This window comes from Bacillus sp. AY18-3 (assembly GCF_008042305.1).
GTDB classification, from domain to species: domain Bacteria; phylum Bacillota; class Bacilli; order Bacillales; family Bacillaceae_G; genus Bacillus_A; species Bacillus_A wiedmannii.
Genome location: NZ_QKQR01000038.1, coordinates 57,672 through 115,342 on the forward strand (window position 1 = coordinate 57,672; position 57,671 = coordinate 115,342).

Sequence of the window (57,671 nt, forward strand, 5' to 3'; positions counted from 1 at the left end):
GGAATTCATAAAGGGAAAGTATTAGAAAAAGCGATTAAAAATGGTGTTGTAACAGAATCTGAGGCAAATAAATTAACGGACCGTGAAGTATTTGATTTGATTTTCCAACCAGGATTTAGTACAGCTGAAGTTGTATCAGACCTTTCTGGGCGTGGCGTTGGATTAGATGTAGTGAAACATACGATCCATAGTTTAGGTGGACACTTAATTATTGATTCTGAAGAAGGGAAAGGTAGTACATTTAGAATTGAACTGCCATTAACGTTGTCCATTATTCAATCTATGCTTGTTCAAACGAATGATAAACGTTATGCTTTCCCTCTTGGCAATATTGTTGAAGCAATTCGGATTAAAAAAGAAGACATCCAATCCTTACAAGGAAAAGATGTGTTAAATTACCGTAATCAAATTATTGAAGTGAAGCATTTAAGTACTGTATTTGGTGAGAAAACAGTAGATGAGGCGTTTGCGTCATATGATGGTCAAATGGTTCCTGTGTTAATTGTTCGTAATACACATCGCAGCTATGGACTTATTGTAAACACAATTATCGGTCAAAGAGAAATAGTCTTAAAGTCATTAGGTGACTTCTTTGCAGAGAGTTCTAATTATTTCTCTGGTGCGACAATTCTCGGTGATGGACGAGTGGTCCTCATTTTAAACCCAGAAGGTTTATAATAGGAATGAAGGAAAGCTCCCCACTTGTATACAATTGGGGAGCTTTTTGGTTAATCGTTACTAATCTAAAAATGGGAATAAATACATATTAACGTTTTATATAATAAGTTTGTTAAAATAAAATGAGAGTTTATAGCATTTGATAGAAAAACAGAAATGAGGAGGCAGAGAAAATGCCTGAGCAACACACAAAAGGGGATACGAGCACAATTGTGCTAGAAAAAGAAAATGAGCATTTAACGCCTCAAGAATGCGATATTCTTGGCGAAATTGCAAATATATCATTTGGTTCAGCTTCGACTGTATTATCAACAATCTTAAATAGGCAAGTAAGTATTACTGCTCCTCGCATAGAATTGGTAGATTTATATGATTCAAGCGACGTCGAAGTTCCACACGTTGTATTAAACATTCATTTTACAAAAGGATTAGATATGGAAAACCTTCTTGTCCTTAAGCAAGATGTTGCATTATCCATTGCTGATTTAATGATGATGGGAACAGGTGAAGTGGAAGACGGAAAAGAACTTGGTGAATTAGAGCTAAGTGCTGTACAAGAAGCGATGAATCAAATGATGGGGTTCGCAGCTACATCTATGTCAGAATTCTTTCAAGATACAGTAGATATGTCTCCGCCGACAATTAAAGTTGTAAAGTTATCAGAAGAAATGGAGAAAATTTCTGAGATTGATGGGAATCAAACGATTGTTAAAGTATCGTTTGATTTAAAGATAGATAATCTTGTAAACTCTAAACTTGTGCAAATTGTTTCAGTTGAACATGCGAAACGAATGGTAAATAAATTAATGCAATTATCTGGTGGAGTAGAAGAAAAAGATGAGCCAGCAGAAATAGTGGAAACTGAGATTGTAGAAGAACAAGTTGAAAAAGAGCATTTAACACAAGAAGAGAAAGACGTCCTTGGTGAAATTGCTAATATTTCAATTGGTTCGGCTTCAACAGTATTGTCAACACTATTAAATCAGCCAGTTACAATTAGTACGCCCAATGTAGAATCAATCAATGTTCGTCATTATGACGGAGTACCAGTCCCGTTTGTTATTTTAAATGTTGATTTTGTTGAAGGGCTAAAGAATGAGAATGTATTCGTATTTACGAAAGATGTCGCTTTAACAATGGTAGATTTAATGATGATGGGAACAGGGGAAGTTGATCCAGAGAAGGAGCTTAGTGAATTAGAACTGAGTGGGATTAAAGAAATCATGAACCAAATGATGGGGCATGCTGCGACGGCGATGTCAGAAATGTTTCAAGAAAAAATGGACATGACACCACCAAATGTTAAATTCGTAACGTTAAAAGAAGAAATGGAATATTTGGGAGAGTCAATGAAAGTGGACGAACTCGTCCAAATTACGTTCAACCTTGAAATTGGCGACCTGCTTCAATCGAAAATGTATCAAATTTTACCGATTTCAGAAGCGAAAGAAATGGTAAGAAGACTTCTATATCCAATGGTGGAAGAGGAAGAAGAGATTGTTACGGAAGAAATTGAAGAAGAAAAAATTGTAGAACCTGTTGTGCAAACTATTGAATTTAAAGAAGTAAAACAAATGGAACCAGTATACATGGACACATCCATCTTACAAAATGTAGAAATGAATGTGAAATTTGTATTTGGAAGCACAGTGAAAACAATTCAAGATATTTTAAGTTTACAAGAGAATGAAGCGGTTGTACTAGATGAGGATATTGACGAGCCAATTCGTATTTATGTAAATGATGTATTGGTGGCGTATGGTGAACTTGTAAATGTAGATGGATTTTTCGGAGTAAAAGTGACGAAATCGCTATAAGTCGTTGAAATAGGAGTTTGAGCTAGTAGATGAAAAACGTAAAGTTTTTTCTAATGAGCTGGTTATTCATAAATGTGTGTCTGTTCTTCCCTCTGCAAAGTCAGGCGGAAGAACAAATTGAGCCAGATCAAAAACTAAATGAAATGAATGTACAAGAAGAAAACAAAGAAGTTCAAGAGCAGCCAGAGCAAGTGGAAGTGAATCAAGGTAAAGAGGAACAACAAGAAGTAGCAAATGAACAAGAAATCGAAAAAAAGATAGAAACGGATCAAGGGGTTATTACAGTAAATAAGCCAGAATTAAAAGTTGGCGAAGAAGTGCGGGTTATTGTAGAGCCGAAAGAGCAAAATGTTCAAAGTATAAAAGGTATTTTGCGCTTGCCAAAAAACGGCGATCAGTATGAACAAGAAAGAGTGCTATCGTTTAAGTATGAAGAGGAAACGAAGCGATGGATTGCTAACTACAAGGTCGAGACTTTTGATTTGCAAGGTGATTGGAATCTTCAGCTCATTCAAAGTTCTAAAGAAACTGAGAAAGAAGAGCTTATAGAAAATGAAGTGAAAGTCCCATTTATTCGTATAAATAATGACACGCCAACAATAGATAAAGAGCTACCGAAGTTGCGTAAAGTTACTGTTGACGAGGCAAAAGAGAAGCTAATTGAACGGAAACAAGGCGATTCTATACGTGTGCGAGTGAAGGCGACAGACGTAGAATCAGTTGTGAAAGAAGTTCGTGTTACATTAAAAGGGAAAGAAAATAAAGAGATTACATTTTTATTAGATTACAATAAGCGCGACATGGATTGGCAAAAAGTATTTGAAATAACGGATGCGTTGCCAATCGGGACGTACGAAATATTTGTAGAGATAGTGGATGCGGCCGGCAATAAACTGGTTGAAGAAAGTGAGTACATCGTTTCTATTTTAGAGCAAAAACCAGAAGATAATAAAAAGGTAGAAGAACGAGAGAATGAAGATAAATTAGAAGATAAGGAAGAACCTGAGAAAGAACCAGAGAAAGAACCAGAGAAAGAACCAGAGAAAGAACCAGAGAAGCAGGAAGACTCAAAAATAGAGATTCCGCTCCTGGAAGAAAAACCGCCAGTTGTTCAAATTCCGAAGCAAGAAGAGAAAATAAACGATTTTATAAAAGAGCCGCTGAAAGAGAAAGAAGGAATTACTTACTTTATAAAAGAGCCGCTGGGAAATCATAAGGAAGTAAGTGATGGAAAGGCTCAAAAAGAGAACAAAAGTAGAAATGACAATGGAGTCGTTTCGAAAAAGAAAGAACCAATAGAAGAACCGCAAAAGAAAAAAGAAGACAGTAGCGAACAAGGAATACAAGCTTCTAATGTATTTGCTATTATGTCAGGTTTCTTCGTATTGTTTTTAGTTTTAAAAAGTAATAAAGAATGGGGCTAATTATTTCATAGTAGTGGAGGCGCTTAGATGGAGATTAAACGTACGACAATTGAAAATAAGACGCTACAACCATTAAAACAGCCTGCAGCTATTTCGGAACATGAAATCCAGAAAGAACGAAAGCATAGTAATCTAGTGTTTACTGGACAGTCTAAGATTATTTCGAAAAATAATGAAATAGGAATTTTACTTGCGAGTTTAGGTGATGGAAAGGTTATGAAGGAAATGCTTTCTAAAGAGATGGATACAGTACTGCAACTCTTTAAAAAGTTGCATACGTTATCTGGAGAAGGGAAGCAAACAGAAAAAGTATTTGAACAAGTAATGAGAAGTTTACAAGGGCTTGTTAAGCAGGCGCATATAAAAGAACTTCCTTTGTTAGATGGAACGTATGATTTCGCAGAAGTGCAACTATCATTTGGTAGAAAGGTACATATTCCGTTATTAGATGTAAGTGCACTCATTTCTAGAGTGGAAAGTGATTCTTCAGAAGGAAATATAAATTTAATGGTAACGGTTATTACTGCTTACATAACGAAATTGTCTAACGAAACTATTTTAATTAGCGTTACAGATCGCACAGCTAAAGAGCGGGATGTAAGTGTATGGAGAGCGCTCGCAGAAATGAATATGACACAATTATCACAGGCCCTGAAACAAACGATGCAAGAACATAAATGGCCTATGACATTTCTTTTTCTCTTTGTATGGATTGTTGCTATTATTTTAATTCGAGTTATATAAAAAGGTCGTCACTTTACATTGTGACGACCTCTTTTATATTTTTTCGTAGAAGAATGTATCAAATCTCTGAAGATTATAACGTTCAGGTGTTAAAATTTGTTCGGTACTACCAACAAATAGTACGCCGCCTTTTCGTAAAGAACGACTAAACTTTTCATAAAGTTTTACCCTTGCTTCTTCAGTAAAGTATATCATTACGTTGCGACAAATGATTAAATCGTAATTTGTATCGAACGACTGCATTAACAGGTCGTGTTGTTTGAACGTGACGTTTTGCTTAATATTTTGATGTAATGAATATATATCATTTTCTTTTGTGAAATGACGTTCTTTCAAATCGATAGGTAATTCTTTTAAAGAACGTTCTGTATATTGACCGCGTTTTGCAGTTTCTAAAATGTGAAAATCAAGATCTGTTGCTTGTATTTCAAAACGAAATGGAGCTAGATGCTTCGATAAAATTAAAGAGAGTGTATATGGTTCTTCACCGGCAGCGCAAGCGGCACTCCATACTTTTAATTTTCCGTTATTTTGTTCAAGTAATTTTGGTAGTGCTTTCGTCTCTAACGTTTGCCAACGTTCTTTATTTCTGAAAAATTCTGAAACGTTAATTGTAATATAATCAATAAAACTTAAAAATAAATTTTGATCGGTACGTAAATTGCTTAGAAAACTAGTGTAGTTCTCAAAGCCTTTTCTCGAAATAAAAGCATCGATTCTACGACGCATTCTATCTTGTTTATATGAAGCGATATCCATATTGAATTGTTGTTTAAAACTCGCGATAAAATGATCATAATCTTGTTCAATTATCATATTTATAATAGGCACAATAACGATATTGTGCCTCCCCCTTTACATCATACGGATTTTTTGTTCAAAGTTTTTTTTCATCTGTTTTTCATGTAAACCTGGTAAATCATAAATAACAGCATCAATTCCTGCTTCTTTTGCAACGTCAACGGGAATGACAGATGTATGCTTGTCCCCATTATAAAAACAGAGAACTAAATCGGTATCTTCGATTATTTGTTTTACAAAAAACATATAATCGGATCGGTAAATGGAGTCGGAAGGATGATCAAAAGCGACGTACTCGGCTCCGTGTTTTTTTAAGTAATCAACGACCTCTTGAAATTCATCTGTTAATGCTTGTAACGGCTGTAGCGTGTAAAGGCATAAATTTTGAGCGAGTCTTTCGTTTTCGATGAAAAAACGAAGAATCTCATTTTCGATAGATTTATAACATAATATGTAAATTTTATGTTTGTGAGCATAGTCAGTTAAAAATTTTTTTATTTCTTCTTGATCTAATGCTGTTAATTGATTTGAACCACAAAGAAAAATATTCATAGATTTGTGCCACCTCATGCTAAATTGTAACATATCTTTTATAAAAAATAACTGCAAAATATTAGTGTTCAGAGTATAATTATAAATAACTGGATTTTACGATTAAGTTTAGGAAGAAATAAAAAAATAAATAGGTGATATATATGCTGCGTTCGATCTCGCATAATCCAATTTTATCGCATATACCGCCTGCTACTCAAATGCCGAAAGAAGCAAATGTCAGGACAGGACTTGCATTTTCGGATAATTTGCATGCAGATCCGAAAAAAGATAAATTGCTAGAACAAATGGAAGCATTTGTCGATAACATTGGAGAAATTAAAGAGAAAATTGAAATGGAATTAACGCTTGATAATGTAATGGAATACAAAAATACAGTAAAATCATTTTTGAATTTTTACGTAGATAATGTATTGCAATATAAAGATGTCATGTCGCGTCATCCGCGTTACGGATATTCACAGAAAATGACGATTGTGAAACAGGCGGAAATGGGATTAAATGAGTTAGAAGATGTTATGAATTTAATTAATACGAAAACGGGACATTTAGAAATGTTAAATCAAATTGGAGAGATTCACGGTTTAATTGTAAATTTAGTCTTGTAAAAGGAAGGAAGCTATATGTACATACAATTATATGAAAAGCTTGTTATTATTCAAAAAGCGTATGAAAATATTCAAATGCTCGGAGAACAAATATATGAGAATTTGAAACATAAAAATGTAAATGCAGTTCAAAAATTGCAAGTAGAGCAATTGCAGTACATTGATGGTTTAAAAAAGTTATCAAGTTCATTTGAAGAAATGGTTGTTCAGTTTTGTAAAGAAAAGGGCGTGGAACCATTTCGTGTAAGTGCATTATTTTCGCATTTTTCTAACGAAGAAATTGAAAAAATGGAAGAATTACAAAAAAATGTAGCTGAATTAGAAGAGAATGTAAAAATGATTCTTTTGAAAAATCAATATTACTTAAACGTACTATTAAAAACTACAGAAAGTATTGTGGATTCCGTTTCTGAATATAATTTAGAGCGAAACAATAATTCACAAATCTTTATGAACGAACTATTGTAAAGGGGAAGTGAAACATTATGAGATTATCTGATTATAATACGCCGCTATCGGGTTTATTAGCGGCACAAATGGGATTACAAACGACGAAACAAAATTTATCTAACATTCATACGCCTGGTTATGTGCGTCAAATGGTGAATTACGGATCGGCTGGGGCAAGTCAGGGCTATTCACCGGAACAAAAAATAGGTTACGGTGTACAAACGTTAGGCGTTGACCGTATTACAGATGAAGTGAAGACGAAACAGTTTAACGATCAATTATCTCAACTCTCTTACTATAACTACATGAATTCGACTTTATCACGTGTAGAATCTATGGTTGGAACGACAGGGAAGAATTCATTATCTAGTCTAATGGATGGCTTCTTCAATGCCTTTCGTGAAGTTGCAAAAAATCCAGAACAACCAAATTACTATGATACATTAATTTCTGAAACTGGGAAGTTTACAAGTCAAGTAAATCGTCTAGCGAAAGGCTTAGATACAGCAGAAGCACAAACGACAGAAGATATTGAAGCGCATGTCAATGAATTTAATCGTCTTGCTGGCAGCTTAGCGGAAGCGAATAAAAAAATTGGACAAGCAGGTACACAAGTGCCAAATCAACTTTTGGATGAACGTGATCGTATCATTACAGAAATGTCTAAGTATGCAAATATAGAAGTGTCTTATGAATCTATGAATCCTAATATCGCGAGTGTTAGAATGAATGGTGTTTTAACAGTAAATGGACAAGATACATATCCACTTCAATTAAATAAAGAAAAAGAACCAATGACTGCTGAAATTTACGGTTCGGAAATTCCTTTAACTAGTGGAGCAATCCAATCAGCGATCGATACGAAAGCGAAGATTGCTAGTTATAAGAAAAACCTTGAAGAATTAATGATTTCTGTAAAGAATGAAGTGAACACAGAAATGGGAAAAGAGTTCTTTGTGGAAGATCAAGCGAAAGATATGAAATTAAACCCTGAATTTGCAAAAGATGTTTCGAAAATGAAAATATCAGCTGAAACAGCAAATAAACTAGCAGCAATTACAGATGGAAAGTATAAAGAAGGCCTTTCTTATAAACAAGCATTAGACCAATTCGTAGTTGGTGTTGCATCTGATAAAAGTGCAGTGAATGCTTATCAAAAAATTCATGGGGATTTATTAGAGGGGATTCAGCAAGAAAAAATGGGTGTTGAAGGCGTTAATATGGAAGAGGAAATGGTTAATTTAATGGCCTTCCAAAAATATTTCGTTGCAAACTCTAAAGCTATTACTACGATGAATGAAGTGTTTGATAGTCTATTTTCGATTATTCGATAAGTGATAGTAATTGATTGGAAATATATAAGGAGGAGATAGAAATGAGAGTATCTACATTTCAAAATGCAAGCTGGGCAAAGAATCAGTTAATGGATTTGAATGTGCAACAACAATACCATCGAAACCAAGTAACTTCAGGGAAGAAAAACCTTCTTATGAGTGAAGATCCACTTGCAGCAAGTAAATCATTTGCAATTCAACATTCATTGGCGAATATGGAGCAAATGCAAAAAGATATAACGGATTCCAAAAACGTATTAACACAAACTGAAAATACTTTACAAAGTGTTTTGAAGTCATTAACAAGAGCAGACCAATTAACAGTACAAGCATTAAATGGGACAAATAGTGAAAAAGAATTGCAGGCTATGGGTGTAGAGATTGATCAAATTTTAAAACAAGTCGTATATTTAGCGAATACGAAAGAACAAGGTCGTTATATTTTCGGTGGTGATAGTGCAGAGAAACTGCCATTTACAGAAGATGGTACGTATCAAGGTGGACAAAATGATGTGAACTGGCAACTAAATGACGGTTATGAATTCAAAGCGTTCCGGAACGGAGATGCATTATTATCCCCGGTTATAAAAACGTTAAAACAGATGAGCGAAGCGATGAAAAAGGGTGACCAAAAAGCATTACAGCCGTTATTAGGAGAAAATAAGAAAAATTTAGATGGCATCATTAATCGCACAACTGAAGTTGGCTCAACAATGAACACAATGGAGACATTTAAAACCATTTTAAGCGAGCAAAATTTAGCGCTTCAAGAAAACCGTAAAGAAATTGAAGATGTTGATTTAGCGGTAGCCATTTCTGATTTAGCTTATATAAACGCAACGTACGAAGCAACGCTTAAAGCAGTTAGTACGATGAGTAAAACGAGTATTTTAGACTACATGTAAATGATAAGGAGTGAAAAATATGGCAGGAACAATATCTGATTATGGTGGCAGACAACAAATATGGAATTTAGGAAATAACATGATAGATACAAAGAAGTTAGTAGATTTAGAGTTACAAGCATTGGAAATGAAAAAAACACCCTATACTACACAAAAACAAACATTAACAAACGAAAAAAATGTGTATGCAAGCATGAAAAAAGAATTTGCAAATCTTGTACAAGTGTTCAAAGATTTATACGCATTTAAAGGTGATGAAAAGAAAATAACTCTATCCAAAGATGGTTTTATGAAAGCACAAGCTGACGCTGCTGCAATTCCTGGAACATACACAATTACAGTAGAACGAGTAGCTGAAAGACATCAAGTAACTACAGCTCCACTTACTCCTTCAAAAACTCCTGAAGGTATGGAGCAACAATTTAGTTTAGATTTAAAACTCGGAGTAGATGATGTATTTCAGATAAATGGAAAAGAAGTTAAAATCTCAAAAGATATGACGTATAAAGATCTTGTCAATAAGATAAATAATGGAAATTATGGTGCATCAGTATATACTTTAGGGGATCAACTATTTTTCACATCGACTACTGCAGGAGAAGCTGGAGAGCTGAAATTAACTGATGGCGCCAATGATTTTTTACAAAATATAGGGCTAGTTACTTCTGCGAAAAATACGGATGGAACGAATGTTGTTGCACATCAAGTGACAGGAGCAATAAATGCTGAGTATACAATAAATGGAATAAAAGGAACTAGTAAAACAAATAAGATTGATACAATTCCAGGATTAACTATTAATTTAGAAAAGGAAACTACAGAGCCAATAAAATTAACTATTGAAGATTCTGATATAAAAAATTCGATAGACTTAATAAAAAAAATGAAAGACGAGTATAATAAGGCTGTTAAAAGTTTGGATTTATTTGCTGGGGAAAATGGAGTAATGCAAGGGAATAATGTGTCATTTGCTATCAATAATGCAATGACAAGTATTTTTAAATTTTCTCAAGATGATAAGTATTTATTTTCTTTTGGAATTCAAATTGATAAAAAAGGTAATATGACTCTTGATGAGGAAAAATTGAAAACAGCTTTTAAAGAGAGTCCAGAATCTACGAAACAATTTTTCTTTGGCTTGAATGGCTTAGGTCATGATACAGAGAAAAAATTAGACGGGATATTTGGCGATGAAGGGATTATTGGGAAACGTTCTAAAAGTATTGAAAAGCAAGTAACTGATTTAGAGAGAAAAATTCAAGATATTGATACGGTTAATAAGGAAAAACAAAAAACAATTATTGATAAATATGCAAAATTAGAAAGTCAGTTAGCATTGCTTGATAGTCAGTTGAAGACAATTCAAGCAATGACAAAAACAAAAAGTGATGACTAATGAAAGCTGAGGAAGTGATTGTATGCAAGCATGGCAACGTTATATGCAAAATGATATTATGACGAGTAATCCGATTAAAAATACAATATTTATTTATGAAAGATGTATTATCGAGTTTCGTAAATTGGAAGAACTTTTAAATACATTCAAAATTCAAGATGGTGATGAACTTCTTGAAAAGTTAGAACGTATTTTTGAAGAATTAAAACTTCAATTAAACCCTGAGATTACGAAAGATTTATACGATAGTTTATATGGCTTATACGATTGGATTAGCATTCAAATTCAAACGATGAAAGTAACACGTGAAGCAAAAGATGTGGATGCGATTGTGAAAGTGTTACAAGATTTAATAGACGGTTACCGCGGAGCACTTGAAAATGAACAATGATATTTATCGGACGTTTGTCGGCTGTTTTAATGAAATTGGTGAATTACAAGTTTCAGATGAAGAGTTTGCTGAGAAGAGTGAGATGTTAAATCGTTGGATGATGACACTAGATGAAGAAACGCGTGCGCAAGTTGCAGCAGAAGTAAGCCCATTTATTATTAAAGCGGCACAGCATATTCGAGATAAGCAAAAGATTTTGGAAGAAATGATTATGACAAATGATGGGCGCATGAAAGCTAATTCATTTTACGGTAAATTTTAGTGATAGAGTTTAGAAACGGATTCCCCTTTTAAGAGGGGATCCATTCCTTTGTTTAAATAAAGACTTCCGCTGGTTGAGGTTTCATTTTATGACTGTAATGAAAAAATAGTAGTAATCTAAAAAATGTGAAAATGAACTTTAGTTTGTAGATCATATATTGAAATGTTTCATAGATTATTGCGTGTATACAGTTTTTTTGTATTCTTTTTTATATTTTTGTATTTTTCTAAAGACAACAATGGAAAAATGGAATAAAATATGTAAGGGTACATGATTGTAAATATTTTAATAAACACATATAAGAAAATAAATAATGAAGTGAAACTTCCATCAGTGGATCATTAAGTTAGAAAAGAAAGGGTGTGGAATATGCCAGATTTAGTGAGTGATGTAGGCCATTATATGAATTATTTAGTGACGAAACGAAATACTGTTTCTAGTAATATTGCAAATGCGAATACACCCGGCTATAAAGCACAAGATGTAACATTTGCTGAGCAAATGAATAAAAGTAGTGCATTATATAAGAACAATGCTGCGGACTTAAAGAGTAATCCGAATTTATATCAAACGAATGAAATGCACTTACCGACAGTGAATACGAAAAATACATATGCAAAGATGCAAACAAAATCAATGCAAACGAATAAAGATGGAAATAGTGTGGATGTAACGACAGAAATGCTAGATTTAATGAAAGCAAATCAGTTATACGGTATTTCAATTAACGCGATTAATACACAATATGCAATTAACCAAGCGGCACGCGGACGTTAAAAGTAGAAGGAGAGACAAACGATGTTTCAGGCAATTAATGCAAGTGGCTCAGGGCTAACGACAGCGAGAAAGTGGATGGAAGTTACTTCTAACAATATTGTAAATGCAAATACAACGGCTGCTCCGGGGGCGGATTTATATGAGCGTCGTAGTGTAGTGCTAGAATCAAACAATAGTTTTGCAAATATGTTAGATGGGTCTCCTACAAATGGAGTAAAAATAAAAAGTATTGAAGCAGATAAAACTGAAAACTTAGTGTATGATCCAACACATCCGCATGCAAATGAAGAAGGATATGTACGCTATCCAAATATTGATGTGACTGCTGAAATGACGAATGTAATGGTTGCCCAAAAAATGTACGAAGCGAATACAAGTGTATTAAATGCGAATAAAAAAATGCTTGATAAAGATTTAGAAATTGGCAGAGGATAAGGGGGAATATAGTAATATGAAAATCCAACCAATGTTAAATACGCAACCATTTGGAGCAATTCAGTCAATTGGTGCACCGAAAACGTCTCAAACATCTGTAGTTGAGGGGAAAAAGTTTATTGATTTATTGGAAGATATGAATCAAACGCAAAACAATGCGCAAACAGCAGTATACGATTTACTAACTAAAGGGGTAGGGGAAACGCATGACGTTTTAATTCAGCAGAAGAAGGCAGAGTCCCAAATGAAAACGGCTGCTCTCGTACGTGATAATCTTATCGAAAATTATAAGTCACTAATTAATATGCAAATTTAGGAAAGTGGACGGGTGTGTTTAAATGGAAAAGATAAAAAATGTTATCCAATCATTAAAAACGTGGCATAAGTTAGTAATCGGTGCTGCGCTTTTAGCGATTGTAACAGGAGCACTTTTATACTTCACCTTGCCAGATAAATATGTTGTTGTATATCAAAATTTAAATGATACAGATAAACAAGAGATTACAGCAGAATTATCGAAGTTAGGTGTCGATTATCAATTAGCGGCCGATGGTTCGATTCGTGTGCAAAAAAATGATGCTCCATGGGTTCGAAAAGAAATGAATGGAATGGGCTTACCGTTTAATTCTAAAAGTGGTGAGGAAATTTTATTAGAAAGCTCGCTCGGTTCAAGTGAGCAAGATAAAAAAATGAAGCAAATTGTTGGTACGAAAAAGCAATTGGAGCAAGATATCGTAAGAAACTTTGCGACAGTTGAAACGGCGAATGTTCAAATTACATTACCTGAAAAAGAGACAATTTTTGATGAAGAAAAAGCAAAAGGAACAGCGGCAATTACTGTAGGTGTGAAACGTGGCCAATTATTAACTGCAGATCAGGTTGCAGGTATACAGCAAATGATTAGTGCAGCAGTTCCAGGTGTAAAAGCAGAAGAAGTAAGTGTGATTGATAGCAAAAAAGGTATTATCTCAAAAGGAGCAGATGAAGCACATTCTACTAGTTCCTCTTCTTATGAAAAAGAAGTAGAGATGCAGCAACAAATTGAAGGTAAATTAAAGCAAGATATTGATGCAACATTAATGACGATGTTTAAACCGAATGAATATAAAGTGAATACGAAAGTGTCTGTAAACTATGATGAAGTTACACGCCAGTCAGAAAAATATGGTGATAAAGGTGTACTTCGTAGTAAACAAGAGCAAGAAGAAAGCTCTACTGCACAAGAAGGAGCAGAGACGAAACAAGGCGCTGGTATTACAGCGAACGGTGAAGTGCCAAATTACGGTACGAACAATAATCAAAATGGTAAAATCGTCTATGATAATAAAAATGGTAACAAAATTGAAAACTATGAAATAGATAAAACAGTTGAAACAATTAAGAAACACCCAGAATTAACGAAAACAAATGTTGTAGTATGGGTAGACAACGATACGTTAGTAAAACGAAAAATAGATATGACTACTTTCAAAGAAGCAATCGGCACAGCTGCTGGGCTTCAAGCTGATCCGAATGGAAACTTTACAAACGGTCAAGTTAACGTTGTAACTGTTCAGTTCGATCAGCCGAAAGAAGAGAAGAAGAAAGAGCCAGAAGAAAGTGGTATAAACTGGTGGTTATTCGGTGGAATTCCAGCTGGTTTATTAGCGATTGGTGGTCTAGTATGGTTCCTATTAGCAAGACGTAAGAGAAAGAAAGAAGAAGAGGAATATGAAGAATACTTAGCAGAAGAGGAAATTGCTGCAAGTAGTGAAAGTATTATGGAAATTCCTGAAGAAAAAATAGTACCAGAACCAAAACCTGAACCAGAAGGACCGAAAGAACCGACGTTAGATGAACAAGTGCAGGATGCTACGAAAGAACATGTAGAAGGTACTGCAAAAGTAATTAAAAAATGGTTAAATGGACAGTAAGGGAGGAACAACGATGTTAGATGAAATCTCCTCCAAAGAAAAAGCTGCCATCCTTATTCGTACATTAGAAGAAGGGGTGGCAGCAAAAGTCATTGAATATATGACGGCTGAGGAAAAAGAAGTATTACTTCGTGAAATCGCGAAGTTTCGTGTATATAAACCGGAAACGTTAGAAAATGTACTAGGAGAATTCTTGTATGAATTAAATGTAAAAGAGTTGAACCTAGTGACTCCAGATAAAGAATATATTCGTCGCATATTTAAAAATATGCCAGAAGACGAACTAGAAAAATTATTGGAAGATCTTTGGTATAACAAAGATAATCCGTTTGAATTCTTAAATTCACTTGCGGATTTAGAACCGCTTCTTACTGTACTTAATGATGAATCGCCACAAACGATTGCGATTATCGCTTCTTATATTAAACCGCAGCTTGCTTCTCAATTAATTGAGAGATTACCAGATCATAAGCGAGTAGAAACGGTAATGGGGATTGCGAAGCTAGAGCAAGTTGATGGTGAATTAATAAATCAAATTGGTGATTTATTAAAATCAAAATTAAATAATATGGCATTTAATGCAATTAATAAAACAGATGGCTTGAAAACAATAGTAAACATTTTAAATAATGTTTCACGAGGTGTTGAAAAAACAGTCTTTCAAAAGCTCGATGAAATGGATTATGAGCTATCTGAGAAAATTAAAGAAAACATGTTTGTATTTGAAGACTTACTCGGACTTGAAGATCTTGCACTTCGTCGTGTATTAGAAGAAATTACAGATAACGGTGTCATTGCTAAAGCACTTAAAATTGCAAAAGAAGAAATTAAAGAGAAATTATTTACATGTATGTCTTCAAACCGTAAAGAGATGATTCTAGAAGAATTAGATGGCTTAGGACCGCTTAAGATGACGGATGCTGAAAAGGCACAGCAAACGATTACAGGTACAGTGAAAAAGCTAGAGAAGGAAGGAAGAATTATCGTTCAAAGAGGTGAAGATGATGTCCTTATTTAAAAACAGAATTCCGAAGAATTCTGTTTCTTTTTCTGAAGAAACGTATGAATTACAATTCCCAAAGCCAGCCGCAGTTCATATAGAAGAGGAAGAATTACAAGTTGATCATGCAGAACTTCGCGCGCAACAAGAATCGTTACATATGGAAATGAATCAACTAAGGCAAGAACAGCAAATGCTAGAACGAGAGCATCAACAGCTATTGCAAGATAAAGAACAATTTCAAATGCATATTCATGAACAAATGGAACAGATGGAAGCAGCACGTATGCAGTTTCAAAAAGAACAACAAGAAACAGCATATGAATGGACAGAGTTATTATGGAATCAATCTTTTCAACTAGCAGAAAAAATCGTGAATCAAGCGGTAGATTCACGATTGCTTGATGTGTTACCCATTTTAACTGGTATCGTTCAAACGTTGCCTACTTCGTTTGAAAAATTAATCATTACCGTACACCCAGAAACATTTGAACGTATTCAAGAAGAGAAGGAAAATACGAAAGAGTATTGGTTACTACAATTAGTAGAATGGAAATATGATTTCTCCTTACAGTTCGGTGAATTTGTTCTAGAAGAAGAGAAAGAGTTCTTTGAATTTAAATTTGCACCTATATTTGCGAAACTTCGCCAGAAATGGGAAGAAGAGAAGTTATTTGAGGAGCAAAATGTATGAATCGACTGTTAATGAATGAAAACCAAAAATGGAATACATTTATTGAAACGCCGTTTTATACGAAAGTCGGTAAAGTTCATAGTGTACAAGAACAGTTTTTTGTAGCGAAAGGGCCAAAGGCAAAAATCGGAGATGTTTGTTTCGTTGGAGAACATAGCGTCTTATGTGAAGTAATTGCAATTGAAAAAGAAAACAATATGTTACTCCCGTTTGAACAGACAGAAAAAGTATGTTACGGAGATGCCGTTACATTAATTGCAGAAGATGTTGTTATACCTCGTGGTAATCATTTACTCGGAAAAGTGTTAAGTGCAAATGGCGGAGTGTTAAATGAGGATGCAGAGAATATTCCATTACAAAAAATAAAACTAGATGCCCCGCCTATTCATGCATTTGAACGTGAAGAAATTACAGATGTATTTGAAACGGGAATCAAATCAATTGATTCCATGCTAACAATTGGCATCGGTCAAAAGATTGGTATTTTTGCTGGTTCTGGTGTTGGTAAATCTACTTTACTCGGAATGATTGCGAAAAACGCAAAAGCTGACATAAATGTTATTAGTTTAGTAGGAGAACGTGGCCGAGAAGTAAAAGACTTTATTCGAAAAGAATTAGGTGAAGAAGGAATGCGAAAAAGCGTCGTTGTTGTAGCGACGTCAGATGAAAGTCACCTAATGCAACTTCGTGCAGCGAAACTTGCAACGTCTATTGCTGAATATTTCCGTGATCAAGGTAATAACGTACTACTTATGATGGACTCTGTTACTCGTTTTGCTGATGCGCGTAGAAGTGTTGATATTGCCGTTAAAGAGTTGCCAATTGGTGGTAAAACACTCTTAATGGAAAGTTATATGAAGAAGCTGTTAGAGCGCTCTGGGAAAACACAAAAGGGATCCATAACAGGTATTTATACCGTACTCGTTGATGGAGACGATTTAAACGGCCCTGTACCAGATTTAGCGCGTGGTATTTTAGATGGACATATTGTATTAAAACGTGAGCTTGCAACACTTAGTCATTACCCTGCTATTTCAGTGCTAGACTCAGTGAGTAGGATTATGGAAGAAATCGTTTCGCCAACTCATTGGCAACTTGCAAATGAAATGAGAAAAATCTTATCTGTTTATAAAGAAAATGAATTGTATTTTAAATTAGGGACGATTCAAGAAAATGCAGAAAATGCTTATATTTTTGAATGTAAAAACAAAGTAGAAGGTATAAATACGTTTTTAAAACAAGGTCGATCTGATAGTTTCCAATTTGATGATATTGTTGAAGCGATGCACCATACAGTATAAGACCTCTGCCCAAGAGGTCTTATTTTTTTGTTTTTTAATATTTCACAGATTTTTTTGGAAAAAAACTATATAATAGAAAAAGAGAACGTTATAATAGGAAGGGGCTATGAAAACAGGTGGATAAGCAGCAGTACGACACGATAAAATTGCAAATAAATCAAGAAAAAGAACAGATTTTGAAAGAAGTGTATGAATTAACAGGTGAAAAAAGAAAAATAGAACAAAAAAAAGAATATGATTTATATGTAGTAAAATCGCGTAGTAAAGTCGTACAAACTGGGCAGCGTATAATGGCCGGTATGCTTTCGTCACATACGTTTTCACCTGAAAGAATAGAAGAATGGAATCGGAAAATTAAAAAAACGGAAGATTTTATTCAAAAAAATGAAAGCCTTTTAGAACAGGTAAAAGAAAAAGAACGTGTCATTGATGAGATGTATCAAGAAGATTGTAGAAAGCTTGCAAAAGTACGAGAAAAGCAGGAAGAAAAAATGCTTCTTGATTTGAAAATGTGTATGAATGGATGAGGTGAATATAGTGATACAGTCTGTATTACCGGTGCAACAAAGTTTACCTCCGCAAAAAGAAAAAGGGCTAGAAGTACAATCAAAAAGTGAAGATTCTTCATTCGATCGTACGATGAGAATGGAAAATAAAAAGCAGCCGAAAACGGAGAAAATGAAACAAGAAGAAGCACCAAAAGAAGAAAAAAAAGAATATATTCTTTCTAAACAATCAGTAACGAAAGAAGAGCCAATTGTAAAGAAAGAAGAAAAAAAAGAGACAGAACAGTTACTATTAGCTGTATCTGAGCAAATGGTTGCAATTGAGCAATTACGTGTGCAACCGGAATTGTTATATCAATACATACAAAAAATACAAGAGCTATATAAAGAATATGGGAATATAAAACTTAACGAATTACCCCCCAATGAATTACAACAGTTGCAAGAGCTTCTTTCAAATATGAATATCAAAAATGCTATATGTTTAGAAGATACAATGCAAATGGCGTTAGATAAAGTGAAGATGCCAGAGCAAACGATGCAAGTATTGAAAGTTGTAGAAACAGAAACTTGTAATATCGCAAAAAAACAAGAAGATTCCAAAGACTTAGATGTAGATCTTCCAAAAGCTGAGGGCGATGATGTAAAGATAGAGTTGCCGGAAGGTGATGTGTTAAACGATTCGAGTTCAACGGGTGCGGAGTTGCTAAATAAAGCAACGGGTACGGATCAAATAGGAAAATCAAATAGTGGCGCTGAGAAAGTTACGTTGCCTGATTTAGGAAAGAAAATGGAAGCGCAAGTAGAAGCGTTGCAAAAATTTGTAGTGAAACAAGAGCGTGTTTTATTTCAGTTAAATCCAGAAAAACTTGGTACATTAACAGTGTTTATGAAAAAAAATGGAGATCAAATTGATGTTCACGTAGAAATGGAAAAACATGATGCGAAAAAACGTGTTGAAATCATTTTTGATGAATTGAGATTGAAGTTAAAAGAAAAAGAAATCAATATTCAAATTAGCTATTCAGATAAAGATGAAAATCGAAAAGAACAGCGAGAACAAGAGCAAAGACAAAAGCAAAAATTAGCAAGTACGAAACATGAAAAACAACATGCAAAAGAATTTGCGGGATTATTGGAGGAATAAAGTGTGCCAACAGTTGGATTAAATACAACGAGTACAAATCATATTCCGTTACAAGCAGGAGCACAAACAAAAAACGCATCTGTTACTGGTGCACAGTCGACAGCTCAACAAGCAAACGGAGTATCAGCAAGTACTCAAAAAACACCCGGTATTATGGATAAAGATGATTTCCTGAAACTTTTTTTAGCAAGCTTTCAACATCAAGACCCGTTTAATGCGATGGATATGAACCAAATGATGAACCAAACAGCACAGCTATCGCTTATGGAGCAAGTACAGAATATGACGAAAGCAGTAGATAAACTGCAATCAACGATGTATTCGACGGCTCTTGATGGGGGGATGAAGTTTTTAGGAAAGTACGTTAGAGGTGTAAGCAATAATGGAAAGCAAGTGACTGGTCAAGTGGAAACAGTTCGACTTGCTGAAAATAACGATGTGCAACTTATTGTTGATAATCAAGTTGTCTCACTTCGTTTCATAGAGAGGGTTTCTGATAAACCGATAACAGAAACTAATCCGGAAGATGAGAAGAAAGATGATATAGAAAAAAATGAAGAGGTTAAACCAGATTAATAAAAGGAGTGTACAAAGGTTATGATTAAAGCGTTATATACAAGTATTACAGGGATGAATGCAGCACAAAATGCATTAAGTGTTACTTCAAATAATATTGCAAATGCACAAACAGTTGGATATAAAAAGCAAAAGGCTATTTTTGATGATTTGCTATATAATAATACGGTTGGTTCACGTGGTGATGGTGCTTATGCTGGTACGAATCCAAAGAGTATTGGTAACGGTGTAAAGTTCAGTGGGACATCTACAGATTTTAGTGATGGTTCTATTACTTTAACTAGTGATAAGATGGAGACAGCGATAGAAGGAAACGGTTTGTTTTTAGTTGGTGATCGTAATGCTGGAAATGTAGAGTATACGAGAAAAGGGTCTTTCGGTGTATCGAAAGATAGCTATGTTACAAATACAGGTGGACAGTATGTACTAGGTTATGGTGTAAAAACAGGAACACAAGAAGTAGATTTTTCTTCACGACCAAGCCCAATTCATATTCCAATGGGATCAGCTGTTGGTGGGATTCAAACAGATAAAGCGACAATAGGCGGAAACCTTCCTAGAAACCAAAATGCATTATCTCACGAATTCACAGTTTTTGATGCGGAAGGGAATTCGTTAACGTTACGTGTAAATATTAAACAAAAGACTACAAAAGAGACTGTAGATGGTAAAGAAGTTGAAAAGCCAGTGCCAGGCGAATATACATATTCAGTTTCTGTAAGAAATGATTCTAAAAACGAAAAAGAATTTAAGCCTATTGAAGGTATGCCGGACAACAAACCGCTTATATTTGATACATTAGGAAATTTAAAGCAAACAGATGAACCTGTACAAAAAGATCCAGTAACTGGCGAAATTACTAAAGGTGGATCTGTTCAAATTCCTTTTGGTGGTGGTCTAACACTTGATTTAAGCGGATTAACAAATTATCCGACAGGGAAAACTATTTCTACAACAGAAGTAACGGGGCGTCCAGCTGCAATTGCAAATGACTATTCTATTTCTGACGGTGGTTTCGTTATGATGAAATATTCAGATGGTAGTATGAAAGTTGTAGGACAACTAGCTGTAGCTACATTCCCGAATTCAGGTGGATTAATGAAAACAGGAAATGGAAATTATGTTGCGACACCATCAGCGGGTATTCCAGGAATAGGTGTTGCTGGTGAGAATGGTGCAGGTAATGTACGAGGGTCAGCAAAAGAAAGTTCAAACGTAGATTTATCTGTAGAATTTGTTGATTTAATGCTTTATCAACGCGGATTCCAAGGAAATGCGAAAGTAATTAAAGTTTCTGATGAAGTATTAAATGAAGTTGTAAACTTAATTCGATAATATATAATAAAGAAAAATTGTAATGTAGTAGAAAGGGTTTTTTATTCGTATGACGACAAGACAAGAGCGAATTTTACAATTGCCTTTTTTCGAAAATAAACGTGAACTTGCTGAGCAAGTGTTAAAAATGGAACGAGAAGAGCATATATATTTACCTGATCAATTTGAAATTAAGCAAGTACCTGCATATTCATTTGGTGAAAAGCAATCAATCATTGGCCGTATTCATGAGTTTTATTTCGTAAGTGTTGGTAGCGAGGGAGAATGGAAGTATCAACTGTTTAAGGACGAGATGAAGTGCCGTGAGTTTTTTATTACACTATCAGGGATAACGGATCAGCAGATTGCATTTTGGTTCAATAACATCGAGTTATTGAAAAGCTCTTAAAAAGCTTTTAAAAGCCCTTTGTTAGGTTTTGAGAGAGAGGATCTGGCGGTTAGTGCCTATGCTTATGTGGGTGCTTGACCGTTGTTTAAGACCAGAGATATGGAGAGTTACTAGGTTAGTTTAAGATTTAAGCGAAGTGTAGTATGAATAATACCTGTGGTCTTAGCGTGTTAGATGGACTAATAAGTTTATTTGTGACGATAGATTTCTATAAAAGGAGAGGTGAGGAGGATGGCGCAGAATAAGTATCGCGTTACATTCATTTCGCCGAGTGAGGTTGAGCAGCGGACTGTAATGGCGGCGAGTAGTTTGCCAGATTTAATTCGTAAAGTAGAGAGTATTATTGCAGATCCGAACGGTTACTTTGTAAATGATAAAAAAAATAATTGCTATTTTAAAGTGATTAAAGAAAATGTTACGTTTATTCAATATGAGTTACTATTTTCGGATAAGGAAATTCATATTGAAAAATTAAAACATATAGCACCAGCTATATTGAAACAATTATTTAAAAAAATAAATGATCCAGAATTATATGCGCTTGCGCTACTTGATGTTGATATAGCGACGAAAGAATATGTGCTAGAAGAAATGGATTCGGAGCTAAGAATAAGAGTAGAAACGGAGCTTTCAAAAAAGTGGGAAGCAATGCCGACAGAAATTGTAGGAGCGCAAGAAGTGTTATTAGAGGCACTTGCTTCGTTTATACAAGATTAAGCGTCTTTTAAAATAAATCGTTCAACTATCTATATTTTTTATATAGATAGTTGACTTTTTCGGGTTAATAAAGCTTAATAATTAGATATACGGAATTAATGGAAGGGGAGCGACACCTTTATGTCACAAGCACAAAGTATTTTATTAGAAAGTGGAACAAATGAATTAGAGATTGTTACATATACTGTTGGTGAAAACCTATTTAGTATCAACGTAATGAAAGTACGTGAAATCATTAATCCATTCCCTGTTACAACGGTGCCAGAATCTCATCATGCAGTTGAAGGTGTTGTTCAAGTACGTGGTGAAATTTTACCTGTTATTAACTTAGCGACGGCTCTTAATTTAAAATCAACAAAGCCACTTGATCAAACGAAATTTATTATCTCTGAATTAAACCAAATGAAGGTTATTTTCCGCGTTGATGAAGTGCATCGTATTCAACGTATTTCGTGGGAACAAATTGATGAACCAGCTTCATTATCTATGGGACTAGAGGAAACGACATCTGGTATTGTAAAGCTAGATGGAAAAATCATCTTACTATTAGATTACGAGAAAATTGTATGTGAAATTAGCGGTACTGGCTATGACAATAAATCACTTGCAGGTTTAGAACAAAAAACGGATCGAGCTGAAAAAGTTATTTATATTGCAGAAGATTCAGCAATGCTTCGTCAAATATTAGAAGAAACATTATCATCAGCTGGATATACGAAAATGAATTTCTTCAGCAATGGTGCAGAAGCATTAGCACAAATTGAAAAGCTAGCGAAAGAGCAAGGGGAAAAAATGTTTGAACATATTCACTTGCTAATTACTGATATTGAAATGCCGAAAATGGATGGACATCATTTAACGAAAGTAGTTAAAGATAGTGAAGTAATGAATCGTTTACCAGTCATTATTTTCTCTTCATTAATTACAAATGAATTATTCCATAAAGGCGAAGCTGTAGGAGCAAATGCGCAAGTAAGTAAGCCAGATATTCAAGAGTTAATTGGTTTAGTTGATAAGTTAGTACTTTAAAAGTTTTTATTGGCTGGAAGAGAGAATCTAGCGAGGTCAGTGCCTAATAGAGCCCCATGCGATTAAGACCAGAGATATGGAGTAGTTTTAGGTCAGTAGAAGAATAGAGCCTTTAATTGAGGGTTTGAAGAACCGATATACAACTCTATTCTTTTAGTAGGGAGGAGGGAACTAGCCATGTGTAAGTAATACTGGCTAGTTCCTTTTTAGTATTCTATACTCTGTACAGGTAGAAAGATTAAACGTTTCTGGAGTGTTTGTGGCTGTATGAATAGTCTCTATTTCGAGATTTTCAATTTGTTTAATGAATAAATAGCGGGCTTGTTTATTTGAAAATATAAGAGATCGTATTTTTGGATTATGCTAGTAAGGTTGCGTAGTAACGCAAACTTTTTCGGTGAAAATATATCCGAAATACCATATAATATAATTAATATGTAATTATACATATTAATTAAAAATAATTTTTCTATTTCTATACTTTCTATACATTTTTGTATGTTTAATATTTGACAGATAATTTCGAAATGTTATAATATGGATATGTAAAAATTTCTATTTTCTGAGAAGACATGGGAGTCAGATGAGAATTGTGAAAGGATGAGGGGGAGTGACACAGATTATGTATCACCACACAGCAATCAATGTATTAAATCTTTTACAAAACATGTCAAATAATAAAATGAACGATGTACAACTAGAAGAGGAATTTAAAAAAATAGAAAAACAATTCCGAGTAGAGTATGAAGAATTAGTTGATTTATATAATAGAATGGTATTATTTCAAATAGATATCGAAAAAAATGGTGGGATGCGAGCGTATGAAAAATCTACAATTACATGGCTGAAGTCTGAGCTAGAGTTACTGTATGAAGTGTATCAATTTTCCCAACGTCACGGTTTAAACATTATTAATATTTCAAAATACATTAGTAAAAAAGAACTAAATCTTTTTCCAAAAACAGCAAGTCAATTACAAAATACGTATTACAAATTAAAAAAATGTGAAATACCGTTTGAAAATATTGAAAAACAAAAACCAGGACGAAAGCGAAAATATACACCTGTAAAAAAATCAATTGTTGAAATGAAAAAAGAAAACAAACAAGAATTAAGAAATGAAGTTCCAAATACAGAGAACGAAAAAAGCCTTGTAACAGTTATATCTGGTATTGTTGATAATTTTGAAACGATTAGCCAGTGTAGTGAAAGAGAAGAGCATGAACTACATCAGTTCATGGAAGGAATCTATAAGCTTTCTAGCATGGCTGCAGAGCGTTCAAAAGATGAAAAGAATGCTCGTGGTCTCGAAGGCGAATTACATGTATTGCGAGCTGAAAATGAAAGGCTAAAACGAGAAAAGGAAGAGCTTGTTCATGATATAAAAGAAATGACGCATCATTTAATTCATTTCATTACGAGCTCTGATATCAATCAAATTCGCACATTACCTTTCTTCGTAAAAGAATGTAAACAAGATTTGCATAAATTAGGGTTATATAACGCACAAGACGGTAAAATGAAAATTATGGTTGATCGTAGTGGACAGGTTATGACTGTAACGCAGTAATAAAATTTGGGTACAAAATAAAAGGGAGATACATAGTTTATATGTATTTCCCTTTTGTTTTGTGTGGAATCGTTCCGGGAAAAGGGGGAATATGTGAAAATGAAGCCTTTAATTAAAAAGAGATAAGGCTTCTTTCCGAGGTGAAGATATTCGAAAAGGAATGATTTTTAGGAAACGAAGAGTTTACATCAATCTAGGTATTTCATTCTTCTTTGCTACATTTGATTACAGCGAAGTACCAGTTGTGAAAAAGTGTTAAGTAAAAGAAGATATATTAATTACAATTGGTGGTGTATCAGTGGAGAATTATAAATGTTTACTAGCTAAATATTATTAGTAAAATCTAGTATCCGTACCTAGATGCTTAGTGAAAAATCACACGTGAAACGAGAAAGAACATTACTGGGAGAAGATTTTCTAAAACCTATCCATTTAAAAGATTTATACGAACAAAGCTATATTGTAATTAAGAGCTATTATTCGCCTATCCATCAGGATTAGATAATCTAGTTCGTTTTCTTTGTTAGTAGGTTGAAACACTTTTATTATACTACTAGACGGTACGGGAGGATATAAAAAGGGAATTAGATGTTCTCTATCCATTGCAGGGTGGAATATATTTACTGTTATTGTACACTTTACCCATTAAATAAAAATCTATTATTGAGTACTATAGCTTAATCCATATAGATAATTTGTTCTGTTAATATTTGAAACTTGTTATCTATGCAAATCACGGTTTCTTTTTGAAGCGGTAACATTGGAAGGTTGAGCAACTAATTAAAAAATATTTATACCTGTATGGGCACAACTCGTAATTAAGATATTTTATAGACGAGTAGAAACAACATTTAGTGCTTTGTTAAAATTTTTAAGTTAGTATTCATTCGATATTGGGTTTCATATAAGGGGATTATGAGTATATATGACAGTTGCTTGTATTTTTATTGGCCACTAGTTTGAAAATTAAATTTTAAGTGAAACAATTCTCAGAAATACTTTAAATGATAGTTAATTAAATTTTTTTATAAAAAAATTTAATTAACTATCTAGCTTATTTTTAAAAAAAGTAGGATAATATAAATCGTTAATATATAGTATTGTAAAATAAAAATATAAAATTATTTTTATAAATAAAAAATAAGATTTGGGAGGCTATAACAATGAAAAATAAAAATACAAAATTTTTAACAGGTCTTGGTATGAGTTCAATATTATTGATGTCTGCTATTCACCCAACTTCTACAGCTTTTGCAGCAGTAGAGAAATCTGGTGATCTAAAAGCGACATATGTAAAAATAGAAAATAAAAAAACTGGTGATACAGATTCGATTCAAGTAAGTGAATTGGAAGCAGGGGATAAAGTAAGAGTTTATAGTACAATCAAATCTACAGAGATATTAGCAGAGGGCACAGTAGAAGATCAGGGTAAATCTTTGACAATTTCTAAGAAGGATTTATTAGAAGCAAAAGGTGGCACAGTGTATGTCACTGTGACGAAAAAAGAAAAGGAAGAAAGTTCCCGAACAGCGATAAAATATACTGCGGAGCCAGTAACAAAAGCACCGGCTGTAAAAATGATAACAGTAGTGAATAATAAAGCAAGTGTAGAAGATGAAGTAAAAGTGGAAGGTGTAAAAAAAGGGGCTACAGTAAGAGTTTATGATGCTTCTAGTGGAGGGAAAGAGCTAGGAAAAGCAATTGTAAAGGGCGATTCTGAGCTAGAAATAGGTATAGTGAAAATCAAACAAATTGCAAAAAATGCAAAAACTACTGGAACAGTATATGTAAGTGTTGAAAATGTAGATGGTTTAGAAAGCTCACGAACAGCAGTGAAATATGATACGGAAGTATCAGCAGCGCCAGCAGCAAAAACAATCACGGTAGAGAACAATAAAGCAGGTGCGAAAGATACAATTAAAGTAACAGACTTAACAGAAGGTGACATTGTAAAAGTATACAATGTAGCGAAAGATGGAGAAGTAAAAGCAACATCAGAAGCAGTAGCTGAAGGTGGAAAAGAAGCAACAATTGAAGTGAAAGACTTATTAGAGTCAACAGGTGGAACAGTGTACGTAACTGTGACAAAACCAAACAAAGATGAAAGTAGCCGAACAGCAGTAAAATACGTAACAGAGCCAGTAACAACGGCGCCAGCGGCGGATACAATCGCAGTAGCAAATAATAAAAAAGCAGCAGAAGATACAATCAAAGTAACAGGTTTAGTTGCAGGTGATATTGTAACGGTATATGACGCAGCAACAAAAGGAAATGAATTAGCAACAGAAACGGTAGCAAAAGAGAAACAAGAAGTAGAGATTAAAAAAGCAGATCTTCTAAAAGCAACAGGTGGAACAGTGTATGTGAGCGTAAAAGGTGTAGATGGTTTAGAAAGCTCACGAACAGCAGTGAAATATGATACGGAAGTATCAGCAGCGCCAGCAGCAAAAACAATCACGGTAGAGAACAATAAAGCAGGTGCGAAAGATACAATTAAAGTAACAGGTTTAGCAGAAGGTGATATTGTGAAAGTATACAATGTAGCAAAAGATGGAGAAGCAATAGCGACATCACCAATAGGTGATGGGGGAACAGGAGTAGCATTCAATGAGAAAGACTTATTAGAGTCAACAGGTGGCACAGTGTATGTAACTGTGACAAAACCAAACAAAGATGAAAGTAGCCGAACAGCAGTAAAATACGCAACAGAGCCAGTAACAAAGGCGCCAGCGGCGGATACAATCACAGTAGCAAATAATAAAAAAGCAGCAGAAGATACAATCAAAGTAACAGGTTTAGCTGAAGGCGATATCGTAACGGTATATGACGTAGCAACAAAAGGAAATGCATTAGCAACAGGAACGGTAGCAAAAGAGAAACAAGAAGTAGAGATTAAAAAAGCAGATCTTCTAAAAGCAACAGGTGGAACAGTGTATGTGAGCGTAAAAGGTGTAGATGGTTTAGAAAGCCCACGAACAGCAGTGAAATATGATACGGAAGTATCAGCAGCTCTAAAAGCAAACAATATTGTTGTGCTAAACAATGATGGTGAAGATGATATTGTAAGAGTAACAGGGTTAGCTACAGGTGATGTTGTAAATGTTTATGACGCATTAACAGAAGGGGAAAAACTAGGCACAAATACTGTAGGAGATAAAAAGACAGCAGTAAATGTAAAAATCAAACAACTAGGGGAACAGGCAGGAAAAGTTTATGTTACTGTCACAAAGAATAATAAGCTAGAAAGTGCACGCACAGCAAAAGATTATATTGCGGAGTAAATGAATAAATAATTTTTATAATTATTGATAAAAAAGCATCGGGATATTTCTGAAAAGAAAATACCTGGTGCTTTTTAATTTTCTTTGAGAGATTTTATAAAGAATAAGAAACTGAATGATTAAGAATAATGGAGAAGAACATAGGCGTATCTGGAAGCAAATATTTTAGGTTTCCTAATGTTATTTCTTATATATATAGATGTTTTAAATTTAGGCATAGATTATTATTTCTATTAAATCATACTTGTAATTTAATTTTTTTATTGGTTACTTTAGATCATGTAATTTATATTTTTAGGTAGATAGAGATTATAAATATATACACTTTGATAAAGGAGTGCTTAAAAGAGAAGTGAGATAGGAGAAGGTTAATGGAATATAATATGACTAGATGAATGAAAAAATAGTAAGGGAATTTGGTTTAAGAAGGCATATTGGTTGTTATATAATTCAAAAAAATTAGGTAATGTTATAACTGTTTGTGGGACGAAATTTGCTTATTGTTGTTTATGATAATAATTTATATTTCACAAAATCACTAAAGTTTTTGGCTTTATAAGACCTATCTATAGTTGAAAAAGAATACAAAGATATGTATTGAGTATTTGAGTGTAGTGTCTAATATGTAATTGAAGCCGTAGTATCATTACATTCATTTTAGTATGGTGATGTTGCATTTCTTGGAATGCAATATTTATTTTTGTAATTGCTTTACTAGCCTCAGCCTTTGTTGTGATTTTAAGAGTACTTTTTAACTAAAGAGGCTTCCTTTTTACAGCCCTTTCCGAACGAGAAAGCCCATCGCATTTAGAAATGGGATGAAAGTGAGGTTGGATACGGAGTGTCACTAAAAATCGTAAGGTTTGTGGTGCTTTAAGTATCCAAAGTATTGGTAGTTTCTTCGAGTATTTTTTGTGATTTTTCGAAAATAACTGGTGCATTGTAACTATAATCATTTTATAATTTGTTCACGATACAGAAGAAAGATTTTTTAAAATGCAAAAGTAGAAGAATGTTTCAAAGTGTTGGTTGAAGAGATATGTAAAGAACTTGATATCATTATTATCGCAATAGAATGTGATAAAGACCACGTTCACTTGTTTTTAAATATACTGCCAACACTTAGTCCTGCTGATACAATGGCAAAAATAAAAGAAGTGCCATCGAAACGTTTGAGAGAGGGATTTCCTCATCTTATGTACTTGCAAGGTTAATGGACGTGTGCCTACTTTATTTCTACTGCTGGAAATGTATCAAATGAGACAATTAAATAATATGTTGAAAATCAAAAAAAGGGGTGAAATGTATGTCAAAGACCATAACAGTTAAAGTGAAATTGCTTCCCACAAAAGAAAAAATTAGCTTATTGGAACAAAGTAGCCGTGAGTATATCAAACTCATGAATATGCTTGTATCTGAAATGGTTGAAGCAAGGGAGAGCACGAAAAAAAGTACAAGTGTCAACGTAGGTTTGAGACACATCGTGATATCGTTGAGGCGATGAATATTTGCTACGCAACTGTGATTGATGGTAACAGTCAAAATCAGCCTAAGCACTTATATGGTCTGGTTTAGGGGGGCAATGAGATGCTCTCATCTTGAAGGTTGTTCAAAACAGAAATGGACTACGAACGTTTAGTTATTCAAGAATCCCACCCGTAAATCAGTAAATCCGTAAGGGTTTGGCTTGAGACTTTAGTCGTGGGAGCCTTAATTAATGAAGAGAATAATAGGGCTTGTTGTAGGATCGAGTTTATTATTAGTAAGTGAGTTGTTCTGATAATTTATTTGGTTCTTTATTTAGAGTTGTTTGATTAAAAGGTGTTTTATTAAGAGAATTTATGGGGAAATCAGACACTTTTGTTAGCGCCACTAGTAGATTGTAAAGTATGGTTTCTTTTTTTGTGTATTATCTTTTTTGTAGAAGAACCATCTGGGAGTTTGTTCGATATAATTGATTGTTGAGTATATAGGAATTTTATCTTTATATGATGGTAGAGCCTTTGTAATAATTGAATGTATACCATAGAACGTAGGAGTATATCTTTTTAAACATTGTAAAAAATACATCTCTCAGTAAGGAGAGAGATGTATTTTAGTAGAAATCAAATGGATTATTGTAATAATTTACTTACCATTTGTGGAGTTTGGTTTGCTTGAGAAAGCATGCTGATGCCAGCTTCGTTCAAGATTTTGAACTTAGTCATTTCAGACATTTCTTTCGCCATGTCAGCGTCTTCGATTTGAGAAGCTGAAGCAGCCATGTTTGTTGCTTGGTTAGTAACGTTTGTTAAGTTATGATCTAAACGGTTTAATTGAGAACCGAAAGTTGCTCTATGATCAGCAACTGTTTGGATGGCAGCATCTACGGCCTCCATTGCAGCTTTAGCATTATCTGGAGTTGTTAAATCTCCAACGGCAGTAAGAAGTGTAGCTGCTGATGCATCAATTGCAGTAACTGTAAGTTTATCACCAGATACATCAGAAAGTTGAAGATCAACATCTGTACCGTCAGTGCTTAAAATTTTATTTCCGTTAAAGTTTGTTGTACCGGAAATATGGTCAATTTCTTCAGCTAATGCTTGGTATTCTAAATCTAAAGAAGCTTGGTCTTTATCTTTGTTAGTACCGTTTGCAGATTGGGTTGCAAGATCACGCATACGAAGTAAGATGTTTGAAATTGAGTTTAATGCTGCATCAGCAGTACGAAGCATAGACATACCGTCTTGCGTGTTACGAGCACCGACGTTTAAGCCGCCCTCTTTTGCACGCATACGAGTAGCGATTGCTAGACCTGCCGCATCGTCAGCCGCACTGTTGATTGATTTACCGCTTGATAAGCGATTCATAGCTGTATTCATTTTGTCTTGGTTTTGGCGCATGTACTCTTGAGTACGCATGCTGTTAATGTTTGTATTAATTCTCATGTTAAGAAACCCCCATTTTTTTATATTGACTTTTCTGCAAATTGAAAAACGGTAATATGCGAAAAAATCAATTTCGAGATTTATTGTAATCCCTGTCATAGCGGGTGTCAACTAAAAATTCGAATTAATAAATATAAAAAAATAACAGTTTAACAATATATTCATTTTTTTATTACAATATTATTAAAAGGATTATTGCAAACTTTAAAAAAAAACTCTAATATTAGATTATCTTTGTTTACCGAAAAGGTGATATTATGTTAGTTGGAAATATAGTAAAAGAAGTGCTTGCATATAAGAAAGGACAAATTCAGCAAAAGCTAAGTAGTCCACAAGCATTCGTTAGTAGTCGTTTTCAAGAGAAGTTGCAGAGTGAACCTGCGAAGGAGGCGAAGGGTACTACGCAGCCGGCAAAGGTAGAGGATATGAGTCAGCCGGTACAATCTACGAAAATAGAAACGGTTGTGAATAAACCGGAACAATCTATTAATAAAGTAGAGGAAGCGAGTAAGCCTGAAGAAAAGACTGAAACGAAGAACGTAGATGAAGTGCAAGTCGCACAAAAAGAGTTTGAACGACGTTTCCCAGAAACGAAAAATGAGGCTGCTGATACGTGGGAATTAACGAAGAAGTATAATATTCAAAAAATACGTTCTTCCAATGAGGGGAAGTATGAGGATATTATTGATAGAGTGAGTCGTACATACGGAATTCCGAAAACGTTAATTCAAAAAATGATTGAAGTAGAGTCTAATTTTAATCCGAAAACGGTGTCACATGCAGGTGCGATGGGTCTTATGCAGCTTATGCCAGCGAATGTGAAAGAGATGGGTATAAAAAATCCATTTTCACCAGCTGAAAGTATTGAGGGCGGTGTGAAAGAGTTAAGCGGTTATTTAAAGAAAAATAACGGCGACTTAGTATTGGCACTTGCTTCTTATAATGCTGGCCCTGGTAATGTGAGAAAGTACGGAGGCGTACCACCATTTAAAGAAACGCAAGGATATATTAAAAAAATATTAAATATCGACGTTTCAAAATAAGAAATTTCATATATAGAGAGAACATGAAATTTTCGTGAACATGATATGGGAGTTGGCTAGATTTGAAATTACAAGATGATATTCCGTTAACAATTTATTTTGAAATCGGAAATACGAAAAAGAAAATTGAAGATTTGCTTCATATTACGAAAGGTACATTGTATCGTCTTGAAAATTCAACGAAAAATACGGTGCGTCTTATGCTTGAGAATGAAGAGATTGGAACCGGAAAGATTTTGACGAAAAACGGGAAGATGTACGTTGAAATCGTTGAATTGAAAAGGTAGGGAAGGGGATTGTCATGAGTGGCGAAAAATTAAGCCAAGAGCAAATTGATGCCCTGCTGAAGGCGGTAAATGAAGGCGAGGAAATGCCAGCTTTCGCACAAGAAGCAGGGAAGCAAGAGAAATTTCAAGAGTATGATTTTAATAGACCGGAGAAGTTCGGTGTTGAGCATTTACGTAGCTTGCAAGCAATTGCTTCTACATTTGGTAAACAGACGTCACAGACGTTGTCAGCGCGTATGCGTATTCCAATTGAGCTAGAGCCTTCAACGGTTGAGCAAGTTCCGTTTACGAGTGAGTATGTGGAGAAAATGCCGAAAGATTACTATTTATATTGTGTTATTGATCTTGGCCTCCCGGAGCTTGGAGAAATTGTTATTGAGATTGATTTAGCATTCGTTATTTATATTCATGAATGTTGGCTTGGTGGAGATAGTAAGCGTAACTTTACGATGCGCAGACCACTTACCGCATTTGAGTTTTTAACACTGGATAATATTTTTATGCTCCTTTGTAAAAATTTAGAGCAATCATTTGAAAGCGTTGTGGCGATTGAACCAAAATTTGTAACGACGGAGACAGACCCGAATGCATTAAAGATTACGACAGCGAGTGATATCATTTCATTACTGAACGTAAATATGAAAACTGATTTTTGGAATACGACAGTTCGTATCGGTATTCCGTTCTTATCTGTTGAAGAAATTATGGATAAGTTAACATCTGAAAATATTGTTGAACATTCTTCAGATAAACGTAAAAAGTACACGTCTGAAGTGGAAGTGAAAGTAAATCAAGTGTACAAACCTGTTCACGTTGCAATTGGCGAGCAAAAGATGACAATGGGTGAGATTGAACAAATTGAAGAAGGCGATATTATTCCGCTTCATACGAAAGTTTCGGATGAATTACTTGGTTATGTAGATGGAAAGCATAAATTTAATTGTTTTATTGGGAAAGATGGAACGCGTAAGGCGCTCTTATTTAAAAGTTTTGTAGAGTAGGAGGATCCATATGAAGCATGAAGTATCTCCTGTGTCATTAATGGGATTAGAAGATTTTGCAGGAAAGCGAAATGAAGCGGGTAAAGCACATATTGATACCGTTTCAGATATTTCGATTGAACTTGGTGTAAAGCTTGGAAAGTCATCTATTACGCTCGGTGATGTGAAACAGTTAAAAGTTGGCGATGTTCTGGAAGTAGAGAAAAACCTAGGACATAAAGTAGATGTGTATTTAAGTAATATGAAAGTCGGCATTGGGGAAGCGATCGTAATGGACGAGAAGTTCGGTATTATCATTTCTGAAATTGAAGCCGATAAGAAGCAAGCTGCGCTTATGAGAGCGCAAAGTCAAATGCAAGATAAAGAGTAGAGGAGGAGTCATATGTCGTATATGACGACCTTATTTCAAGTCGTTTTACTGTTTGGAGCGCTCGGTTATGGTGCATATTATATGACGAAAAAGACGCGCAAGCAGCAGTTTTTTAAGCAAGGTGAAAATGGCCATATTCAAGTGAAAGACGGTGTGTATTTAAATCATCAAACGAGCGCCTTTTTATTTGAAGTAGACGGCAAGCAAGTGTTCACTGTTATTAGTAATAACGGTGTACAATCTGTGCAATTAACAGGAACAGGAAATCAGTTTCAACAAGCACTAGAAGACGCGGTGAAGAGTGAAACGAAAAAAGTAGAGGATCCATCATGAGAATAAAGAAACAGTTATCATTATTAGCCGTTATTTTCGTATTTTCTATCGTTTTTTCAATTATTTTTGTAAATCCAGCGTATGCGGCCCCGAACGGTTTTATTAATTTCGAAAATGGAAAAGAGTTTACGAGTAATTCAAGTGTACAACTATTTGCGCTCGTTACCCTTTTATCATTATCTTCTTCTATCGTTCTATTATTTACACATTTTACTTATTTTATGATCGTTCTTGGGATTACACGTCAAGGACTTGGGGTAATGAACTTACCACCGAACCAAGTGCTTGTAGGACTTGCACTATTTTTATCCCTCTTCACGATGCAGCCGGTACTTGGGCAGCTAAAGAGCGATGTTTGGGATCCGATGACGAAAGAGAAAATAACAGTAAGTCAAGCTGCGGAGACGACAGCTCCGATTATGAAAGAGTATATGTCAAAGCATACGTATAAGCATGATTTAAAAATGATGCTGAAAGTGCGCGGAGAAGAGTTGCCGAAAGATTTGAAAGATCTTTCATTATTTACGCTCGTACCATCCTTTACGTTAACGCAAATTCAAAAGGGATTATTAACGGGGATGTTCATTTATTTAGCGTTTGTATTTATAGATTTGATTATTAGTACACTTTTAATGTACCTCGGGATGATGATGGTACCGCCGATGATTTTAAGTTTACCATTTAAAATACTCGTTTTCGTATATTTAGGTGGATATACAAAAATCGTCGACATTATGTTTAAAACGGTCGCCTGAAACGTTTGATGCTATGTGATAGGAGTCATATAAATGAATACGTCACCAATTATAGATATTTTTCAAACCTTTTTTTATAAAGGGGTTATGATTTTAATGCCGGTTGCCGGTGTTAGTATGATTGTCGTTATTATTATCGCTGTCATTATGGCGATGATGCAAATTCAAGAACAAACGCTGACGTTTTTACCGAAAATGGCGAGTATTGTACTCGTTATTATCATTTTAGGTCCGTGGATGTTTCAAGAGTTAACGACGCTTATTTTAGATTTATTTGATAAAATCCCATCGCTATTGCGTTCGTACTAAGATAGGTGAACTGAAATGAATATGGAATTATGGGCGGCGACGTTTTTTGCGTTTTGCCGCATTACTTCATTTTTATATTTTTTACCGTTTTTCTCAGGTCGATCCATTCCAGCGATGGCAAAGGTTGTAGTTGGACTTGCTCTTTCAATCACAGTTGCGGATCAAGTTGATGTCTCTCACATAAAGACAACTTGGGACGTGGCAGCTTATGCAGGAACGCAAATAGTAATTGGATTATCGCTTTCAAAAATTGTAGAAATGCTGTGGAACATTCCAAAAATGGCAGGGCATATTTTAGACTTTGATATCGGTTTATCACAGGCAAGTTTGTTTGATGTAAATGCAGGTTCACAGTCTACTTTACTTTCAACCATTTTTGATATATTTTTTCTCATTATTTTTATTTCACTTGGCGGCATTAATTATTTCGTTGCCACGATTTTAAAGTCGTTTCAATATACAGAGGCGATTTCAAAATTGCTGACGACTAGTTTTCTAGATAGTCTACTCGCAACGTTATTATTTGCGATTACATCCGCGGTTGAAATTGCTCTTCCGCTTATGGGAAGTTTGTTCATCATTAACTTTGTTTTAATTTTAATCGCAAAAAACGCTCCGCAATTAAACGTTTTTATGAATGCGTACGTCATTAAAATCACATGTGGTATTTTGTTTATTGCGATGAGTGTACCGATGCTCGGTTATGTGTTTAAAAATATGACGGATGTATTGCTTGAGGAATATACGAAACTATTTAACTTTTTCTTAACGAAGTAGGGGGACGCGCATGGCAAAGGATAATAAAACAGAAAAGGCCACCCCGCAGAAGCGTAAGAAATCGCGTGAAGAAGGGAATATTGCCCGGAGTAAAGATTTAAATAATTTATTTTCCATACTTGTATTAGCAGTTGTCGTTTACTTTTTCGGAGATTGGCTCGGATATGAGATTGCAAATTCTGTAGCGGTGCTGTTTGATCAAATTGGAAAAAATACAGATTCAACTGAGTATTTTTATTTAATGGGGATTTTATTATTAAAAGTATCCGCGCCGATATTAATACTCGTATACGCTTTTCATTTATTTAATTATATGATTCAAGTCGGTTTCTTATTTTCTTCTAAAGTTATTAAGCCGAAAGCGTCGCGTATTAACCCCAAAAACTATTTTACGAGATTGTTTAGTCGTAAAAGTTTAGTAGATATTTTGAAATCACTATTTTATATGGGATTAATCGGCTACGTTGCTTACGTTCTCTTTAAAAAGAATTTAGAGAAAATCGTTAGTATGATTGGATTTAACTGGACTGCGTCACTTACTGAAATTATTAGGCAAATTAAATTTATCTTTTTAGCTATTTTAATTATATTAATTGTTCTTTCTATTATTGATTTTATTTATCAAAAATGGGAGTACGAACAAGATATTAAGATGAAAAAAGAAGAAGTAAAAAGAGAGCATAAAGATAATGAAGGGGACCCGCAAGTAAAGGGAAAGCGAAAAAACTTTATGCATGCGATCTTGCAAGGGACAATTGCGAAGAAGATGGATGGTGCAACGTTTATTGTAAACAATCCGACTCATATTTCGGTCGTACTTCGGTACAATAAACAGGTTGATGCGGCGCCAATTGTCGTTGCAAAAGGGGAAGATGAGCTCGCATTATACATACGAACGCTTGCCCGCGAACAAGAAATACCAATGGTGGAAAACCGTCCGCTTGCTCGTTCTTTATATTATCAAGTCGAGGAAGATGAGACGATTCCAGAAGATTTATACGTAGCTGTAATTGAAGTTATGCGCTATTTAATTCAAACGAATGAACTTGAAGTATAATAGCGCGGTTGGAGGAGATCTCTTGTGTTTAAGATAGATTCTGCAAGAACCTATTTTTCTATCTTTTTAGCAGCGTCATTCGTAGTGGCGCTCTTAATTCCACTTCCACCATTTATACTTGATATCGTTATCGTTTTTTTACTAAGTATGTCAGTGCTTATTTATATGCGAGCAACAAGTATTAACGAGTGGGATGAATTAAAGTCATTTCCGACGATGCTGTTATTAATCGGGATTTTCCGCGTATCGATTAACGTATCGACGACGCGAGCGATTTTGACAGACGGAAATGCGGGGCATGTTATTGAAGAGTTCGGTCAGTTTGTTATTGGCGGGAACTTATTAATTGGTATCGTTATTTTCATAGTATTAATCATATTCCAGTTTATCGTTGCAAACGGTGCATCTCGTACAGCTGAAGTTGCAGCTCGTTTTACACTTGATTCTTTACCCGGGAAACAAATGTCGATCGATGCTGATTTAAACCAGCGTATTATTACTGAAAAAGATGCACAGGCAAAACGAAAGAAATTAAATATGGAAACAGAGTTTTACGGAGCGATGGATGGTGCCGGAAAGTTCATTAAAGGGGACGTTATTTTCGGGATTGTCATTTTATTCGTAAACATTATTTTCGGTTTAATTGTCGGGATGATGCAGCAGGGCATGAGTTTTGCTGAAGCAGCTATTCACTATACACAGCTAACTGTCGGTGACGGAATCGTAAACCAAATCGGTTCGTTAATGCTTGCGATTTCAACAGGTATTATCGTAACACGTGTATTTGATGGTTCAGCGGATACGGTAACTGAAGGTATCTTTAAAGAGTTATTAGCACATGAAGTTGTTGTATATGCGCTTGGTGGTTTATTTATTGCGATGGGTATTTTCACTCCGCTACCATTTCTACCGTTTGCTCTTGTTGGTGGGACAATTATTTTCTTAGGAATTCGTAATAAAAACCGAATAAAGAAAGAAAAAGAAGACGAGCTTCAAAAAGAATTAGAAATGATTCAAGGCGAAGATGAGCAACTGCAACAAGTGGAAGATTCATTCGGAGTATTTACAGATAAATATCCAATTATAGTAGAACTCGGTTTAGATTTAGCAGCCCTTGTAAAGCAGAAGATTAACGGGGAAACAGCTCGTGATAAAGTTGTTCTTATGAGGAAGTCGATTATTACCGACCTTGGTATTAACGTTCCTGGCATTAACTTTAAAGATAATACGAGTTTTAGACCACGCGGACGTTACATTATTCGTATTAAAGGTGCGAAGGCAGCTGAAGGTGTTTTAAAATCAGGTTATTTATTAGCATTGAAAACACCGAATGTAATGGCCGATTTAGATGCAGAACCAGCGAAAGATCCAATTTTCGGTGAAGATGGATATTGGATTTTAGAGCATATGGTACAAGATGCACAAATGAAAGGCTATCAAGTATTAGAGCCACTTAGCATATTAATTACACATTTAGATGTTGTCGTTAGACGTAATCTTCATGAGTTAATTCAGCGTCAACATGTAAAAGACTTAATTAACTCGCTTGAAAATGATAACGGTGTTTTATTAGAAGAGATTAAGAAGAAAGAAATCGACTTATCACTCGTTCAAAATGTTATTAAACAATTGCTAAAAGAGGGTATTTCTATTCGTGATTTACCAACTATTATCGAAGGTATTATTGACGGAAAAGAAATTTATCAAAATCATGTAGACGGTGTAACGTCATTCGTCCGTGAATGTATTTCAAAAGTGATTTGTGAAAATGCGAAAAATCCTGACGGTAAAATATATGCGGCGCTCTTCTCAGATTCAATAGAGTTAGATGCGGATGTTGTAAATAATTCATACCAAGGTTACTTATTAAACTGGGATTTAGATTTAGAAACACGTGTTGTTGAACAAGTACAGCGTGTCTTTAAACAAGCTCGTTTAATGGGAAGAGAACCAGTATTATTAACGCGTAGAAAAGATTTCAGATTTGCGATTGTAAGACTTCTTGAGCGTTATCAAGTAGAAGCGCAAGTACTTTGTATTAGCGAATTAGCACCAGAAATTGTTGTAGATCAAATTGCCTATATTGAATAGTAGGGGGTGAAGTAATGGAAAGTACAGAAAAGAAAGAAGCGTTAATGCGAATAAAAGCAGCTTCGAAAAATGAATTGTATCGAAAGTTATTTGACCAATATGGTACAGATTATTATTACGTTGTCGATGAAAGTGTAAAACGAAATATCCCGTTTTTTTGGAAAAAGAATTATGAAATGTTAGTTGCTTTTCCAGAGGATAAACAGGAAGAAGTGAATGAAGGCACAGCTCAATTTCATGAACAACTAATGGATGTTGTAAATGATTCTTCAGAACAAATTGTGAAGGCGAACGGAATTCAATCGGTACTGCACAATTTAGAAAACTTGACGACTTCTATGTCATATGCGGCGATGCAAACAGGAAATAGTGAAGAATGGACAAGAAAGAAAGAGAAACTATTAAAGTTGTTTGAAAAAGGTATCGTCGTTGTGAAACAGACGGAAGAAACGAAATTAGCGAAAGTAACAAAAAAGCAAAAAACTGTGAAAAAAGTTGTTCCGGTCAAGAAAGAAGAAGTGGTTGTAAAAAAAGAAAACCAAGAATCTGTACCGTTTATTATTCAAAAAGTAATTCGCATGCTAGAGCAAAACGATGTAGAACAATATTTCATTCATGCATATGCTGAAAAGTTAAAAGTGAAGTTTGAGAATGCGACGATGATTACAGAAGAAGAAGTGATCGGATACATATTGGAAGATATGAGATCTCATTTCAATACGGAAAATGTTTTTGAAAAAGAAGTGCAAACAATTGCATTAATCGGTCCAACTGGAGTTGGAAAAACGACGACACTTGCGAAAATGGCATGGCAGTTTCACGGTAAGAAAAAAACGGTCGGTTTTATTACGACAGATCATTCACGCATTGGAACAGTACAGCAACTGCAAGATTACGTCAAGACAATTGGATTTGAAGTAATCGCTGTACGTGATGAAGCTGCAATGACAAGAGCGCTTACGTATTTTAAAGAAGAAGCACGTGTCGATTATATTTTAATTGATACAGCCGGAAAAAATTATCGTGCGTCAGAAACAGTGGAAGAAATGATTGAAACGATGGGACAAGTAGAGCCAGATTACATTTGTTTAACGTTATCAGCTTCGATGAAAAGTAAAGATATGATTGAAATCATTACGAACTTTAAAGATATTCATATTGATGGTATCGTATTTACGAAATTTGATGAAACAGCAAGTAGTGGTGAATTATTGAAAATTCCAGCAGTATCATCGGCTCCAATTGTATTAATGACAGACGGACAAGACGTGAAGCAACATATACATATCGCTACAGCTGAACATTTAGCGAAACAAATGTTGCAAACATCATAGAAAAGAGGTGAAGGATAAGGCAACTGCCTTATTCAAACGAGTATGAACGGTCTTTATATAGGTTCTATGGGTATGATGAATTACATGCAGCGCATTAATGTTCATTCGAATAACGTTGCAAATGCTCAAACGACAGGATTTAAAGCAGAAAATATGACTTCTAAAGTATTTGATGTACAAGACACATATCGCCGCGGAGATGGGGCTGTGACAAATATCGGTTCGACTGATTACGCTGTAGTACCAGCCGCAACGCATGTGAACTTAGTACAAGGAAATATACAAATGACAAATAGTGATACAGATTTCTTTTTAGATGACGGTACGGCCGGCACAGCTTCGTTTTTTGTTACATCTAAAAATAATGAAACGTTTTTAACGAGAGACGGTAGTTTTACATTAAATAGTGATCGTTATTTACAAACAACTTCAGGCGCTTTCGTAATGGGAGAGAATAATGAACGTATTCGTATTCCAGAAGGAGCAAAAGTAGCTGTACAAGCAGACGGTACGTTATATGATGCAGTAACACAAAATAATATTGCCCGCCTGCAAACAAAAACAGTAGGTGCAGAAGCGAATAATCGTCTCGTACAAAGAGAGAACAAAAGCTTTACACTAGCAGAAGGAAACATTGCTGATTTACCGAACGGAGTAGGGACAGTAAAAAATCATATGCTAGAAAATTCAAATGTAGATATGACGAAAGAGATGGCTGATCTTATGACGGAACAAAAAATGATTTCAGCGTCACAACGCGTTATGACTTCATTTGATAAAATTTATGAAAAAGAAGCGAACGAAATATTGAGATAGGAGACTTTCCTTAGCGGAAGTCTTTTTTTATTGCTTTTATTACAGTTACATCATAAAATGATAATGATTATCAACATCGTTATTGTGAGGATAGAATTTCATAATGATAGCAATGTTTATTTAACTAAGTGAATTAAATATATCAGCAACCCCTGCTAGTCAAGTGATTGGCTAGTAGTGAGGGTTAACTGCGGGCAATCACTAAAGCTGATTGAACTACAACGTGGCTAGAAATAGCGAGTGTGAATGTCGCGAAAGCAGAAAAAATCAATCAGATGGTGCAAGGTTAAATCCTAAACATTAGAATAATGGGTCTTCCGCCTCGAATCATCTAAGTCAAAATGGATAAGATGAACGTTCAACGACTATTTCGTATAACTGACGAGAGTACACCACAAGCCTATGGTGGTGGAAAATACTCTATCTCTAAAGAGATAAACATATAGTCTGCGCTCATGTGAAAACATGAGAAGTTCATAAGAGAACTGGCTAAGGAATTGCGCCCTTAGTTGAACGAGATAAATTTTATTGAATCTATCAAACTTCATTGAATATATAGAACGTATGTGCTATGGTGGATTCAATGAGGTGAGAATAATAATGAAATTTTCACGAGTTAGTCAAGTATCGGAATTAACAGGTTTGTATCCTAGTAGTCTTAGGAGAATGCTGGTGGAGTACGCTACTATTCAGAAGAATAAATCTTTCATTATCTGAAAGGTGAGTGCCCGAATAATCGCACAGTAAAGGAGTAGGCTTCTGATGATATTTGCGAAGAAAGTCAGACTGATTCCAACGCCTGAACAAGAAAAAGTGCTTAGAAACCATGCTGGTGCTGCAAGATTCGCTTATAACTATTGTAAAAGAATGAGTGATAGATACTATAAGCTATTTGGAAAATCTGTTTCACAGTTAGCTTTACAGAAACGATTTACAAAGATCAAGAAGCGAAAGAGATATGAGTGGTTAAATGACATCAACGCACAAGTTCCCAAACAGGCTTCAAAAGATTTTGATAAGGCGAGGAAACATTCGTTCAAAAAGTACAAAAATGGTTCTCACACTTCTTATAAATCCAAAAAAGATTTAATCCAAGGATTTTATGCTAATTATGAAAGACTGATTATAGGAAAGAAAGTAGTTCATATTCAGTCCGTTGGAGAAGTGAAAACAAGCCAACAACTACCAAGAAACAAAAAGCCATCAAATCCAAGAGTTACCTTTGATGGTCGTCACTGGTGGATTAGTGTAGGGTTCCAAGAAGACTTTGCATCACAAGAACTAACCAATGAGTCGATTGGTGTGGATGTTGGTTTAAAAGAGCTGTTTGTAGCTTCTAATGGTACGAAAGAACGAAATATAAACAAAGATGCTAAGGTTAAAAAACTTTTGAAAAGGAAAAAGTCAGCGCAAAGAGATATGTCTAGGAGATTTAAAAAAGGTGTAAAAATTCAATCTGCCGGATATGAAAAAGCCAAAACTGAGCACCTGCGGTTATCTAGGAAAATTATGAATATCCGAAATAACCATATCCATCAAGCAACAGCTAAATTGGTGAAAACCAAACCAATGAGGATTGTTGTGGAAGACTTATCTATCTCAAACCTGTTAAAAAACAAAAAACTATCGAAAGCATTTTCATTTCAAAAATTAAACTTCTTCTTTCAATGTTTATCATACAAGTGCGAGAAGTATGGCATTGCGTATGTAAAAGCTGATAAATGGTTCGCCTCAAGCAAGATTTGCTCATGTTGCGGAGTAAAATACGACCATTCAGTTCAACCAGAAGGACAGTGGAGTTTAAAAATACGTGAGTGGTGTTGTGTTGGGTGCAATAGCCATCACGATAGGGATGTAAATGCTTCGATAAATTTATCAAGATGGGTAAAATAAATGCTTGATAATAGGAGGTAACGATACTGCCTCGTGTGGAGTGTTATACCCCTCGTCCCCTCGGGGTTGCGAGAACACGATGAAGCACTAATTTGTATAAATTTGATTGAATTGTATAGATTTAGTTAAGTTTATCGTATCGGAAGAGTATACAGGTTCTACTTTACGGGAGCATTTGGAGGAGAATCTATCAAATATGTTGCAGCTAAAATAAGTGGAATAGTATGTAAAAAAAGCCTTTTAATTAGAAGGCTTTTTATTTTCGGGTGAAATTTCAGAATTATCAATTGACTTTACAGTTCTGTTTTTTTATATTAGTAGGTATACTAATAACTACTAACGTACATACATCGTTTTGAAATGAGAGTTATATAGATTGTGAGGGGTACTGATGGATGAAATTATAAAGGAATTACAAAAGTTAGGTTTTTCCCAGTATGAATGTAAAGCTTATATTGGACTACTAAAACATTCCCCAGTAACTGGGTATGAAGTGAGTAAACAGACAGGAGTACCTCGTTCGATGATTTATGAAGTGCTCGGTAAATTGATGGATAAAGGAGCAGTGCATATCGTTCCTACTGAACCAGTGAAATATGTACCAGTACCAGCTACGGAGTTAATGGATCGAATGCGAAAAGATTTTGAAAAGTCCTTTGAATTTTTAGACCGGAAATTAAATTGTTTAGAACAAGAGCGACAAATAGATGTAATTTCGCATATTCGCTCCAATGATCGTGTTGTAAAAGAAATATGCAATATAATTAATAGGGCGAAGGAAGAGCTATGGATTTCTGTTTGGGAAGATCAAGTGCATGAAATTGAGCCATATATTCGTCAAAAGGAAGAGGAAGGTGTACATATATTTTCAATCTTATTTGGCGCTCCAAATACAAAAATAGGCGCGACGTTTCACCATAATTATATGACGCCCCACGTTGTTGAAAAGAGAATGGGTGGTCATTTAACTGTTATTGCTCGTGATGGAGAGGAAGTATTAATTGCGAACTTCTCAAATGATAGCACTTCATGGGCCGTTACAACGTATGACCCAGCTTTAGTTCTCGTTGCTACAGAGTATGTGCGGCACGATATTATGGTCGAAGAAATTACGAAGGAATTTGGGGCTGATAAGTTAGATACGTTGTGGCGTGAAAATATAGATTTAGTTCATGTCGTAACAGGAAAAAGAACGATGGAAAGAATGGAGGATGATACGAATGAGTAAAGCTCAGGCCCATGTATCTTTACAGAGCGATGATACATTTCAGCAAGGAGTAAAAGATTGTTTACCAACTGTATTTGGTTATTTAAGCATCGGTATAGCAGCTGGTGTAATTGCAAAAACAGCAGGTTTCTCAATCATTGAAATTGCGTTTATGTCCACTTTAATTTATGCAGGTTCTGCCCAATTTATATTAGCTGGTATGTATGCAGCTGGCGCTCCTGCTTCAGCAATCATTTTTACCGTCTTTTTTGTTAATTTACGCCACCTTCTAATGAGTGCTGCCCTTGCACCGTACTTTACGAAACTTCCGCTATTAAAAAACGTATTTATCGGTTCTCAAATTACAGATGAAACGTTCGGCGTGGCAGTGCAGCATGCAGCGCAAAAAGGATATGTAGGCGACAGGTGGATGATGGGCTTAAATGTAACGGCATATTTAAATTGGATTCTTGCTACTATTATTGGCGGGCTTTTTGGTGAGTGGATACCAGATCCACATACGTACGGCATGGATTATGCATTACCAGCAATGTTTATCGGATTATTTGTTCTTCAGCTCATAAGTAGTAAACCGAAACTAGCAATTCATCTTACTGTTGCAATTGTAGCGATTATAATCGCATACGTTTCACACTTATTTATGTCAGATAGTATAGCGGTTATTATCGCAACATTACTAGCTGCGACGATTGGAGTTGTGATTGAAAAATGGAAATGAGATTGGACGTACTATTACTTTTACTAGCAGCAGGAGCTGTCACACTCGTGCCACGTATTTTACCTCTACTCGTATTTAGCAAACTTCAAATTCCGGACTGGGGTTTAAAATGGTTAAATTACATACCAATTGCGATATTAGCAGCACTTTTAGCCCAAGTATTATTTATGCATGAGACGATGCAGTGGGATTACCTTATCGCAGCAATCCCGACATTTCTTGTTGCAATATATACTCGTAGTTTATTAGGTACAGTATTAACGGGAGTGAGTGTGATTATTTTGTTACGTTTCTTTTTCTAAAAAGGATTACGCTCATATAATAGCGAAAAGTGTAATAACATGAAAAATATAGGGGTGGTGTTATGATACTTTTAACGATAGGAGCAATTTTGTTAACGTTGTTTATTTTCTTTATTATCGGCTTTATTACGTTTATGATGTTTGTTGATAAGGCGACACCTCAAATATATTATACACCTTGTGAATCAGTGACAGTGAAAGCTAAAGGTAAAGATAAAAGGAAGAAAAGTTGAATGTTGGCTTTTCTTCCTTTTCTTTTATCTGATTTTTCTGTATAGTTTAAGTTAGTTATACAACTAACTTAAAAGGAGGTCGTAGAAGTGGCAAAACCGAATGTTGTTAATAAGAAGAAGTTATTAGAAGCGGCAAAAGCAATTATTGCAGAGCACGGGATGGAAAAGTTGACATTAAAAGCAGTTGCAGAAAGTGCTGAAGTTACACAAGGTACCGTATATTATCATTTTAAAACGAAGGATCAATTATTACTTGAAGTAACTGAATCGTTTTGTAAAGCGTCATGGGAACAAATAGGAAAGGATGTACAGTTAGAGAAGGCTTTACAGTCTGCGGAAAGTAGATGTGTGAAAGATTCAATGTATCATCATTTGTTTTTTCAATTAGTAGCTAGTGGATTACAAAATGATGCGATGAAAGATAAAATTGGTGGATTGTTACATTATGAAAATCAAGAATTAAAAGGTGTGTTAAATAAAAAAATAGGAGATACAATGACAACTCAAATTTCAACTGAAACATTGAGCATTTTATGTAATGCATTAATTGACGGATTGGCATTGCAAGCATTATTCAATCCATCTTTTTCTACAGATAAAGTATATGGTGATTTATATACGCTCTTGGAAAAGTTTTCAGTGCTGCAAAAGGGAGGTAATGTCAGTGAATAATAGATTTTGGCTCACTATTTTATTTTCGATTGGTATATGGTTTTTTGCCTCAGCATTCTTCATTATTTTCGGTTCTTCCGTTTTATTAGAATACACTTCAAGTAAATTTTTTCTACAATTGACGTTTCTTGAATTAGGCACAGCTATAGCCTTATACTTTGTAATGTGGTTATACAAAAAACTAGATACTACGAAATATGCAGTTATTAAGTTAGGTATATGCGGTACAGCAATCGGTTTAATTTTAGATACTTACATCTTATATAATTCTTCTAATTTATTCTCACAATTCTCCTCACAGCAAATCATATCATTTACCATTTGGATGGTTATTGCTTATGCTTTATATTTACTAATTCCTTTCGTCATGGAACGAAAAAAATTGTTGTAAAGAGGTATGTTATCCTCTTTACAACAATTACATCCCGGAAAGAACTAACAAAAACAACCCAAATAAAAAACTAATAAAGGAAAGAAAACCGATACATATTGAGAACACACGATTGTTTCTCCATTCGCGCCAGAAAACGATAAATCCTAAAATACAAAGAAAAAACCAAATGGGCAGGAATATGAACTCGCTAATTTTCTCGGGAAGTAAACCATAAAAAGTTGTTACATATAAGATCCAATTTGTAAAAAATAAAATGCAAACGATAATAGATTGTAAGTGGGGGCGTTTGAAAAACTCCCCTTTTTTAACGGTTGTAAAAATGATAGTTAGCGCTAATATAAATGCAATGAATATGAAAAAAAGTAAGAGTAATGTGAGCGTCATTTGAATCTCCTTTATAAGATTGTTTTTGCAAGAAATGAATCTATTACATTGTATGCCTGCTTTGTAGAGTTCTCACTATATTTTTCAGTGTACGGATTTAGAAATCCATGTTCACCGTGTAGTTGTATTATTTCTAATAAAGGATTCTTTTGTTGCTGCAATGTTTGGATTAAAGAGGATATTGAAAAACTAACTTCTTTTTCAGGGAAAATAAGTAAGGTAGCACATGTTGGTTTCATATGAATATAGTCACGTATACGGGAACCGTAACAGCCGATAATAAAATCTATTTTCGGATTGTTACTACATAGCCAAGAGATGGTAGCGCCAACACTAAATCCGATAAGTCCAATATGTGTATAATTACTTGAAAGAGTATTGATGAATTCTTTAATTTGTTCTTTTCCATCATCAAATCCAATATTATTTACAAAATGTTGATATGCTTTTTCTTCATCACTATAATGAAATGCATGTTGCGATTGTAGAAGATTCGGGCAGAATACATCTGTATGGGATGAAGTAAAGTGGTGGGTAACGTGATGCATATGGTCGTTCACACCATATATTTCATGAACAGCAACGAGAGCTAATTTTTTCTTCATCGTTACAATGTACCTCTATGAAACTTAAATTCTTTCTCAACAAGGCATATACGTAGATGGAAGTTTTCATACCATTGCTCACGACCTCTTTTTTTCGCTTCTTTATGTAAGGCGTTCTGTTTCCAATTGTCAATTGCCGCAAGTGATTCCCAATAAGAAATTGTGATTCCGAGTCCCGAATGATTTCGTGCACTTTCTACACCTAAAAATCCAGGTTGCTGCTTTGCAAGTTCCTCCATTTTGTCGGCAACGGTACTATAATCTGTCGTATCATTTGATAAATGAGAAGTGAATATAACTGCATAATAATGATTGTTTTTTTCTAAAGCAGATTTCATTATCTTTCCCCCTTAATATATAGTGCGAATAATTCATTTATAGTTTGTATTTTAGCAGGTTAAAAAAAGAAAAGAAGTAGAAGATTCTTATTTTTTCAGTTGTTGTAAAACAAGGCGGTATAGAGAATTTATATGAAAGTAAGAAAAATGCCACTTCAAAATCGAAGCGGCATTTTTTATATTTCCTCTAAGCTATTAACGGGGACCGTTAATTCGCGGTCTGGATTTTTAACTTCATATATGCGGGCGGTTTCGTTGCTTTCATCGACGTGTTGAATTGTAACAGGCATGCCTTGAAAACTGACATTTGCTTGTTCAGATGAAACAGAAAGCTCTTTTGCACGTTGAATATTCATTTATATTCCTCCCATCATTATTATCTTTGCTAAAAAAGAGGAATAATATACCATTTCGAGACATTCTTAAAGTTTTTGTATTATTTGTAATGTTTCTTTAATAAATGAAGAGAAAATAGAATCCGGATACGATTGTATCATTTTATTTGCTTTTGTTGCTTCTTCAAGAGCTCTTTTTTTATCATTCAGTTTAACGTAACAAAGTGCACGATATGCACCTGCTGTTGTAAGCCACGATTGATCCAATGGATGGTTCATATAATCCGGTATAATGCCACGTTGTAATGCTTCTAAAGCTTCTTCGTAACGTTTTAATCCGTATAAAGATTTTCCTTTTTCAAGATAATACAATCCGTCGTCTTGAAAAATGGGCTGATCTTTTAGTTTTTCTCGATATTGTTCTAGATGTTTTAATGCGATTGTATATTCATTAGTAATCGTGTTGTAGTAATAGGCTTTTAAAATATTAGTCATCGCAATGGATAGAGTATCTTCTGTAAAAATGGCAAATTGCTCAGATTTCTTTATGTAATATAAATAACGCTCTTTATCAACTGTAATGACTTTTTGATAAGATAAAATCCGGTAAAATACATCTGTTTTATAATACACTTGATGTTTTTTTGAAAATGTGAGTGTCTCTAATATCGTTTCTTCACATTTTTCATAATCGCCACATGCCAGTAATATGATGGCTTTATATAAACATAAATCAATATGTATAATAAGATCCATTTCTAAATGTTTCTCTTCATAATCATTTCTGATATTAGATATAAGTTGTAAACATTCTGCATACTTTTTACGTGTGAATATCGCAAAAGATAATTTTAATTTTGTTTCCGTACTGTCTCGGTATAACTTATATTTTTCGAAAATAGAAACAGCTTTTTCTACGTAAGATTCAATGTTGTAATCTTTCATAATCACCGCAGCAGTTACGAATTGTTTGTATATACGAGCCGTATTTAAAGTAGAAGGGAGCTCTTTTTGAACGATAGGTAGTAAAGTCTCGTACACTTCATCACATTTGTTTTTCTTTATGAGTTGCTCCATTTTTGTAATGAGTTCCACAATTTCTCCATCATCATCTTCTAATAAAAAACTCGCTTCACATTCAAGCTTTTCAGCGATGTATTGTAATGTTTTCATGGAAGGGGTAGCTTTTCCATTTTCAATTTGACTAAGCATACTTTTTGTAAGTTCCGAACCTGCCAGTTCTGTTTGTGTAAGTTTTTTTTCTTTACGTAACGCTTTAATTTTTTCACCGAGAGTTGCCATATTATTGCTCCTTTATAATTAAAAAGTTAAATTGTATTTAACTTTTTGTTGTAAAAATTGGAAAGTTGATTATATAATAAGTTTAACACAATTTAACTTTTAAGGGGAGAAAGTCATTATGGGAGATATAAGTATAGGAGAAAATGATTCAAGAATGAAAGTTGCAACGAGAAATATTATTTTGATGATGATTGGAAAGATGACGTCTTTATTAGGGGCAGGTATTTATACATTCGCAATGGGGTTATACGTATTAAAGACAACTGGTTCAGGGATGGGGTTTGCTATTACGCTCGTTTGCGGATCACTACCAAGGATGATCTGTGGTCCGATTGCAGGTGCTGTAGCTGATCGTGTGAATCGAAAATGGCTTGTCATTGGCACTGATTTATTAAGTAGTTTAACGATGCTTATTATGTTTATTCTTGCTACTATATTTGGACCGTCACTTCTTTTTATCTATATTTCAGCGGCATTATTATCAATTTGTGCAAGTTTTTATTCTGTTGCATTAACTTCGTCTATTCCTAATTTAGTAGATGCGGGGCGTATTCAAAAAGCGAGTGCTTTAAATCAAACGGCAGCTTCTTTATCAAATATTTTAGGGCCGATTATTGGTGGAGTTGTATTTGGTTTCTTTTCCATTAAGTCGTTCTTTTTGTTAAATAGTATTACGTTCTTTTTAGCAGTTATTTTGCAATTATTTATTGTATTTGATTTATACAAAAAAGAAGTGGCTGAGAGTAAAGAGCGTTTCTTGACGAGTATAAAAGAAGGATTTTCATATGTAAAACGACAGCATGAAATATATGGTTTAATGAAAATAGCATTGTGGGTAAACTTTTTTGCGTGTGGGCTAACCGTAGCACTTCCATATATTATCGTCCATACATTGCATCTATCTTCAAAGCAACTCGGTACTGTAGAGGGAATGTTAGCAGTCGGGATGCTAATGGGTGCGATTGCTTTATCGGTGCGTAAAGAAGTGAATAATCCGTTTCGTTCTATTTATACTGGGCTGTTTTTATTTGCGGGTTTAAGTTTATGTACAGTCTTCCCATTGGTAGTTACCATTTCAAAAGGGGCAAGTTTTATTTATTATATTGCTTTTATGATGTTAACGGGTATAGCAATTATGATTGTAAATATTCCGATGCAAGTACATATGCAAAAAACGACAGATCCGAGCTACTTAGGGCGTGTGTTTGGCCTACTTGAAACAATTGCTACTGCAATCGCGCCACTCGGTATGATTGTATATGGATTATTATTAGATATGTTGCCAACTAGCATTGTTATGATGACGATAGGCGGGGGGTTATTGTTAGTTGTATTAGTTGGAGTAAAGCAACATATGGCGAAAAAACAAGTAGATATGTCTGCTTAAAAATAAGAAAATAATAAAAATTTGACTTATCATCATGAAAATGACCAAATTAGTATTTTAGTTTTTGAAACTCTTTTTCATGTATGTTACAGTATAGTGAGCAGACAAAGAAAAGGAGAAAACATCATGAAAAAATTAAGTTTTGTTATGCTTTTTCTGTTAGTCGTAATGGCTGGATGTAGTAATTATGGCACGTATATTGATACAGGTATGCAATCATTGAAAGATGAAAAATATAGTGATGCAACGATGTGGTTTGAAAAAGCGGAAAAAGAGAAAACAGGAAATGAAGCGAAGGCATATAAAGAAGTCGCTCAGTTATTGGAGCGCGGAGCTACATCATTAAAAGATGGTAAGTATTTAGAGACGAAAGATATTGCAAATGAGGTATTACAAAAGAAAAAAGACGATGCACTTGAAAAAGCTGTGACATCAAATGCAGAGGATATGCTTCAAAAAGCAAAAGATGTGGAAAAGAAAGTAAATGAAAGAGTGGCAAAGCGGAGAAAAGTAGAAGAAGAAGGAATCGATAAACTCATTAAAGCGGTCGATAGTATAGATGACGTGAAAGAAAAAGAGAAGAAAGTTTCAGAAGCATTAGATAAGGCTGAAGAGGCGCAGGCAAAAGTTGAAGCGAAGAAAAATAAATAGAGTTATAGTTTGAAAGGCTGTCGTGCATAACGACAGCCTTTTAATTTTTTGCGGCATAAGAAGTGATGCTATGTAGTAAAAAAGAAATAATTTTAGAATTCCATCTGTCCTCATGATGAATCGTATAAATGTTACGTTGAAATTCAAATCCAGGGATAGGTATGTAGCATAGTTCATGTCGTTGTATTTCTTGTTCGATAGCGAGTTTAGAAATAAAAGCAATTCCATTACCGTATTTTAAAATTTGTTTCATCGTTTCTAATGAATCTAATTCAATTTCAGATTGGAACGTAATGTTATGTGCTAACGTCCATTGTGTAAGTAAATCTCTCGTTGTAGATGGATTACGATGCAATAATATACGTTCCCTCTCGATATCTTGTAATGATACATTTTCTTTTTTTGAAAAATGATGTTCTTTGGAGAAAGCAAGAACAAGTGTATCAGGCATTACATTCGTCTGTTTTAAAAGGGATTCATCAAACGGTGCTGCAGAAATTACCCCGAGGTCAATTTCATGATTTTGAAGCATCGTCCGAATTTCAGGAGCTGTTTTTACCATAAGTGTTATTTTTATATTTGGAAATTCGCATTGAAATTGATGAATCATTTCTGGTAAAAGATAAGTCGCTGGTACATAACTAGCACCAATTGTTATAGCACCTTTATGAAAATCTTTAAATTCTTGCGTGACCCGTCTAGCTTCTTTCATCAGTGCATCTATTTTACAAGCATAATGATGAAGTGCCTCACCAGCCTCCGTTAAGAAATATCTTCCAGAACGTAATTCAAATAAAGGTACACCAAGCTCCTCTTCTAAGCTTTTTATATGGAATGTAATAGTAGGTTGTTTCACACCAAGTTTTTCTGCAACAATCGTAAGTTTTTTATATTTCTTAATGAGCACTACAATTTCTAATTTTAAGAGATTCACGGCAAGTTACCCCTTTTTCTTCTAACTATAGAAAAAATCTATAGAAATAAATAGTTTATTAGAAGTTTTTTAATTTAATCTTTACAGTACATTAACATTCAGTATAAATCTTCCATATAGAATGAAAGCAGGTTAAGAGTAAGGGGAGAGAGGTGATACGATGGATATTAAAATTCATGGATTAGAAAAGAACTTTGGAAAAACACAGGCGTTGAAACCATTACAAATTGTTATGAAACAAGGCGAATTCACCACACTTTTAGGACCTTCGGGATGCGGGAAAACGACTTTACTTAGAATGATTGCAGGACTTGAAGAGCCAGATAAAGGTGAAATATATTTTGGGGATAAGTGCATGTATTCTGGTGCAAAAAAAATAAAAACATCTCCTCATGAACGTAATATCGGTATGGTATTTCAAGATTTTGCTTTATGGCCGCATATGACAGTGTTTGAAAATGTTGCATTTGGTTTAAGAGCTACAAAGCAAACGAATCAATTGCGGGAAAAAGTAGAAGATGCAATAAAGAGAGTTCGCTTGCAAGGGATGGAGAAAAGATATCCGCATGAACTCTCTGGTGGACAGCAGCAACGTGTCGCATTTGCTCGAGCAATTGTAACAAAACCGCATTTTATTTTGTTTGATGAACCGCTGAGTGCACTCGATGCAATTTTGCGAGAAGAAATGCGATTAGAGCTTATGGACATCGTTCATTCAATTGGTTTAACGGCATTGTATGTCACGCACGATCAAACAGAAGCAATGTCAATGTCAGATCAAATTATTGTCATGAAACAAGGAGAAGTATTACAAAAAGGAACACCAGAAGACATTTATGTGAAGCCATCTCATGAATTTGTTGCAAAATTTGTTGGTAAGGCAAATTGGCTTGTAGAGGGTAAACAAATGATTCGTCCAGAGCATGTGAGCTGGACGAAAAATGAAGTTTGCGAAATGTATACAGGTGAAATTCAGCACGTTACATATGTAGGAGAACGGTATGAAATGAAAGTAAACATGGGTGCACTTGGAATATGGACAGTTTATCACAATAGTAAATTAAGCATCGGTAAACCAGTATCGTTATATGTGCCAAAAAAATGTATTCATCATATAGGGGGAGAATCGTATGAAGAGATTCAGTTCGCTTAAGTCTTTATTTGTATGTACGTTATTATTTTCTGCTGTAGTAACAGGGTGTAGTTCAAAGACAGGTAATGCAGATGCAAAAAGTAAAAATACGAATGAAAAGAAAATTGTTGTATATAGTGCAGGACCAAAAGGATTAGCAGAAAAGATTCAAAAGGACTTTGAAAAGAAAACAGGTATAAAAGTAGAAATGTTTCAAGGAACAACAGGTAAGATTTTAGCGAGAATGGAAGCTGAAAAGAAAAATCCAGTCGTTGATGTAGTCGTACTTGCATCATTACCAGCGATGGAAGGATTAAAAAAGGATGGGCAAACGTTAGCTTATAAAGAAGCGAAACAAGCTGATAAGCTTCGTTCTGAATGGTCGGACGATAAAGGAAATTATTTCGGATATAGTGCTTCAGCGTTAGGAATTGTGTATAACACAAAAAATGTGAAGACAGCGCCGGAAGATTGGAGTGATATAACGAAAGCGGAATGGAAAGGAAAAGTGAATCTTCCAGATCCAGCACTTTCAGGTTCAGCTTTAGACTTTGTAACAGGATATGTGAAAAAGAATGGAAAAGATGGTTGGAATTTATTTGAACAGCTTAAGAAAAATGAAGTTACAGTAGCAGGGGCAAATCAAGAAGCGTTAGATCCAGTAGTAACAGGTGCGAAAGACATGGTCATTGCTGGTGTTGATTATATGACGTACAGTGCAAAAGCAAAGGGTGAACCGGTTGATATTGTGTATCCAAAAAGCGGAACAGTTATTAGTCCACGTGCAGCAGGTATTATGAAGGATAGTAAAAATGTAGAAGGTGCAAAAGAGTTTATTGATTATTTATTATCAGATGATGTGCAAAAACAAGTTGCTAAAGCGTATTTATTACCAGGCAGAACAGATATAAAAGCAGAAAATAGACCGAATGTAGAAGAGATTCCGGTATTAAATATTGATTGGAAAACAGTTGAGAAAGAACAAGATGAAATAGGAAAACAATTTAAGAAAGTATTTCAATAAGATGGTGATTACATGGTAAATCGATTCGTATCAGTAAGACAAGTTGGAATGACGGTAGCGTTATTACTTGTGGCGATGTTAATCGTCATTCCGCTTTTCCTCATTTTATTTTCTAGCGTATATGAAAATAGTAGTTGGAATTTTTTAAAGCCTTTTGAAGTGATGCAGAGTGGTGGATTAGCTGGGATTTTTCTAAACTCGATGCTTCTAGGTGTACTCGTAGTAATAGGAGCAACCGTATTTGCATTTCCATTGGCGTTCATTATGAGCAAAACAGATGTTGGAAAGTATAGTAAATTGGATATTATTTTTATGATTCCATTTATGACTCCGCCGTATATTGGATCGATGGGCTGGATTTTGTTCATGCAACCGAACGGCTATTTCGAACATTTTTTTCCGATGCTAAAGACGATTTCATCTTCGTTTTTTAGTTTAGGTGGTATGGTTTTAATTATGAGTCTGCATTTATTCCCATTTCTTTACTTCATGTTGAAAAACACGTTACTTCAAATTGGAAGTAGTAAAGAAGAAGCGGCAGCAGTTCATGGTGGAAACTTTTTCTATCGTTTACGAAAAATAATATTGCCGCTATTAGTATCAAGTTATGTAATGGGTGCTTTACTAATTTTCGTAAAGACGATCGCTGAATTTGGAACACCGGCTACATTCGGACGAAGAATAGGATTTCATGTGTTAACATCAGAGATTCATAAATTTATTTCGAGTTGGCCGATTGATTTTAGTAGTGCAACAGCATTATCTTCTTTATTACTTAGTGCGTGTATGCTCATTTGGTATATGCAAAATGTATTGAATCGAAAGTATTCATATGCAATGGTTAGTGGAAAAGGTGTTAAGTCTAAAAGGTATACTTTGTCTATATTTACACGCATTGTAGCATGGGGCTATGTAATTGGTTTATTAATCGTATCAATTGGAATCCCGTATTTTTCTATAATGATCGCTTCATTATCAAAATTAAGAGGCGGTGGCTTACATATAAACAACTTTACAACGAGCCATTATGAAGCATTGTTTACAATTGGATCTCCAGGATTAGAGGCTTTATGGAACAGTTTTCTTTTTTCACTTATAACAGCGATTATTGCTGCTACTATTGGAGTGTTTTTGGCGCTTATGATTCGAAAGGGGAAAAAATCTTCTGAAAAATGGCTTGATATGTGCGGTATGTTACCGAATATGGTACCAGGAATCGTGATGGTTGTAGGGCTTATTTTATTTTGGAATTCACCCTATATGCCCATGTCAATTTACAATACGCCAGTCATGGTTATCGTAACGTACGTTGTTCTTTTTTTACCTTATACGGTGCAATATGTAAAAGCATCGCTCGTGCAAATTGATGATTCTCTAGTACAGGCAGGAAGTATTTTTTCTGGAAATTATATTTATATTTTTAGAAAAATAATATTACCTCTTATGATCCCGGGCATTCTTGCTGGGTGGGCGATGACATTTACAATCTCGATAAGAGAGTTAGTAGCATCCCTTCTCGTACTGCCTCCATCAGTAGAAACTTCAGCAACATTTATTTTTGCTCAATTTGAACAAGGAGAAGTATCTATTGGCATGGCAATGGCTGTCGTTTCAGTTGGACTTACAACAATATGTTTATTACTTCTGCAACATATGGAGCAAAAACGAAAAGGGGTAGCATGATGAGGATAGAAGTATGGGGAGGAGCGGGGGAATATGGTCGTTCCTGCTACTTCGTAAAAAATAAAGAGACGAAAATATTGTTTGATTGTGGTATTAATCGATCATATGAAGATAGTTATCCGAGAATAGAGAGGAAAGTTATACCATTTTTAGATGCAGTATTTTTGTCACATATTCATGAAGATCATACGATGGGTTTACCATTATTAGCGAAGTATGGATATAAGAAAAAAATTTGGACGACTCGTTATACGAAGGAGCAACTTCCCGCTTATTATGAAAAATGGAGAAACTATAATTTGACGCAAGGATGGAATGTACCTTATAACGACCAAAATGTTAAAGATTTAAATTATGTATATATTGATGAAATTAGTAATCCGAATGAATGGATACAGATTACACCTACATTGCGTTTTCAATGGGGGTATAGTGGGCATGTATTGGGGGCTGTTTGGTTTTTAGTGGACATGAGTCATACATATGTATTTTATTCTGGCGATTACTCAGCAGAGTCTAACATACTACGAGCTAATTTACCTGAGAATTTGCGCGCTGATATAAAAGTCGCAATTGTTGATGCAGCTTATCATACTGATGATGTTTCGCAACATGAACGAGTAAACGAACTATGTACAGAAATTGAGGGAGTTGCGCAAAAGAAAGGAATAGCATTACTACCGTTGCCACCGCTTGGTAGGGCGCAAGATATCGTATTGTATTTGTATAAAAAATATAAAGAACTTCCCATTATAGTAGATCAAGAAATTTTGCATGGATTTGAGGAGATGTTCGCATATAAAGATTGGCTCAAAAATAATGAAGAACTTGAAGGGCTTATGGAGAGTTTAAAAAGAAACATAATCGCTATGGATCATGACATCGGTACGCAAAATAGTTATGGAATAGTTGTAATGAGTGATGCGAATATGCAAACGAAACGAGCGCAGTTATATTATGAACAACTGCGATATGAAGAACGAAATTCCATTATATTTACAGGACATATTGCTAAAGGGAGTTTTGCAGAAAAGGTTATGAAAGAACGTGTAAATAAAGAATGTAGGGTGAAGCGAGTTCCTTATAAAGTTCATCAAAGTATAAGTGACGTTAAGGCAATGTTAAATACACTATTACCAGAACATACGGTGTTAGTACACGCTTTGAAAGAGGATACGGATCGATTACAGAAAAAGCTTAGCACGGCAGGGTATGAAAATGTACATTCACTTACTATGGAACGTATAGAAGTCATTTGAAATGTAAAGGGGATAGGTATATGAAAAAAGTATTTGTATTCGTAAGCATTTTCTTTTGTTGTTTCC

Annotated in this window: 62 protein-coding genes and 3 pseudogenes (2 of these 65 cut by a window edge); 56 read left to right on the forward strand and 9 right to left on the reverse strand. The window is 34.7% G+C overall.

The window, feature by feature from the left end; genetic code table 11:
• From DM800_RS26340 to DM800_RS26355, 4 genes are all read left to right on the forward strand, one after another.
• Window positions 1–678: the final stretch of a chemotaxis protein CheA gene (locus tag DM800_RS26340; protein ID WP_147787964.1), read on the forward strand. Its footprint begins 1,326 nt before the window's first position; only the last 678 of its 2,004 coding nucleotides appear in the window; the start codon falls outside the window, past its left edge; the stop codon is at window positions 676–678.
• Between the two features lie 173 nt (window positions 679–851).
• Window positions 852–2,495 (forward strand): flagellar motor switch protein, encoded by a 1,644-nt coding sequence (locus DM800_RS26345; protein WP_088062762.1) that lies wholly within the window; start codon window positions 852–854, stop codon window positions 2,493–2,495.
• Window positions 2,496–2,524: 29 nt separating this feature from the next.
• Window positions 2,525–3,919, forward strand: a complete 1,395-nt coding sequence (locus DM800_RS26350; protein ID WP_147787965.1) for a transglycosylase — start codon at window positions 2,525–2,527, stop codon at window positions 3,917–3,919.
• A 27-nt stretch (window positions 3,920–3,946) separates the two neighbouring features.
• Window positions 3,947–4,663, forward strand: a complete 717-nt coding sequence (locus DM800_RS26355) for a hypothetical protein (RefSeq protein ID WP_147787966.1) — start codon at window positions 3,947–3,949, stop codon at window positions 4,661–4,663.
• A 33-nt stretch (window positions 4,664–4,696) separates the two neighbouring features.
• On the opposite strand, the gene cheR is transcribed toward DM800_RS26355, so the two are convergent.
• Window positions 4,697–5,479 carry a protein-glutamate O-methyltransferase CheR gene (gene cheR / locus DM800_RS26360; protein WP_000582890.1) on the reverse strand — a complete coding sequence of 261 codons (783 nt, stop codon included), beginning with the start codon at window positions 5,477–5,479 and terminating at the stop codon, window positions 4,697–4,699.
• A gap of 39 nt (window positions 5,480–5,518) precedes the next feature.
• Complete coding sequence (locus DM800_RS26365) at window positions 5,519–6,016, reverse strand: hypothetical protein (RefSeq protein ID WP_001020094.1); 498 nt, start codon at window positions 6,014–6,016, stop codon at window positions 5,519–5,521.
• 143 nt (window positions 6,017–6,159) lie between these two features.
• Between DM800_RS26365 and DM800_RS26370 the strand changes: the two genes are divergently transcribed.
• From DM800_RS26370 to DM800_RS26500, 26 genes and pseudogenes are all read left to right on the forward strand, one after another.
• Complete coding sequence (locus DM800_RS26370; RefSeq protein WP_000946323.1) at window positions 6,160–6,624, forward strand: YaaR family protein; 465 nt, start codon at window positions 6,160–6,162, stop codon at window positions 6,622–6,624.
• A gap of 15 nt (window positions 6,625–6,639) precedes the next feature.
• Window positions 6,640–7,092 carry a hypothetical protein gene (locus DM800_RS26375; protein WP_147787967.1) on the forward strand — a complete coding sequence of 151 codons (453 nt, stop codon included), beginning with the start codon at window positions 6,640–6,642 and terminating at the stop codon, window positions 7,090–7,092.
• Between the two features lie 17 nt (window positions 7,093–7,109).
• Window positions 7,110–8,408 (forward strand): flagellar hook-associated protein FlgK, encoded by a 1,299-nt coding sequence (flgK, locus tag DM800_RS26380; protein WP_088610178.1) that lies wholly within the window; start codon window positions 7,110–7,112, stop codon window positions 8,406–8,408.
• Between the two features lie 41 nt (window positions 8,409–8,449).
• Window positions 8,450–9,313, forward strand: coding sequence for a flagellar hook-associated protein 3 (locus DM800_RS26385; protein WP_147787968.1), 864 nt, complete (start codon window positions 8,450–8,452; stop codon window positions 9,311–9,313).
• 19 nt (window positions 9,314–9,332) lie between these two features.
• A complete protein-coding gene (locus DM800_RS26390) occupies window positions 9,333–10,709 on the forward strand; it encodes a flagellar hook-associated protein 2 (RefSeq protein WP_147787969.1) in 1,377 nt (458 codons plus the stop codon).
• Window positions 10,710–10,731: 22 nt separating this feature from the next.
• Window positions 10,732–11,100, forward strand: coding sequence for a flagellar export chaperone FliS (locus tag DM800_RS26395; protein ID WP_088062769.1), 369 nt, complete (start codon window positions 10,732–10,734; stop codon window positions 11,098–11,100).
• Window positions 11,090–11,362 carry a hypothetical protein gene (locus tag DM800_RS26400; protein WP_001058076.1) on the forward strand — a complete coding sequence of 91 codons (273 nt, stop codon included), beginning with the start codon at window positions 11,090–11,092 and terminating at the stop codon, window positions 11,360–11,362. Before DM800_RS26395 ends, DM800_RS26400 begins: the two co-directional genes overlap by 11 nt.
• A 369-nt stretch (window positions 11,363–11,731) precedes the next feature.
• The gene (gene flgB, locus DM800_RS26405) at window positions 11,732–12,139 is read left to right on the forward strand and encodes a flagellar basal body rod protein FlgB (RefSeq protein ID WP_001113102.1); all 408 of its coding nucleotides are present in this window, start codon (window positions 11,732–11,734) and stop codon (window positions 12,137–12,139) included.
• Window positions 12,140–12,160: 21 nt separating this feature from the next.
• On the forward strand, window positions 12,161–12,574 hold the full coding sequence (gene flgC, locus DM800_RS26410; protein WP_000484673.1) for a flagellar basal body rod protein FlgC: 414 nt from the start codon (window positions 12,161–12,163) through the stop codon (window positions 12,572–12,574).
• A gap of 16 nt (window positions 12,575–12,590) precedes the next feature.
• Complete coding sequence (fliE, locus tag DM800_RS26415; RefSeq protein ID WP_000701682.1) at window positions 12,591–12,890, forward strand: flagellar hook-basal body complex protein FliE; 300 nt, start codon at window positions 12,591–12,593, stop codon at window positions 12,888–12,890.
• Window positions 12,891–12,912: 22 nt separating this feature from the next.
• Window positions 12,913–14,487: a flagellar M-ring protein FliF C-terminal domain-containing protein gene (locus DM800_RS26420; protein WP_088062770.1), complete on the forward strand. Its 1,575-nt coding sequence runs from the start codon at window positions 12,913–12,915 to the stop codon at window positions 14,485–14,487.
• Between the two features lie 13 nt (window positions 14,488–14,500).
• The gene (locus DM800_RS26425) at window positions 14,501–15,505 is read left to right on the forward strand and encodes a flagellar motor switch protein FliG (RefSeq protein WP_000883360.1); all 1,005 of its coding nucleotides are present in this window, start codon (window positions 14,501–14,503) and stop codon (window positions 15,503–15,505) included.
• Window positions 15,492–16,181: a FliH/SctL family protein gene (locus DM800_RS26430; RefSeq protein WP_088062771.1), complete on the forward strand. Its 690-nt coding sequence runs from the start codon at window positions 15,492–15,494 to the stop codon at window positions 16,179–16,181. Before DM800_RS26425 ends, DM800_RS26430 begins: the two co-directional genes overlap by 14 nt.
• On the forward strand, window positions 16,178–17,482 hold the full coding sequence (gene fliI, locus DM800_RS26435; RefSeq protein ID WP_147787970.1) for a flagellar protein export ATPase FliI: 1,305 nt from the start codon (window positions 16,178–16,180) through the stop codon (window positions 17,480–17,482). Before DM800_RS26430 ends, fliI begins: the two co-directional genes overlap by 4 nt.
• A 116-nt stretch (window positions 17,483–17,598) precedes the next feature.
• Complete coding sequence (locus DM800_RS26440) at window positions 17,599–18,009, forward strand: hypothetical protein (RefSeq protein ID WP_000360879.1); 411 nt, start codon at window positions 17,599–17,601, stop codon at window positions 18,007–18,009.
• A 10-nt stretch (window positions 18,010–18,019) separates the two neighbouring features.
• Window positions 18,020–19,135, forward strand: coding sequence for a flagellar hook-length control protein FliK (locus DM800_RS26445; protein ID WP_147787971.1), 1,116 nt, complete (start codon window positions 18,020–18,022; stop codon window positions 19,133–19,135).
• Between the two features lie 3 nt (window positions 19,136–19,138).
• Window positions 19,139–19,711 carry a flagellar hook assembly protein FlgD gene (locus DM800_RS26450; protein ID WP_001143481.1) on the forward strand — a complete coding sequence of 191 codons (573 nt, stop codon included), beginning with the start codon at window positions 19,139–19,141 and terminating at the stop codon, window positions 19,709–19,711.
• A 21-nt stretch (window positions 19,712–19,732) separates the two neighbouring features.
• The gene (gene flgE / locus DM800_RS26455) at window positions 19,733–21,046 is read left to right on the forward strand and encodes a flagellar hook protein FlgE (RefSeq protein WP_048566835.1); all 1,314 of its coding nucleotides are present in this window, start codon (window positions 19,733–19,735) and stop codon (window positions 21,044–21,046) included.
• Window positions 21,047–21,095: 49 nt separating this feature from the next.
• A complete protein-coding gene (locus tag DM800_RS26460) occupies window positions 21,096–21,434 on the forward strand; it encodes a DUF3964 family protein (protein ID WP_000213334.1) in 339 nt (112 codons plus the stop codon).
• Window positions 21,435–21,665: 231 nt separating this feature from the next.
• Window positions 21,666–22,151: a hypothetical protein gene (locus DM800_RS26465; protein ID WP_000068318.1), complete on the forward strand. Its 486-nt coding sequence runs from the start codon at window positions 21,666–21,668 to the stop codon at window positions 22,149–22,151.
• 120 nt (window positions 22,152–22,271) lie between these two features.
• Window positions 22,272–23,180, forward strand: a complete 909-nt coding sequence (locus DM800_RS26470; protein ID WP_064459934.1) for a chemotaxis protein — start codon at window positions 22,272–22,274, stop codon at window positions 23,178–23,180.
• Window positions 23,181–23,802: 622 nt separating this feature from the next.
• On the forward strand, window positions 23,803–24,750 hold the full coding sequence (locus DM800_RS26475) for a DNA-binding domain-containing protein (protein ID WP_147788002.1): 948 nt from the start codon (window positions 23,803–23,805) through the stop codon (window positions 24,748–24,750).
• Between the two features lie 360 nt (window positions 24,751–25,110).
• Window positions 25,111–25,282, forward strand: a pseudogene (locus tag DM800_RS30085) (molybdopterin molybdenumtransferase MoeA); the annotation flags it as partial.
• Between the two features lie 631 nt (window positions 25,283–25,913).
• Window positions 25,914–28,031 carry a hypothetical protein gene (locus DM800_RS29760; protein ID WP_255447070.1) on the forward strand — a complete coding sequence of 706 codons (2,118 nt, stop codon included), beginning with the start codon at window positions 25,914–25,916 and terminating at the stop codon, window positions 28,029–28,031.
• 932 nt (window positions 28,032–28,963) lie between these two features.
• A pseudogene (tnpA, locus tag DM800_RS26495) lies at window positions 28,964–29,305 on the forward strand (IS200/IS605 family transposase).
• A gap of 32 nt (window positions 29,306–29,337) precedes the next feature.
• A pseudogene (locus DM800_RS26500) lies at window positions 29,338–29,487 on the forward strand (RNA-guided endonuclease TnpB family protein); the annotation flags it as partial.
• A 658-nt stretch (window positions 29,488–30,145) separates the two neighbouring features.
• On the opposite strand, the gene DM800_RS26505 reads toward DM800_RS26500, so the two are convergent.
• On the reverse strand, window positions 30,146–30,958 hold the full coding sequence (locus DM800_RS26505; RefSeq protein WP_147787972.1) for a flagellin N-terminal helical domain-containing protein: 813 nt from the start codon (window positions 30,956–30,958) through the stop codon (window positions 30,146–30,148).
• Window positions 30,959–31,215: 257 nt separating this feature from the next.
• Here DM800_RS26505 and DM800_RS26510 point away from each other — a divergent pair, with 257 nt between their 5' ends.
• The 19 genes from DM800_RS26510 (at window position 31,216) to DM800_RS26600 (ending at window position 46,568) form a co-directional block, all read left to right on the forward strand.
• Window positions 31,216–32,001 (forward strand): lytic transglycosylase domain-containing protein, encoded by a 786-nt coding sequence (locus DM800_RS26510; protein WP_147787973.1) that lies wholly within the window; start codon window positions 31,216–31,218, stop codon window positions 31,999–32,001.
• Between the two features lie 62 nt (window positions 32,002–32,063).
• A complete protein-coding gene (locus DM800_RS26515; RefSeq protein ID WP_000775712.1) occupies window positions 32,064–32,288 on the forward strand; it encodes a flagellar motor switch protein FliN in 225 nt (74 codons plus the stop codon).
• A 14-nt stretch (window positions 32,289–32,302) separates the two neighbouring features.
• Window positions 32,303–33,289 carry a flagellar motor switch protein FliM gene (fliM, locus tag DM800_RS26520; RefSeq protein WP_000012366.1) on the forward strand — a complete coding sequence of 329 codons (987 nt, stop codon included), beginning with the start codon at window positions 32,303–32,305 and terminating at the stop codon, window positions 33,287–33,289.
• Between the two features lie 10 nt (window positions 33,290–33,299).
• Window positions 33,300–33,659, forward strand: a complete 360-nt coding sequence (gene fliN, locus DM800_RS26525) for a flagellar motor switch protein FliN (protein WP_097908546.1) — start codon at window positions 33,300–33,302, stop codon at window positions 33,657–33,659.
• Between the two features lie 12 nt (window positions 33,660–33,671).
• Window positions 33,672–33,992 (forward strand): hypothetical protein, encoded by a 321-nt coding sequence (locus DM800_RS26530; RefSeq protein WP_000121176.1) that lies wholly within the window; start codon window positions 33,672–33,674, stop codon window positions 33,990–33,992.
• On the forward strand, window positions 33,989–34,747 hold the full coding sequence (locus DM800_RS26535) for a flagellar type III secretion system pore protein FliP (RefSeq protein ID WP_001220582.1): 759 nt from the start codon (window positions 33,989–33,991) through the stop codon (window positions 34,745–34,747). Before DM800_RS26530 ends, DM800_RS26535 begins: the two co-directional genes overlap by 4 nt.
• A 33-nt stretch (window positions 34,748–34,780) precedes the next feature.
• Window positions 34,781–35,056: a flagellar biosynthetic protein FliQ gene (locus tag DM800_RS26540; RefSeq protein ID WP_001098085.1), complete on the forward strand. Its 276-nt coding sequence runs from the start codon at window positions 34,781–34,783 to the stop codon at window positions 35,054–35,056.
• 15 nt (window positions 35,057–35,071) lie between these two features.
• On the forward strand, window positions 35,072–35,833 hold the full coding sequence (locus DM800_RS26545; RefSeq protein ID WP_088062913.1) for a flagellar biosynthetic protein FliR: 762 nt from the start codon (window positions 35,072–35,074) through the stop codon (window positions 35,831–35,833).
• A 10-nt stretch (window positions 35,834–35,843) separates the two neighbouring features.
• Entirely contained in the window at window positions 35,844–36,890 is a 1,047-nt protein-coding gene (gene flhB / locus DM800_RS26550; RefSeq protein ID WP_001040117.1) for a flagellar type III secretion system protein FlhB, read from the forward strand.
• A 24-nt stretch (window positions 36,891–36,914) separates the two neighbouring features.
• Entirely contained in the window at window positions 36,915–38,981 is a 2,067-nt protein-coding gene (flhA, locus tag DM800_RS26555; protein ID WP_064476528.1) for a flagellar biosynthesis protein FlhA, read from the forward strand.
• Window positions 38,982–38,995: 14 nt separating this feature from the next.
• Entirely contained in the window at window positions 38,996–40,315 is a 1,320-nt protein-coding gene (gene flhF, locus DM800_RS26560; RefSeq protein ID WP_088062914.1) for a flagellar biosynthesis GTPase FlhF, read from the forward strand.
• A gap of 42 nt (window positions 40,316–40,357) precedes the next feature.
• Window positions 40,358–41,131: a flagellar basal-body rod protein FlgG gene (locus DM800_RS26565; protein WP_147787974.1), complete on the forward strand. Its 774-nt coding sequence runs from the start codon at window positions 40,358–40,360 to the stop codon at window positions 41,129–41,131.
• Between the two features lie 762 nt (window positions 41,132–41,893).
• A complete protein-coding gene (locus DM800_RS26570) occupies window positions 41,894–43,024 on the forward strand; it encodes an RNA-guided endonuclease InsQ/TnpB family protein (RefSeq protein WP_147787975.1) in 1,131 nt (376 codons plus the stop codon).
• A gap of 391 nt (window positions 43,025–43,415) precedes the next feature.
• A complete protein-coding gene (locus DM800_RS26575) occupies window positions 43,416–44,252 on the forward strand; it encodes a TrmB family transcriptional regulator (protein WP_088062917.1) in 837 nt (278 codons plus the stop codon).
• Window positions 44,245–44,970 carry an AzlC family ABC transporter permease gene (locus tag DM800_RS26580; protein ID WP_147787976.1) on the forward strand — a complete coding sequence of 242 codons (726 nt, stop codon included), beginning with the start codon at window positions 44,245–44,247 and terminating at the stop codon, window positions 44,968–44,970. Before DM800_RS26575 ends, DM800_RS26580 begins: the two co-directional genes overlap by 8 nt.
• Window positions 44,961–45,272, forward strand: coding sequence for an AzlD domain-containing protein (locus DM800_RS26585; RefSeq protein WP_098133603.1), 312 nt, complete (start codon window positions 44,961–44,963; stop codon window positions 45,270–45,272). The genes DM800_RS26580 and DM800_RS26585 overlap by 10 nt, the downstream gene beginning before the upstream one ends.
• A 62-nt stretch (window positions 45,273–45,334) precedes the next feature.
• Window positions 45,335–45,505 (forward strand): DUF3951 domain-containing protein, encoded by a 171-nt coding sequence (locus DM800_RS26590; protein WP_088062919.1) that lies wholly within the window; start codon window positions 45,335–45,337, stop codon window positions 45,503–45,505.
• A gap of 87 nt (window positions 45,506–45,592) precedes the next feature.
• The gene (locus DM800_RS26595) at window positions 45,593–46,177 is read left to right on the forward strand and encodes a TetR/AcrR family transcriptional regulator (protein ID WP_087983192.1); all 585 of its coding nucleotides are present in this window, start codon (window positions 45,593–45,595) and stop codon (window positions 46,175–46,177) included.
• Window positions 46,170–46,568: a DUF5367 family protein gene (locus DM800_RS26600; RefSeq protein ID WP_147787977.1), complete on the forward strand. Its 399-nt coding sequence runs from the start codon at window positions 46,170–46,172 to the stop codon at window positions 46,566–46,568. Before DM800_RS26595 ends, DM800_RS26600 begins: the two co-directional genes overlap by 8 nt.
• Before the next feature lie 27 nt (window positions 46,569–46,595).
• Here the strand turns inward: DM800_RS26600 and DM800_RS26605 are convergent, their stop codons facing one another.
• From DM800_RS26605 to DM800_RS26625, 5 genes are all read right to left on the reverse strand, one after another.
• Window positions 46,596–46,955 carry a hypothetical protein gene (locus DM800_RS26605; RefSeq protein ID WP_106382800.1) on the reverse strand — a complete coding sequence of 120 codons (360 nt, stop codon included), beginning with the start codon at window positions 46,953–46,955 and terminating at the stop codon, window positions 46,596–46,598.
• 11 nt (window positions 46,956–46,966) lie between these two features.
• Window positions 46,967–47,560: a dienelactone hydrolase family protein gene (locus tag DM800_RS26610; protein WP_147787978.1), complete on the reverse strand. Its 594-nt coding sequence runs from the start codon at window positions 47,558–47,560 to the stop codon at window positions 46,967–46,969.
• Between the two features lie 2 nt (window positions 47,561–47,562).
• A complete protein-coding gene (locus tag DM800_RS26615) occupies window positions 47,563–47,898 on the reverse strand; it encodes an antibiotic biosynthesis monooxygenase family protein (RefSeq protein WP_088610064.1) in 336 nt (111 codons plus the stop codon).
• A 176-nt stretch (window positions 47,899–48,074) separates the two neighbouring features.
• Entirely contained in the window at window positions 48,075–48,254 is a 180-nt protein-coding gene (locus DM800_RS26620) for an H-type small acid-soluble spore protein (protein ID WP_087983182.1), read from the reverse strand.
• A 66-nt stretch (window positions 48,255–48,320) separates the two neighbouring features.
• The gene (locus tag DM800_RS26625; RefSeq protein ID WP_147787979.1) at window positions 48,321–49,535 is read right to left on the reverse strand and encodes a helix-turn-helix domain-containing protein; all 1,215 of its coding nucleotides are present in this window, start codon (window positions 49,533–49,535) and stop codon (window positions 48,321–48,323) included.
• Window positions 49,536–49,653: 118 nt separating this feature from the next.
• Between DM800_RS26625 and DM800_RS26630 the strand changes: the two genes are divergently transcribed.
• Both DM800_RS26630 and DM800_RS26635 read left to right on the forward strand, forming a co-directional pair.
• Window positions 49,654–50,922, forward strand: coding sequence for an MFS transporter (locus DM800_RS26630; RefSeq protein WP_088062926.1), 1,269 nt, complete (start codon window positions 49,654–49,656; stop codon window positions 50,920–50,922).
• Window positions 50,923–51,048: 126 nt separating this feature from the next.
• The gene (locus DM800_RS26635; protein WP_088062927.1) at window positions 51,049–51,573 is read left to right on the forward strand and encodes a COG3014 family protein; all 525 of its coding nucleotides are present in this window, start codon (window positions 51,049–51,051) and stop codon (window positions 51,571–51,573) included.
• 40 nt (window positions 51,574–51,613) lie between these two features.
• Here DM800_RS26635 and DM800_RS26640 read toward each other — a convergent pair whose 3' ends face one another.
• Complete coding sequence (locus DM800_RS26640) at window positions 51,614–52,507, reverse strand: LysR family transcriptional regulator (RefSeq protein WP_147787980.1); 894 nt, start codon at window positions 52,505–52,507, stop codon at window positions 51,614–51,616.
• A gap of 160 nt (window positions 52,508–52,667) precedes the next feature.
• On the opposite strand from DM800_RS26640, the gene DM800_RS26645 reads away from it, so the two are divergent.
• The 5 genes in view from DM800_RS26645 to DM800_RS26665 are tightly spaced (at most 20 nt apart) and all read left to right on the forward strand, a layout consistent with a single transcriptional unit that may run on beyond the window.
• Window positions 52,668–53,660, forward strand: a complete 993-nt coding sequence (locus DM800_RS26645; RefSeq protein ID WP_088062929.1) for an ABC transporter ATP-binding protein — start codon at window positions 52,668–52,670, stop codon at window positions 53,658–53,660.
• Window positions 53,638–54,663 (forward strand): ABC transporter substrate-binding protein, encoded by a 1,026-nt coding sequence (locus tag DM800_RS26650; RefSeq protein ID WP_088610066.1) that lies wholly within the window; start codon window positions 53,638–53,640, stop codon window positions 54,661–54,663. The genes DM800_RS26645 and DM800_RS26650 overlap by 23 nt, the downstream gene beginning before the upstream one ends.
• Before the next feature lie 12 nt (window positions 54,664–54,675).
• Window positions 54,676–56,346 (forward strand): ABC transporter permease, encoded by a 1,671-nt coding sequence (locus tag DM800_RS26655; protein ID WP_147787981.1) that lies wholly within the window; start codon window positions 54,676–54,678, stop codon window positions 56,344–56,346.
• Window positions 56,343–57,605: an MBL fold metallo-hydrolase gene (locus DM800_RS26660; protein WP_147787982.1), complete on the forward strand. Its 1,263-nt coding sequence runs from the start codon at window positions 56,343–56,345 to the stop codon at window positions 57,603–57,605. The genes DM800_RS26655 and DM800_RS26660 overlap by 4 nt, the downstream gene beginning before the upstream one ends.
• 20 nt (window positions 57,606–57,625) lie before the next feature.
• Window positions 57,626–57,671, forward strand: partial view of a hypothetical protein gene (locus tag DM800_RS26665; RefSeq protein ID WP_147787983.1) — the 5' portion only. Its footprint extends 788 nt past the window's final position; the window shows 46 of its 834 coding nt (coding positions 1–46); its start codon is at window positions 57,626–57,628; its stop codon lies beyond the right edge, outside the window.

Coding starts and splice junctions, on each gene's coding strand:
- DM800_RS26400 (WP_001058076.1), top strand. CDS start 11,090: ATGAACAATGATATTTATCGGACGTTTGTCGGCTGTTTTAATGAAATT.
- fliM (WP_000012366.1), top strand. CDS start 32,303: ATGAGTGGCGAAAAATTAAGCCAAGAGCAAATTGATGCCCTGCTGAAG.
- DM800_RS26630 (WP_088062926.1), top strand. CDS start 49,654: ATGGGAGATATAAGTATAGGAGAAAATGATTCAAGAATGAAAGTTGCA.
- DM800_RS26355 (WP_147787966.1), top strand. CDS start 3,947: ATGGAGATTAAACGTACGACAATTGAAAATAAGACGCTACAACCATTA.
- DM800_RS26475 (WP_147788002.1), top strand. CDS start 23,803: ATGTATCACCACACAGCAATCAATGTATTAAATCTTTTACAAAACATG.
- DM800_RS26585 (WP_098133603.1), top strand. CDS start 44,961: ATGGAAATGAGATTGGACGTACTATTACTTTTACTAGCAGCAGGAGCT.
- DM800_RS26375 (WP_147787967.1), top strand. CDS start 6,640: ATGTACATACAATTATATGAAAAGCTTGTTATTATTCAAAAAGCGTAT.
- DM800_RS26655 (WP_147787981.1), top strand. CDS start 54,676: ATGGTAAATCGATTCGTATCAGTAAGACAAGTTGGAATGACGGTAGCG.
- flhB (WP_001040117.1), top strand. CDS start 35,844: ATGGCAAAGGATAATAAAACAGAAAAGGCCACCCCGCAGAAGCGTAAG.
- flgK (WP_088610178.1), top strand. CDS start 7,110: ATGAGATTATCTGATTATAATACGCCGCTATCGGGTTTATTAGCGGCA.
- DM800_RS26350 (WP_147787965.1), top strand. CDS start 2,525: ATGAAAAACGTAAAGTTTTTTCTAATGAGCTGGTTATTCATAAATGTG.
- DM800_RS26580 (WP_147787976.1), top strand. CDS start 44,245: ATGAGTAAAGCTCAGGCCCATGTATCTTTACAGAGCGATGATACATTT.
- DM800_RS26370 (WP_000946323.1), top strand. CDS start 6,160: ATGCTGCGTTCGATCTCGCATAATCCAATTTTATCGCATATACCGCCT.
- DM800_RS26385 (WP_147787968.1), top strand. CDS start 8,450: ATGAGAGTATCTACATTTCAAAATGCAAGCTGGGCAAAGAATCAGTTA.
- DM800_RS26570 (WP_147787975.1), top strand. CDS start 41,894: ATGATATTTGCGAAGAAAGTCAGACTGATTCCAACGCCTGAACAAGAA.
- DM800_RS26540 (WP_001098085.1), top strand. CDS start 34,781: ATGAATACGTCACCAATTATAGATATTTTTCAAACCTTTTTTTATAAA.
- DM800_RS26645 (WP_088062929.1), top strand. CDS start 52,668: ATGGATATTAAAATTCATGGATTAGAAAAGAACTTTGGAAAAACACAG.
- DM800_RS26535 (WP_001220582.1), top strand. CDS start 33,989: ATGAGAATAAAGAAACAGTTATCATTATTAGCCGTTATTTTCGTATTT.
- DM800_RS26465 (WP_000068318.1), top strand. CDS start 21,666: ATGGCGCAGAATAAGTATCGCGTTACATTCATTTCGCCGAGTGAGGTT.
- DM800_RS26605 (WP_106382800.1), bottom strand. CDS start 46,955: ATGACGCTCACATTACTCTTACTTTTTTTCATATTCATTGCATTTATA.
- flhF (WP_088062914.1), top strand. CDS start 38,996: ATGGAAAGTACAGAAAAGAAAGAAGCGTTAATGCGAATAAAAGCAGCT.
- fliE (WP_000701682.1), top strand. CDS start 12,591: ATGAAAATCCAACCAATGTTAAATACGCAACCATTTGGAGCAATTCAG.
- DM800_RS26650 (WP_088610066.1), top strand. CDS start 53,638: ATGAAGAGATTCAGTTCGCTTAAGTCTTTATTTGTATGTACGTTATTA.
- DM800_RS26625 (WP_147787979.1), bottom strand. CDS start 49,535: ATGGCAACTCTCGGTGAAAAAATTAAAGCGTTACGTAAAGAAAAAAAA.
- DM800_RS26470 (WP_064459934.1), top strand. CDS start 22,272: ATGTCACAAGCACAAAGTATTTTATTAGAAAGTGGAACAAATGAATTA.
- DM800_RS26390 (WP_147787969.1), top strand. CDS start 9,333: ATGGCAGGAACAATATCTGATTATGGTGGCAGACAACAAATATGGAAT.
- DM800_RS26530 (WP_000121176.1), top strand. CDS start 33,672: ATGTCGTATATGACGACCTTATTTCAAGTCGTTTTACTGTTTGGAGCG.
- flgB (WP_001113102.1), top strand. CDS start 11,732: ATGCCAGATTTAGTGAGTGATGTAGGCCATTATATGAATTATTTAGTG.
- DM800_RS26590 (WP_088062919.1), top strand. CDS start 45,335: ATGATACTTTTAACGATAGGAGCAATTTTGTTAACGTTGTTTATTTTC.
- DM800_RS26615 (WP_088610064.1), bottom strand. CDS start 47,898: ATGAAATCTGCTTTAGAAAAAAACAATCATTATTATGCAGTTATATTC.
- DM800_RS26660 (WP_147787982.1), top strand. CDS start 56,343: ATGATGAGGATAGAAGTATGGGGAGGAGCGGGGGAATATGGTCGTTCC.
- flgC (WP_000484673.1), top strand. CDS start 12,161: ATGTTTCAGGCAATTAATGCAAGTGGCTCAGGGCTAACGACAGCGAGA.
- DM800_RS26620 (WP_087983182.1), bottom strand. CDS start 48,254: ATGAATATTCAACGTGCAAAAGAGCTTTCTGTTTCATCTGAACAAGCA.
- DM800_RS26545 (WP_088062913.1), top strand. CDS start 35,072: ATGAATATGGAATTATGGGCGGCGACGTTTTTTGCGTTTTGCCGCATT.
- DM800_RS26365 (WP_001020094.1), bottom strand. CDS start 6,016: ATGAATATTTTTCTTTGTGGTTCAAATCAATTAACAGCATTAGATCAA.
- DM800_RS26395 (WP_088062769.1), top strand. CDS start 10,732: ATGCAAGCATGGCAACGTTATATGCAAAATGATATTATGACGAGTAAT.
- DM800_RS26510 (WP_147787973.1), top strand. CDS start 31,216: ATGTTAGTTGGAAATATAGTAAAAGAAGTGCTTGCATATAAGAAAGGA.
- DM800_RS26575 (WP_088062917.1), top strand. CDS start 43,416: ATGGATGAAATTATAAAGGAATTACAAAAGTTAGGTTTTTCCCAGTAT.
- DM800_RS29760 (WP_255447070.1), top strand. CDS start 25,914: ATGAAAAATAAAAATACAAAATTTTTAACAGGTCTTGGTATGAGTTCA.
- DM800_RS26425 (WP_000883360.1), top strand. CDS start 14,501: ATGTTAGATGAAATCTCCTCCAAAGAAAAAGCTGCCATCCTTATTCGT.
- fliI (WP_147787970.1), top strand. CDS start 16,178: ATGAATCGACTGTTAATGAATGAAAACCAAAAATGGAATACATTTATT.
- cheR (WP_000582890.1), bottom strand. CDS start 5,479: ATGATAATTGAACAAGATTATGATCATTTTATCGCGAGTTTTAAACAA.
- fliN (WP_097908546.1), top strand. CDS start 33,300: ATGAAGCATGAAGTATCTCCTGTGTCATTAATGGGATTAGAAGATTTT.
- DM800_RS26460 (WP_000213334.1), top strand. CDS start 21,096: ATGACGACAAGACAAGAGCGAATTTTACAATTGCCTTTTTTCGAAAAT.
- DM800_RS26635 (WP_088062927.1), top strand. CDS start 51,049: ATGAAAAAATTAAGTTTTGTTATGCTTTTTCTGTTAGTCGTAATGGCT.
- DM800_RS26345 (WP_088062762.1), top strand. CDS start 852: ATGCCTGAGCAACACACAAAAGGGGATACGAGCACAATTGTGCTAGAA.
- DM800_RS26505 (WP_147787972.1), bottom strand. CDS start 30,958: ATGAGAATTAATACAAACATTAACAGCATGCGTACTCAAGAGTACATG.
- flgE (WP_048566835.1), top strand. CDS start 19,733: ATGATTAAAGCGTTATATACAAGTATTACAGGGATGAATGCAGCACAA.
- DM800_RS26430 (WP_088062771.1), top strand. CDS start 15,492: ATGTCCTTATTTAAAAACAGAATTCCGAAGAATTCTGTTTCTTTTTCT.
- DM800_RS26565 (WP_147787974.1), top strand. CDS start 40,358: ATGAACGGTCTTTATATAGGTTCTATGGGTATGATGAATTACATGCAG.
- DM800_RS26420 (WP_088062770.1), top strand. CDS start 12,913: ATGGAAAAGATAAAAAATGTTATCCAATCATTAAAAACGTGGCATAAG.
- DM800_RS26610 (WP_147787978.1), bottom strand. CDS start 47,560: ATGAAGAAAAAATTAGCTCTCGTTGCTGTTCATGAAATATATGGTGTG.